The sequence below is a fragment of the Salmonella sp. SAL00653 genome, from assembly GCF_046552515.1.
GTDB classification, from domain to species: Bacteria; Pseudomonadota; Gammaproteobacteria; order Enterobacterales; family Enterobacteriaceae; genus Salmonella; species Salmonella enterica.
On sequence record NZ_JBGDTY010000025.1, the window covers coordinates 1 to 44,679 of the forward strand.

39 protein-coding genes and 2 pseudogenes are annotated in these 44,679 nt (G+C 52.0%); 21 read left to right on the forward strand and 20 right to left on the reverse strand.

What is annotated here, in order from left to right; translation table 11 throughout:
• The 7 genes from ACLJRU_RS21920 to mdh form a co-directional block, all read right to left on the reverse strand.
• Positions 1-239 (reverse strand): oxaloacetate decarboxylase subunit gamma (locus ACLJRU_RS21920; RefSeq protein WP_000180123.1); only part of this gene is annotated, 239 nt, incomplete at its 3' end.
• A gap of 156 nt (positions 240-395) precedes the next feature.
• The gene (gene ttdB / locus ACLJRU_RS21925; protein ID WP_000162405.1) at positions 396-1,013 is read right to left on the reverse strand and encodes a L(+)-tartrate dehydratase subunit beta; all 618 of its coding nucleotides are present in this window, start codon (positions 1,011-1,013) and stop codon (positions 396-398) included.
• Positions 1,013-1,912: a L(+)-tartrate dehydratase subunit alpha gene (gene ttdA / locus ACLJRU_RS21930; protein ID WP_000045349.1), complete on the reverse strand. Its 900-nt coding sequence runs from the start codon at positions 1,910-1,912 to the stop codon at positions 1,013-1,015. The genes ttdB and ttdA overlap by 1 nt, the downstream gene beginning before the upstream one ends.
• Positions 1,913-1,944: 32 nt before the next feature.
• Complete coding sequence (locus ACLJRU_RS21935) at positions 1,945-3,213, reverse strand: SLC13 family permease (RefSeq protein ID WP_000433390.1); 1,269 nt, start codon at positions 3,211-3,213, stop codon at positions 1,945-1,947.
• 199 nt (positions 3,214-3,412) lie between these two features.
• Positions 3,413-4,078, reverse strand: a complete 666-nt coding sequence (locus tag ACLJRU_RS21940) for a GntR family transcriptional regulator (protein ID WP_001171581.1) — start codon at positions 4,076-4,078, stop codon at positions 3,413-3,415.
• Positions 4,065-4,694, reverse strand: a complete 630-nt coding sequence (locus ACLJRU_RS21945; RefSeq protein WP_000723776.1) for a GntR family transcriptional regulator — start codon at positions 4,692-4,694, stop codon at positions 4,065-4,067. Before ACLJRU_RS21945 ends, ACLJRU_RS21940 begins: the two co-directional genes overlap by 14 nt.
• Before the next feature lie 119 nt (positions 4,695-4,813).
• The gene (gene mdh, locus ACLJRU_RS21950) at positions 4,814-5,752 is read right to left on the reverse strand and encodes a malate dehydrogenase (protein ID WP_000861586.1); all 939 of its coding nucleotides are present in this window, start codon (positions 5,750-5,752) and stop codon (positions 4,814-4,816) included.
• A 414-nt stretch (positions 5,753-6,166) separates the two neighbouring features.
• On the opposite strand from mdh, the gene argR reads away from it, so the two are divergent.
• The 3 genes from argR to yhcN-B all read left to right on the forward strand — a co-directional run bounded on the left by argR (position 6,167) and on the right by yhcN-B (position 7,635).
• Positions 6,167-6,637 carry a transcriptional regulator ArgR gene (argR, locus tag ACLJRU_RS21955; protein ID WP_001257852.1) on the forward strand — a complete coding sequence of 157 codons (471 nt, stop codon included), beginning with the start codon at positions 6,167-6,169 and terminating at the stop codon, positions 6,635-6,637.
• Positions 6,638-7,001: 364 nt separating this feature from the next.
• A complete protein-coding gene (gene yhcN / locus ACLJRU_RS21960; RefSeq protein ID WP_000695693.1) occupies positions 7,002-7,265 on the forward strand; it encodes a peroxide/acid stress response protein YhcN in 264 nt (87 codons plus the stop codon).
• A 103-nt stretch (positions 7,266-7,368) separates the two neighbouring features.
• The gene (gene yhcN-B, locus ACLJRU_RS21965; RefSeq protein ID WP_000853277.1) at positions 7,369-7,635 is read left to right on the forward strand and encodes a DUF1471 family stress response protein YhcN-B; all 267 of its coding nucleotides are present in this window, start codon (positions 7,369-7,371) and stop codon (positions 7,633-7,635) included.
• A gap of 59 nt (positions 7,636-7,694) precedes the next feature.
• Here the strand turns inward: yhcN-B and ACLJRU_RS21970 are convergent, their stop codons facing one another.
• The 4 genes from ACLJRU_RS21970 to aaeX form a co-directional block, all read right to left on the reverse strand.
• Positions 7,695-7,967, reverse strand: coding sequence for a hypothetical protein (locus tag ACLJRU_RS21970; RefSeq protein ID WP_001103887.1), 273 nt, complete (start codon positions 7,965-7,967; stop codon positions 7,695-7,697).
• Positions 7,968-8,138: 171 nt separating this feature from the next.
• Positions 8,139-10,106, reverse strand: a complete 1,968-nt coding sequence (gene aaeB, locus ACLJRU_RS21975) for a p-hydroxybenzoic acid efflux pump subunit AaeB (protein WP_000510913.1) — start codon at positions 10,104-10,106, stop codon at positions 8,139-8,141.
• Between the two features lie 5 nt (positions 10,107-10,111).
• Positions 10,112-11,044 carry a p-hydroxybenzoic acid efflux pump subunit AaeA gene (gene aaeA / locus ACLJRU_RS21980; protein WP_000855134.1) on the reverse strand — a complete coding sequence of 311 codons (933 nt, stop codon included), beginning with the start codon at positions 11,042-11,044 and terminating at the stop codon, positions 10,112-10,114.
• 7 nt (positions 11,045-11,051) lie between these two features.
• The gene (gene aaeX / locus ACLJRU_RS21985) at positions 11,052-11,255 is read right to left on the reverse strand and encodes a p-hydroxybenzoic acid efflux pump operon protein AaeX (protein ID WP_000051840.1); all 204 of its coding nucleotides are present in this window, start codon (positions 11,253-11,255) and stop codon (positions 11,052-11,054) included.
• 181 nt (positions 11,256-11,436) lie between these two features.
• Here aaeX and aaeR point away from each other — a divergent pair, with 181 nt between their 5' ends.
• On the forward strand, positions 11,437-12,366 hold the full coding sequence (gene aaeR, locus ACLJRU_RS21990) for an HTH-type transcriptional activator AaeR (protein ID WP_000440300.1): 930 nt from the start codon (positions 11,437-11,439) through the stop codon (positions 12,364-12,366).
• A gap of 122 nt (positions 12,367-12,488) precedes the next feature.
• Here the strand turns inward: aaeR and tldD are convergent, their stop codons facing one another.
• The 8 genes from tldD to csrD form a co-directional block, all read right to left on the reverse strand.
• Positions 12,489-13,934 (reverse strand): metalloprotease TldD, encoded by a 1,446-nt coding sequence (tldD, locus tag ACLJRU_RS21995; protein ID WP_000055936.1) that lies wholly within the window; start codon positions 13,932-13,934, stop codon positions 12,489-12,491.
• Between the two features lie 144 nt (positions 13,935-14,078).
• Positions 14,079-17,879 (reverse strand): AsmA2 domain-containing protein YhdP, encoded by a 3,801-nt coding sequence (gene yhdP / locus ACLJRU_RS22000; RefSeq protein ID WP_024148676.1) that lies wholly within the window; start codon positions 17,877-17,879, stop codon positions 14,079-14,081.
• 110 nt (positions 17,880-17,989) lie between these two features.
• Positions 17,990-19,459 carry a ribonuclease G gene (rng, locus tag ACLJRU_RS22005; RefSeq protein ID WP_000123188.1) on the reverse strand — a complete coding sequence of 490 codons (1,470 nt, stop codon included), beginning with the start codon at positions 19,457-19,459 and terminating at the stop codon, positions 17,990-17,992.
• Positions 19,449-20,042, reverse strand: a complete 594-nt coding sequence (locus tag ACLJRU_RS22010) for a Maf family protein (RefSeq protein WP_000210306.1) — start codon at positions 20,040-20,042, stop codon at positions 19,449-19,451. Before ACLJRU_RS22010 ends, rng begins: the two co-directional genes overlap by 11 nt.
• 8 nt (positions 20,043-20,050) lie before the next feature.
• Positions 20,051-20,539, reverse strand: coding sequence for a rod shape-determining protein MreD (mreD, locus tag ACLJRU_RS22015; protein WP_023235983.1), 489 nt, complete (start codon positions 20,537-20,539; stop codon positions 20,051-20,053).
• Positions 20,540-20,541: 2 nt separating this feature from the next.
• Positions 20,542-21,594 (reverse strand): rod shape-determining protein MreC, encoded by a 1,053-nt coding sequence (mreC, locus tag ACLJRU_RS22020; protein WP_000802538.1) that lies wholly within the window; start codon positions 21,592-21,594, stop codon positions 20,542-20,544.
• 64 nt (positions 21,595-21,658) lie between these two features.
• Positions 21,659-22,702, reverse strand: a complete 1,044-nt coding sequence (mreB, locus tag ACLJRU_RS22025; RefSeq protein WP_000913396.1) for a rod shape-determining protein MreB — start codon at positions 22,700-22,702, stop codon at positions 21,659-21,661.
• Positions 22,703-23,009: 307 nt separating this feature from the next.
• Complete coding sequence (gene csrD, locus ACLJRU_RS22030; protein ID WP_001241382.1) at positions 23,010-24,950, reverse strand: RNase E specificity factor CsrD; 1,941 nt, start codon at positions 24,948-24,950, stop codon at positions 23,010-23,012.
• A gap of 203 nt (positions 24,951-25,153) precedes the next feature.
• Here csrD and ACLJRU_RS22035 point away from each other — a divergent pair, with 203 nt between their 5' ends.
• From ACLJRU_RS22035 to ACLJRU_RS22100, 14 genes and pseudogenes are all read left to right on the forward strand, one after another.
• Entirely contained in the window at positions 25,154-26,128 is a 975-nt protein-coding gene (locus tag ACLJRU_RS22035) for an MDR family oxidoreductase (RefSeq protein WP_001148246.1), read from the forward strand.
• Positions 26,129-26,239: 111 nt separating this feature from the next.
• On the forward strand, positions 26,240-27,244 hold the full coding sequence (msrP, locus tag ACLJRU_RS22040) for a protein-methionine-sulfoxide reductase catalytic subunit MsrP (protein WP_000723877.1): 1,005 nt from the start codon (positions 26,240-26,242) through the stop codon (positions 27,242-27,244).
• Complete coding sequence (gene msrQ, locus ACLJRU_RS22045) at positions 27,245-27,844, forward strand: protein-methionine-sulfoxide reductase heme-binding subunit MsrQ (protein WP_001240053.1); 600 nt, start codon at positions 27,245-27,247, stop codon at positions 27,842-27,844.
• A 392-nt stretch (positions 27,845-28,236) separates the two neighbouring features.
• Complete coding sequence (accB, locus tag ACLJRU_RS22050; protein ID WP_000354626.1) at positions 28,237-28,707, forward strand: acetyl-CoA carboxylase biotin carboxyl carrier protein; 471 nt, start codon at positions 28,237-28,239, stop codon at positions 28,705-28,707.
• A gap of 10 nt (positions 28,708-28,717) precedes the next feature.
• Positions 28,718-30,067: an acetyl-CoA carboxylase biotin carboxylase subunit gene (accC, locus tag ACLJRU_RS22055; protein ID WP_001540989.1), complete on the forward strand. Its 1,350-nt coding sequence runs from the start codon at positions 28,718-28,720 to the stop codon at positions 30,065-30,067.
• 108 nt (positions 30,068-30,175) lie between these two features.
• On the forward strand, positions 30,176-30,418 hold the full coding sequence (locus tag ACLJRU_RS22060) for a YhdT family protein (RefSeq protein WP_000340018.1): 243 nt from the start codon (positions 30,176-30,178) through the stop codon (positions 30,416-30,418).
• Positions 30,408-31,859 (forward strand): sodium/pantothenate symporter, encoded by a 1,452-nt coding sequence (panF, locus tag ACLJRU_RS22065; protein WP_038394045.1) that lies wholly within the window; start codon positions 30,408-30,410, stop codon positions 31,857-31,859. The genes ACLJRU_RS22060 and panF overlap by 11 nt, the downstream gene beginning before the upstream one ends.
• 11 nt (positions 31,860-31,870) lie before the next feature.
• The gene (gene prmA / locus ACLJRU_RS22070; RefSeq protein WP_001145849.1) at positions 31,871-32,752 is read left to right on the forward strand and encodes a 50S ribosomal protein L11 methyltransferase; all 882 of its coding nucleotides are present in this window, start codon (positions 31,871-31,873) and stop codon (positions 32,750-32,752) included.
• Positions 32,753-32,889: 137 nt separating this feature from the next.
• On the forward strand, positions 32,890-33,147 hold the full coding sequence (locus ACLJRU_RS22075; protein WP_223201883.1) for a carbonic anhydrase family protein: 258 nt from the start codon (positions 32,890-32,892) through the stop codon (positions 33,145-33,147).
• 266 nt (positions 33,148-33,413) lie between these two features.
• On the forward strand, positions 33,414-34,379 hold the full coding sequence (dusB, locus tag ACLJRU_RS22080; RefSeq protein ID WP_001219664.1) for a tRNA dihydrouridine synthase DusB: 966 nt from the start codon (positions 33,414-33,416) through the stop codon (positions 34,377-34,379).
• Between the two features lie 25 nt (positions 34,380-34,404).
• On the forward strand, positions 34,405-34,701 hold the full coding sequence (gene fis, locus ACLJRU_RS22085) for a DNA-binding transcriptional regulator Fis (protein ID WP_000462905.1): 297 nt from the start codon (positions 34,405-34,407) through the stop codon (positions 34,699-34,701).
• An 85-nt stretch (positions 34,702-34,786) separates the two neighbouring features.
• Positions 34,787-35,671: an adenine-specific DNA-methyltransferase gene (yhdJ, locus tag ACLJRU_RS22090; RefSeq protein ID WP_000642612.1), complete on the forward strand. Its 885-nt coding sequence runs from the start codon at positions 34,787-34,789 to the stop codon at positions 35,669-35,671.
• An 82-nt stretch (positions 35,672-35,753) separates the two neighbouring features.
• The gene (locus ACLJRU_RS22095; protein ID WP_000620015.1) at positions 35,754-35,918 is read left to right on the forward strand and encodes a DUF2556 family protein; all 165 of its coding nucleotides are present in this window, start codon (positions 35,754-35,756) and stop codon (positions 35,916-35,918) included.
• A gap of 150 nt (positions 35,919-36,068) precedes the next feature.
• Positions 36,069-38,168, forward strand: a pseudogene (locus ACLJRU_RS22100) (putative bifunctional diguanylate cyclase/phosphodiesterase).
• Between the two features lie 2 nt (positions 38,169-38,170).
• Here ACLJRU_RS22100 and envR read toward each other — a convergent pair.
• A complete protein-coding gene (envR, locus tag ACLJRU_RS22105) occupies positions 38,171-38,833 on the reverse strand; it encodes an acrEF/envCD operon transcriptional regulator (RefSeq protein ID WP_001085718.1) in 663 nt (220 codons plus the stop codon).
• Positions 38,834-39,246: 413 nt separating this feature from the next.
• On the opposite strand from envR, the pseudogene ACLJRU_RS22110 reads away from it, so the two are divergent.
• The 3 genes and pseudogenes from ACLJRU_RS22110 to ACLJRU_RS22120 all read left to right on the forward strand — a co-directional run bounded on the left by ACLJRU_RS22110 (position 39,247) and on the right by ACLJRU_RS22120 (position 43,985).
• Positions 39,247-40,403: pseudogene (locus ACLJRU_RS22110) on the forward strand (efflux RND transporter periplasmic adaptor subunit).
• An 11-nt stretch (positions 40,404-40,414) separates the two neighbouring features.
• Complete coding sequence (locus tag ACLJRU_RS22115) at positions 40,415-43,528, forward strand: efflux RND transporter permease subunit (RefSeq protein WP_011264397.1); 3,114 nt, start codon at positions 40,415-40,417, stop codon at positions 43,526-43,528.
• A gap of 235 nt (positions 43,529-43,763) precedes the next feature.
• Positions 43,764-43,985, forward strand: a complete 222-nt coding sequence (locus ACLJRU_RS22120) for a membrane protein (protein ID WP_000825645.1) — start codon at positions 43,764-43,766, stop codon at positions 43,983-43,985.
• Positions 43,986-44,679: the final 694 nt, after the last annotated feature.

Here is a 44,679-nt window from a genome sequence, read left to right on the forward strand (position 1 = left end):
GCGTTAAGGCGGTGATGGTGAATGGCGGCGGCAATCACCGGCTTTAAGCGGGTGAAGTCGTCCACGACGGGAACGGCGCGCGGTGCGGGCGCGGCGACGGGTTCCGGGAAGAAGCGAGTAATCACGGCAGACATGCCGCGGATGGCGAAAATCAGCAGGAACAGAAACGCCAGCACGAACCCCATGCCGAGGAACATCAGGGTGAAGCCTTCACCTAATAGCAGAGCTGCATTAGTCATAAAATAGCCTTCAGGCAGGAGGCACGATAATGGGGCTATTTATGACGATGAAATAATAAGGGTGGATTTCCCTGAACCGCCCCCGGCCAGAGCCCTTGGTTATTATTATCGTCATAACGTATTACCACCATTATCGTGCAATTTACGTAATCAGGTTTATTTGATAAAACTTACGTTCTGGCATATTTCATCAGCGACGATCTCTTTACGCTGATTAAAAATAATTTTGTTCTGTTCAAACAGATTATTCCCATGGGTATCAATAGAAACAATCAGCGGGCCAAACTCTTTAACCCGACAGACCCACAGCGTTTCCGGCATCCCCAGATCGCGCCATTGGGCATCTTCAATTTCTTCCACGCACACGGCGGCTACAACCGCACAACCGGCAGGGAATACGCAGTGCAGCGCTTTGTGTTCAGCACAGCCCTCTTCGGTACCTTTACCCATACCGCCTTTACCCACAATTAATTTCACGCCGGTCTGCGCAATAAATTCTTTTTCGAATTTCTCCATACGCATGCTGGTGGTTGGTCCCACGGAGACCATTTCAAACTTATCGTCTTCGCCTTTAATTGGGCGGACAATGGGGCCAGCGTGTAAAATAGCGCCGCCGCGAACATCTACCGGAAGTTCGCGACCACCTTCAATTAAACGGCGATGGGCTACGTCACGGCAGGTAACAATATGACCGTTGAGATAAATAATATCGCCAGCCTTAATATCCGCTAAATCTTCATCTTTAATTGGCGTAGTCAGGATTTTTTTAGTCATCAGAAATTCACTCCGCTGTGAGACGTAATGGTGTAATTCAAATCTTTATCGAAAACGATGTGCCCTTTACGGTGCGACCAGCAGCCGACGTTTACCGCCACGCCGATGGTAGAAGGATGACGCGCGGTGTTTTCAATGTTCACGCCCATAACGGAGGTATTACCGGACATCCCCTGCGGCCCCAGGCCAATTTTGTTAATGCCGTCTTCCAGCATTTTTTCCAGCGAGGCTGCACGCTCATTCTCGTTATGCGAACCGATCGGACGCATCAGCGCTTTTTTCGATAGCAGTGCCGCCGTTTCAACAGAGGTCGCTACGCCCACGCCAACCAGCAGCGGCGGACAAGCGTTGAGGCCGTAGCTGGTCATCACATCCAGTACAAAGCGGGTCACACCTTCATAGCCTGCACCCGGCATCAGCACCATCGCTTTCCCCGGCAGAGAACAACCACCGCCCGCCATATAGGTATAAATGCTGCACTGATCGGAATTGGGAACGATTTCCCAGAAGACCGTCGGCGTACCTTTACCCACGTTTTTACCGGTGTTGTATTCATCAAAAGTTTCTACGCTGTTGTGGCGCAGCGGAGAATCTACAGTTGCTTTGATCACCGCCTCACGCAACAACGCTTCCAGCTCGCCAATCAGCGGAAAGTTCGTCCCGCACTCCACCAGAAACTGAATGACACCGGTGTCCTGGCAGGAAGGTCGATCCAGCTCTTTCGCCAGACGCTGGTTCTCAATCATGGTAGTAAAGATGACGTCGGCCAGTTTACTGGTCTCTTTCTTATGCAAATCCTCCAGTTTTGCAGTGACATCATCAGGCAAAACTTTGCCGGTATATCCCACAAACTTGGCCATAACGTCGGTCATATGGGATATCTGTTCACTTTTACTCATAAATGCTCCTTAGTCAGAACAGCTTCCGTTAATTACGGATGAAAAGGGAAAAGGATTGGCAGCAGGATCAAGCTGACAATGGTTGAAACGATAATCAGGGGGATACCGGCCTTAGCGTAGTCGACAAATTTATAGCCACCCGCGGAGAGCACCATCATGTTGGCAGGCATACCGATAGGGGTTGCGTAGGCGCAGGAACCGCCAATGACCGTCGCCATCAGAACCGCACGCGGGTCGGCCCCCATGCCTGCGGCAATGGACAAACTCACCGGCACCAATAGCGCTGTCGTTGCGGTATTGGACATAAAGTTGGTCATCACAACGGATAAGGCGAAAACGGCGATCAGCAACATGAACGGTGAGGAGTTTTGCCCCAGCATGCCGATTACATAGTCCGCAACCAGCTTGCCTGCCCCGGTCATTTCCAGCGCTTTTGCCAGCGCCAGGGTGCCGCCAAAGATAAAAATAGTCTGTGAATCAATGGCTTTATAGGCCTGTTTTTCCGTGAGTACGCCGCTTACTACCAGCACAAGAGCGCCAATACAACCGGTCACGGCCAGGCTGACACCGATCTTCTTCTCAAAGATCATGCCGAGGATCGTTGCGATCAACACCACCAGTGAGAGCCGTTGTTTCCACTGTGGAACATGGCTGTAGTCACGTTGCTCCCCGACGCTCCCCACCTCACCGCCGGTCGCATTATTCGGCAGAAAGCGATAGCCAATAGTCAGGAAGTAGAGAATGCCGCAGATGAGCATCGGGAGACCGATTTTTGCGTATTCAAAAAAGCCAAAGCCGCCGCCAATATTCTGTAGCGCAGACTGCGCGATAAGATTTCCCGGCGCGCCAATTAACGACAGGTTACCGCCCAACGCAGCGGCGAAAACCAGCGGCATCAGTAGACGAGAACGCGAGAAGCCCGATTTTGCCGCCACGCCGATCACCACCGGAATCAAAACCGCAGCGGTACCGGTGTTAGAAAGGACGCCAGACATCAAACCCACCACCACCATAATGGTGAAGATCAGCTGTTTTTCTGTTTTCGCGAAGCGCGTGATGACGCCGCCCACTTTGTTTGCCATACCGGTCTCGAACAAAGCACCGCCCACGATAAACATCGCGACAAAGAGGATGACGTTAGTGTCGATAAAGCCAGCAAAGGCCTGTTTGATATTCAGAACGCCGGTGATCACTAAGGCCACGCAGACAATCATGGAAGTGACGGCTAGCGGCACTTTTTCCCATACAAACATGACGATAGCGAACACCAATAAACATAAGGTAAGGGTAATGGGTTCCATATTTATAATTATCCAATCAATGATATATGATATTGTATCCAATATTGACAGGGAGAAATTATTCCCATACAAAAACTAAGTCAAATCGTTTCTCAGGAAAGATGCAGGAGTGAGATCTACATCAAGATCGTTACTGGACGTGATTAATAGAATTGAAGAATTGGTTGAAGCGCCTGCGATGCTCACGCAGGCGAAAAGATCAGGCAGAAGGGTCACCAACATAGCGGGTCAGCATATTCTCCATTGAGCGAATAATGTGTTCGCGCATGCGCTGGCGTGCCAATGTTTCATCATGAAGTTCAAGAGCTTGCAGAATACTTTTATGTTCCTGAATGGAAATCACGGCATACTCTTCTTCGGTGACCTTATGGCCCATCGACAGGCCGTTCCACATATTACAGAGCAACATTTTCATTTTTTCGTTGCCAGCAACATTCCATATTTCCATATGAAATGCCTGATTCAGGTCGGAGTATTCCGCCGAGTTATTTTCCGCGAGAGCCTTTTCAGCGGCATAATGCACCTGGGCTATCCGCGAGATATCGGTGCCAGGACGAGAAGCTTTAGCCACCGCCTCACTTTCTAACAGCGCGCGAATTTCATAGTGTTCACGGATCGTTTGTTCATTGATGCCCAACACCACCGCCCCTTTATTAGGGCGCACTTTTATCAGCCCATCCGCCGCCAGAATCTGAAACGCCTCGCGCACTGGCATACTGGACACGCCGACCATTCCGGCAATGCCTTCTAACGTAATCTCCTGCCCTTCCACTAACTCCCTCGAAAGAATCGCTTTACGCAGCACTGCCGCGACCTGTTCTTTCGCTGAAAGAAGCTTAATCTTCCCTAACTTAGGCTTCTGCACTTTCCCAATCCTTCATATGTTGACGCATTATTTCTGCTAAAGAGAGGAAATAACGCTGCATAACTTGCCCAATCTCATCACGCCGCCCCTGGCGTATGACGTCAGCCAGTTCAGCGAAAAGCTGCGCCGACTCCTGATTATCTTTTTTCAGATGCAAAATAACATAAGAGACATAACCGTCCAGGAACTGCTGATACACCTTTTCCAGATAGCGGTTATTCACATAAGAAATCAGCATCGCATGACACTCCAGTTCGCAGGATTTGTCTTCTGCGACAGCCAGCGCTTGCGCACGTATCAGAAGGGCATCGCCTACTTCGCTGGGTATCAGCGAAAACATTTCGGCAGCCATCGCGGCAATCACGCGAAAAATATGACTCACGCGATCGGCCTCAAGATGCGCGACCTGCATGTGCCTGTTGGGCAGTCGGATTAAAAAACCTTCCTGTTCGAGTGACTGTAGCGCTTCTCGAACCGGCATTCGTGAAAGACCGAGCTGCTCCGCAATACTTTCCTGCGCGAGTTCTTCTCCCGCTTTTATATTGCCGGAAAGAATTTCATAGCGAAGCATTTGCGTAATGTGATCGCGGGTTTGCGTTCTTTGGATCTTTTTCACGACGTTCTCGTTAATAACCGATAAGACGTGAGGAGTTTAGCAGATTTAGTGCTTGATTTCGTGGCTTGTTTACAGTCAAAGAAGCCGGAGCAAAAGCCCCGGCATCGGGCAGGAACAGCTTATTTATTAATAAAATCTTCACCCAACTGAATATCTTTTTTCAGCGTATCCAGCATAGCGTCCAGCGAATGTTGCTCGAAAGCGCTCAGTGTGCCGATGGATTTACGCTCTTCTACACCGTTTTTACCCAGCAGCAGCGGCTGAGAGAAGAAACGGGCATACTGACCGTCGCCTTCCACATAGGCGCATTCCACCACGCCTTTTTCGCCCTGCAGAGCGCGAACCAGAGAAAGACCGAAACGCGCGGCAGCCTGGCCCATAGAGAGGGTTGCCGATCCGCCGCCGGCTTTCGCCTCGACGACTTCAGTACCGGCGTTCTGAATACGTTTAGTCAGCTCGGCCGCTTCTTGTTCGGTAAAACTTACGCCTGGAATCTGCGACAGCAGCGGCAGAATCGTCACGCCGGAGTGTCCGCCAATCACCGGAACTTCAACTTCCGTTGGCAGCTTACCTTTCAGCTCTGCGACAAAGGTATTAGAGCGGATGATATCCAGCGTGGTAACGCCAAACAGTTTGTTTTTGTCGTATACGCCTGCTTTTTTCAGCACTTCCGCCGCAATCGCAACGGTGGTGTTCACCGGGTTGGTGATAATGCCCACGCACGCTTTCGGGCAGGTTTTAGCGATCTGCTGCACCAGGTTTTTCACGATGCCGGCGTTAACGTTAAACAGGTCGGAACGGTCCATACCCGGCTTACGCGCCACACCCGCAGAAATCAGTACTACGTCAGCGCCTTCAAGCGCCGGGGTTGCGTCTTCACCGGAGAAACCTTTGATTTTTACAGCGGTGGGGATGTGGCTCAAATCAACGGCCACACCGGGAGTCACTGGAGCGATGTCGTACAGGGAGAGTTCTGAACCTGAAGGCAGTTGGTTTTTTAAAAGTAATGCCAGCGCCTGACCGATACCACCAGCAGCGCCGAGGACTGCGACTTTCATCCTAAACTCCTTATTATATGATTAGCTAAGTGTCTATTGCTCCGCGGCGGCGACCTTAATTCACAAATTCAATGATTACAATCCTCACTCATCAAGAATGCGGAGTCGCGCAATTTTGGCTTTTATGCATTTAATTTGCGTAATCCGGATCGACTGCAACCAGAGAGCAACGTTCCTACAGGTGGTGACAATATACCCTACTATCCTCTCAAAACAACATCATTTTGATAACAATTAATTTACTTTTAATCTTATTTGCGAGGCGTGACACAGGCATGTTTCTTGATAACGAAATTTGATAAAATTCCGCTCTTTCATAACATTATTTCAGCCTTAAACAAGGCAGACTGTTTGCATAAAAATTCATCTGTATGCACAATAATGTTGTTTCTACCGCCATATTACGGGTGACTTATGCGAAGCTCGGCTAAACAAGAAGAACTAGTAAGAGCGTTTAAAGCGCTCCTCAAAGAAGAAAAATTCAGCTCACAGGGCGAAATCGTCCTCGCGTTGCAGGATCAGGGCTTTGAAAATATCAATCAGTCCAAGGTCTCGCGCATGTTGACTAAGTTCGGCGCAGTGCGTACACGTAACGCAAAAATGGAAATGGTGTACTGTCTTCCGGCTGAACTGGGCGTCCCAACAACATCCAGTCCGTTGAAAAATCTGGTGCTGGATATCGACTATAACGACGCTGTCGTGGTGATTCATACCAGCCCCGGCGCGGCACAACTCATCGCGCGCCTGCTGGATTCACTGGGGAAAGCAGAAGGTATTCTCGGTACGATTGCCGGCGACGATACTATCTTCACTACGCCTGCCAGCGGCTTTTCCGTAAGAGATCTGTACGAAGCCATTCTGGAACTTTTTGAACAAGAGCTTTAGTCCCACTTCCTCCGTCGTCGTACGGCGGAGGCACCTTTTTGTCCCCTCCCCTCGCCGCTTTCCTGTACGGCTATCATTTGGCAAATCATGCCCTTAAACATTCACCACATGAATGACAAATCAAAAAAACGCACAAAATGTCAAATTTATTAAGACATTGATTTTATTTTATTTTTTAAATGACAGCGGCGAAAAACAGCAATTTTAATTCCATAACGTTATAAAAAATAAAATTTTTAATGTCTTTAAAAAGCAGAAACAATTAGCGTGATATTAATTAATCGCGTTATTAGTGTATACTTAATTTTGTGATGAGGGTCACGAAACAAAGACCCCAGTAAAGGAATTCGACGAGGTAAAAATCATGAAAATCAAAACCACTGTTGCAACATTAAGTATTCTGTCCGTTCTCTCTTTTGGCGCTTTCGCCGCAGAACCTATCAGCGCAGAGCAAGCGCAAAACCGTGAAGCAATCGGATCGGTTTCAGTCAGCGCTATCGGCTCATCGCCTATGGATATGAACGCCATGCTGAGCAAAAAAGCGGATGAACAAGGCGCTACGGCCTACCACATTACCGAAGCGCGTAGCGGCAGCAACTGGCACGCCACTGCCGAACTGTACAAATAAAATTCACCTGCCATCGCATATAACGTGTCATTGCTTCGCGGAGATATCGCATAAGAAAAGCCCATTAATCCGCGAGGTTGACCCTATAAAGGAATAAAAGATCATGAAAACGAAATACATTATCGCATCACTCGGCCTGGCCACTCTGCTCTCTTTCGGCGCAAATGCCGCAGTACATCAGGTCAACGCGGAACAGGCGCAGAATCTGCAACCGATGGGCACCATTTCCGTCTCGCAGATTGGTAGTACGCCAATGGATATGCGCCAAGAGATCGTCGCTAAAGCTGAAAAAGCAGGCGCTAATAGCTATCGCATCATCGAATTAAAAGAAGGTGATAACTGGCACGCCACCGCCGAGTTGTATAAGTAAACCCTCGTCGTCTAACCCGACGACTTGCCCCCGCCTGCCGGGGGCTTTTTTATGCTTTTTCAATGCCGGACATTAAACCGTAGCCGCCCCTCCAGCTCTTCTTCCGCTTCATCAAAGAGTAAAATCAGCGCCCCGTAGCGCCTGCGCAGTTTATCAGGCAGGTGAACGAACTCAATCTCTAGCGGTAGGGGTAAGATATCGCTCATTACCGCATCCCATAATGTATCAAGATCGCTTACTTTCTCACTGGCAAGACCAAACGTCTGCGTAAACTCGCGATAAAAATCGCTTTGGTTTTTAATATCATTAAAATCAAAAGTATAGACATTCATAGCCAGCCACCATCCCCGACAGACAATTGTCTGTTTTACTACTAAGCATCATTATGCAGAGGTTTCACTTCCAGAAACGCTTTTAGCCCCGGAGCACTCTTGCGCTGTTTTTGTATCTCAAATAAGTATAGTCATAAAAAAACCGACGCTTTTGGCATCGGTTCTTGTGGGTTAGCTATCGGTAAGCGCGTTCTGGTATTTATGTAACATACCCGTCAGGCGTTTAACCGGTTCCGTCACCTGCGGCGGCGCCTCCCAGATACGTAATTTCTCCTGATAGATATCCAGCTCATCCAGCAACTGACCAAAGTAGCGTCGCCGTTTATCATCGCTTCCGGCGGAAATAACATGGTCTGCGGTACGACGAAGCTGACGGTGGAACACTGACAGATCTTCATTAACCGGTATCGGCGCGTCGCGCAGACGTTGATGAGCAATGATCATCGTTAGCGCCAGGCGGAACTTCGGCAAATCGCCAGGAAATTTATTCATCAGCAAAAAGAGTTGCTGATATAACGCAGGCAGACGGTTTTCTTTACGGCGTACCACGTTGGTCGTCATTGCCGAGACCGCAGCGGAAACAAACTGATTAAGCAGCACGCGACCGGTTCGATCTTTGGATTTATCACGCACCAGCAGGATGACGATAAACGCCAGCATACAGCCGACAATTTGCCCCAACGCGCTGTCGAGGAACTGGCTGAAATGGAACGTCATCGGATTATCCAACACAATAATGTTAATCGTACTGGCCAGCGCCCCCATCGACCCCAGACGCCGTTTCTGGACCTCAATGCCGATAAAGAACCCCAATACCGCCAGGCTCAAACATAACAACAGCATACTTTGCTGCGTATTGGGAATAATCACCAGGAAATAGAGCAATCCCAGCGGCAACGCCGCCAGAGTGCCATAAATAAAATCGATGCAGACCATGCGCGGATTGGGTAAACGCATCGCCAGCGAGGTCACCACGGCAATCATCACCATCGCGCCATTACCCGATGTCCAGCCGGTCCATAGCCAGAATAATGTCCCCAGAATGCAGGAAAGCGTGGTGCGCCAGAAGTTCACCATCGCATGGTGACGTTCAGCGGATTCCACTTTAACTACGGGCTCGCCTTGCAGGATCTCTTCTTCCGTCGCGCTGATTTTGGTGTTACTGATCACGCCGCGTTTAAGCAATAGATAGCGCGTCGCAGCGCCTACCCAGCTATAAAGCGTGACGGGCGTTTCGCGCTCGCCAGTCCAGACAATGACACGCCGCATCCGTTTTAACTGTCTGTGGACGTCCTGTACCGTTTCAACCGGCGTCTCGAACAGTTCCCGGAATGTATCGGTAATCAGTTCCGGCCGCGTGTTTTGAATAAGATAAGTTTCACAGGATTGCGTAATCAGCGTGAGCGAAAGCGTATTCAACGCTTTCAGGCGGCGGTTAGCGCGTACCCAGCGCGAAGATTCCATATTCAGATTACTTCGCATTCCCTCCAGCGCCGCCGTGCGTCGCACCAGATCGCCCCAGGCGTTGTCGACTTCTTCGCTGTCGCCATGCTTAATACAAAGTTGCATTAGCTGATATTGCGCTACCAGTAAACTGTCCAGTTCGCGATCAACCTCCTGCTTTATCGATCGCGGCGAGAAAAGCAGATCCGCTAAAATAGCGCAGCCAATGCCGATGACGATTTCGCTACAGCGTTCAAGCGCAAATTGCGGCGTGAGTAGCGGCTCCGTCTGAATGGTAATCACAATGATCAGCGCAGTATAACCTGACAGTCCCCACGCATAAGAGTTTTCGATCCGTACTAAAGAGGAGATCCAGGTACAAAAACCGGCCCAGACACAGCACACCAGAATCATCAATAGCGGCGCGCGGATCATAGAGATAATAATGATAAGCGCGGCGATACAGCCAATAAACGTCCCGATAATACGCAACATTCCGCGATAACGGATAGCGCCGGAATAGGGTTCCCCGCCGGCGGCAAATGCCGGGCCTGCCGCCACGATCGCGGCGGTCAGCACCGCCCAACGCGGCGTCTCCAGTTGAAAATGGAAGCCGATAAATAATGCCAGCACAATGGCGCACGCCAGCTTTACCGCAAAACGAATGTGCTGGTTGGCAATGGAGAAAATGCCCATGACGATTAACCGAATTCGCGCAGCCGGTGCGCCAGTTTACGGAAGAAGGAGTCCTGGCTTGCGTCACGATCCTGCTTACCGGTGATCACGACGGTTGCCGTCGTACCGGCAGGCCACAAATTCCCCTGCTGCTCGTCGAGCCGGATACGCACCGGGACACGCTGGGCCAGACGCACCCATTCGAGGTTAGAGTCTATCGTCGCCATCCCTTTCGCATCGCTGGTACTGCTGGCATTCGTTACCCCTGCCGCCACGCTATCGACGGTACCTTTTAATACCCGGTTGCTGCCAAGCGGCGTGATTTCGGCACGATATCCCGGACGCACGCCTTCCAGCTTGGTCTCTTCCATATAGGCCTGCACGTAAAAAGAGTTCTTTTTCACCAGGGCGACGGCTGTGGAACCGCGGGTAATAAATTCACCGGCATAAACATTGAGGTTAGTCACCCAGCCGTCGGCAGGCGCGCGAATGACGGTGCGCTCCAGATCGAGTTTAGCCAGGTCGCGCGTCGCCTGGGCTTTAGCCAGTTGATGCAGTACCGTCTGCAAGACATTGTTCGCCTGATCGATCTCTTCCCGGGACATCGCCTGTACGCCGAGGCGATTACGGCGACCGGCTTCCTGGCGTTTTTCCTGCGCCAGGACCTGATAATAGGCTACATCAGCTTCCGCTTCCGCCAGCGCTTTTTGATAGCGTGGCTGATCGATGGTAAACAGGACCTGATCCTTTTTCACCAGTTGGTTATCATGCACGTTTACATGGGTAATCAGGCCCGCGACATCCGGGGCAATAGCGACGACATCGGCGCTAAAACGCGCGTCGCGCGTCCAGGGAGATTCGGTGTAATACACCCAGGCGCGGAAAATGGCGATAAAGGCCAGAATAACCAGTACGAGGGTAATGGCCGTACGGGAGAGTTTTCTTGTTAGTGTTTTCACTTCAACCTCAAACGAACAGGCGCGATATTAAATAAAACAGACAACAATACAGCGCGGTATTGAACAGAGCCGGATGCCAGACAAAATCATAGATGCCCGTCGGCACAAGCATCCGACGCACCAGCCAAAAAATAGCCAGTGACAAAAGCAATTCGAAAAATATCGGTGGGAAGGAAAGACCAAACACCACGATAACGGGAAACAGACTCATGTTGACCTTGATTTCTGAGAGAGAGCAGGCGATAGATTGTTAAGCTACATCGCCGCAGAGAAGGGCAAGAGACGCCAGGCGAGAGCGACATAGCTCTTATTCGAATAATAGTATATTAACGTAATTGTTATGCTGTTATCTATATTATGTGATCTAAATCACTTTTAAGCCAGAGTGAATAATGGAACGATTAAAACGAATGTCGGTATTCGCCAAAGTTGTCGAGTTTGGCTCTTTTACCGCCGCAGCCAGACAGCTGCAAATGAGCGTATCGTCCATCAGCCAGACTGTGGCGAAACTGGAAGATGAGCTTCAGGTTAAATTGCTCAACCGCAGCACACGCAGCATTGGGCTCACCGAAGCTGGAAAAATCTATTATCAGGGCTGTCGTCGTATGCTGCATGAAGTGCAGGATGTTCACGAGCAGCTTTACGCTTTTAATAACACGCCTATCGGTACATTGCGTATCGGCTGTTCTTCAACCATGGCGCAAAATGTGCTGGCCGGGCTTACCGCAAAATTATTAAAAGAGTATCCCGGTCTGGCGGTCAATCTGGTGACAGGAATTCCGGCTCCGGATTTAATTGCCGACGGGCTGGACGTGGTGATCCGCGTGGGCGCGCTGCAAGACTCCAGCCTGTTTTCCCGTCGACTTGGCGCGATGCCGATGGTTGTGTGCGCCGCCAAGCCCTACCTCGCTCAGTACGGCGTCCCGGAAAAACCCGCCGATCTCAGTAGCCATTCCTGGCTGGAATATAGCGTGCGCCCGGATAATGAGTTTGAACTTATCGCGCCGGAAGGAATTTCTACCCGACTGATTCCACAGGGGCGGTTCGTCACTAACGATCCGATGACGCTGGTACGCTGGCTGACCGCCGGAACCGGAATCGCCTATGTGCCGCTGATGTGGGTGATCGATGAGATCAATCGTGGCGATCTGGAGATCCTGCTGCCTCGCTATCAGTCCGATCCCCGTCCGGTGTACGCGCTGTACACCGAAAAAGATAAGCTGCCGCTTAAAGTGCAGGTAGTGATTAACGCGTTAACTGACTATTTTGTCGATGTCGCACACCTGTTTCAGGGGATGCACGGGCGAGGGAAAGAAAAATAAAAACACCGGGTAATTGCTGAAGACGATTGTAGGCCAGATGCCACCCGACGCAGACATTGCCTGATGGCGCTGCGCTTATCAGGCCTGGGCGGCACACACCACAGGCCTGATAAGGCGGACAGTTATGCGGTGCCGCCAACCGTCAGGTTATCGACTTTCAGCGTCGGCTGGCCTACGCCTACCGGCAGACTTTGCCCCTCTTTACCGCAAACCCCCACCCCGTTATCCAGCTTAAGGTCATTGCCGACCATGGAGATCTGTTGCATCGTTTCAATGCCTGATCCAATTAACGTCGCGCCCTTCACCGGCGTCGTGACTTTGCCGTTTTCAATCAGATACGCTTCCGAGGTAGAGAACACAAACTTGCCGGAGGTGATATCCACCTGACCGCCGCCAAAGTTAGGCGCATAGATGCCGTACTCAACGGATTCGATAATTTCCTGCGGCGTTGACTGCCCCGCCAACATATAGGTATTCGTCATACGCGGCATCGGCAGATGCGCATAAGATTCGCGACGCCCGTTACCGGTCGGCGCAGCGCCCATCAGGCGCGCGTTCAGCTTGTCCTGCATGTATCCTTTCAGCACGCCATTTTCAATCAATACGTTGTACTGGCCTGGCGTACCTTCATCATCGATAGCAACGGAGCCACGACGGTTCATCATTGTGCCGTCATCCACTACGGTGCAAAGCGCGGAGGCAACCTGCTCGCCGATCTGACCGCTAAACACAGACGTCCCACGACGGTTAAAATCACCTTCCAGCCCGTGACCGACCGCTTCGTGCAGCAATACGCCCGGCCACCCGGCGCCCAGAACCACCGGTAATGTCCCCGCTGGCGCAGCGACCGCGGAGAGATTAACCAGCGCCATGCGTACCGCTTCTTTCGCCCACGCGTCGGCACGAACCTCGCCGTCGAGATCGGCAAGAAAATACTCATAACCAAAGCGACCGCCGCCGCCGCTGGCGCCGCGCTCGCGTTTACCGTCTTCTTCCACCTGCACGCTAACGGACAAACGCACCAGTGGACGGACATCCGCCGCCAGCGTCCCGTCGGTCGCCGCCACGAGGATTAATTCATATACGCCAGTCAGGCTGGCGTTAACTTCCTGCACGCGTTTATCGGCTTCTCGCGCCGCTTTATCAACGCGTCTGAGGATATCCAGCTTCTCTTCGCGGCTCATACTTTGCAGCGGATCAAGGGTGGTGTAGAGCGGCTGATGCGCTACGGCGGCGAGCGTTTTTACCTTGCCTTCGCCGTTCTCGCGTACAATGGTTCGCGCTGCCTGCGCACTCTGCTCCAGCGCCAGGAGGCTTATCTGGTCAGCATAAGCAAAACCGGTTTTTTCGCCGCTAATGGCGCGAACGCCAACGCCCTGGTCGATATTATATGAGCCATCTTTAATGATGCGGTCTTCTAAAACCCAGGATTCGTGATAGCTCGACTGAAAATAGAGGTCGCCATAATCAAGACGGCGTTCGGCCAGTTGGCCCAAAATAGCGAACAGATCCTGATGGTTCAGGCCATTCGCCGCTAGCAATTGTTCACTTACCAGGTTCAGACTCATCGTTTTTGCTACTCGTTGATTTCTGCCGGATGGCGGTTCACGCCTTATCCGGACTACGTTGTTAGATTGTGCAAACCGGATAAACGCAGCGCCGTCCGGCATGACTATTTACTGAGAGTGGGGCAATTCCTCGCCCCCGTCAAATCATTGCTGGCTTTCTTTTCTCGGTTGGCGCAGAACTTCGTTGATCTGCGGCGCATCGACCGGACCGGTAATGCGATAACGCAAAATGGAGACCTTGCTCCATAGCGGCCCCAACACTTTACTGGCGGCAAATACCGCCGCGCCGACAATCGGGTTAACGGCAAACGCGGCGGCGACGCCCACGGTGGCGGAAATTTCCGGCGCGACAACGGCCTCCATATCAAGACGACGACGCACCAGATCAACAGAACCTTTCATTGCAATATCCGCTTCCAGCCCATCCACCAGCGTATCGTCAGTATGCAGGACGCCATCTTTAATCCACGCGGTACTATGAATAGAGTCGAAATAGAAGCCCTCGCTAAAGGTATCTCTGAAGTCAAACCGCAGCTTACGCAGCAACGCATCAAAACTGAGCAGCCGCAGTAGCTGTCCGGCATGACCGCTACTGAGATCAGTAAACTCGCCTTTGCCCAGACGCGTACGTAAAATCCCGTTGAGCGTGGCTTCATCAGGTTGCCAGGGCGGGTTTCGCCAGTGCAGATCGTAATCTACGTTAAAAGACGCGTTCTGGATTGGCGTCGAGATGCCGAAGAACCCGGCAGCCGTGTCGAGGTTACTACCATGCAGACTACCTTTCAGCGAGGTTCGTTCATTACCCGGCGCATTCACCCACTCGCCGTTCGCTTTCAAACGGGCGAATCCGGTATCGATCAGGCCATTCGCCAGAGTCAGCGTATTGCCTTTGATGGCGAAATCGCCATCAATACGCCCATATTTTTGCCCCCACAGCCAGCACTCTTCGCAGCGAAGCTGTAAGTCCGGCCAGCCGCGGAAGCTAATCGTGTTCGCCGAAGCCAACGGCGATGTCGGCGTTGGTGACGAGGCGTGCGTTTTTGCGACACCAGGGTTGTAATACAGGTACTTAATGTTCGCCAGCCACGGCGCATGGTTGCGCATGAGCAGCGTGGCGTTCACCTCACGGCCCTGCGCTTCAATTTTTGTTCCATTCAGCGAGGGGGCTGAAACGACGCTCAAATTGTTCCACTGCTGGCCGCCCAGCGATAGCGCGGGAGTACGCAACGTGACGCGTTGAGGAAACTCGGCCGAACTGCTCACGTTATCCGCCGCGCCTTTCTGGAATAACGCCAGCCATTGCGCGCCATCCAGCGCCGGCAGATTGAGCTCAACGCCTTGTTGAGCAGGCAATGGCGGAATCGTCCGGCTGTCCGTCGTCCAGATAGCCCGATCCAACGTCAGCTTCTGATTTAATAACCAGCGGCTGTTAAAGTGATTTTTACTCCCTGCGCTCCCCGTTAGCGCAAAACTTTTCAGGTTGCCGTCAGCCTGAATGTTCACCGGAATGGCTTCGCCTGCGGGTTTATTTAGCGGAGAAGGTAAGTGACTACTCACATTTCTCAGATCGCCGTTCAGCTCGATGTGATAAGTGGTGTCAGCATGATACGGAAGATCGATGCCGACTTTACCATTCCACGTCACGCTGCCGCTCAGGGCATCATTCAGTTGCGGCGGTAAGACGCCCATACGCGTTGGCTGCCAGTTACCGTTCAGGTTGACGGCGACCTGATAGGCTTTTGCCCCTTCCGTCGTACTGAAATCCAGGTTCAGCGGCTGATTAAACCAGTTTGCCGTCAGCGGCCCGCTTTTTAGCGCGCCATTCACAAAGCTGAATTTACCGTTCAGATTTTTGAGCGTGCTGTTTAGCGGCTTAATAAACAGGCTGTTGTTACGCAACGAGACATCGCCCTCAGCGGTAACCTGTTCGCCATCCAGCGGAATATCAAGATGTAAGCGAGCATTCACATCGCCATCTAATTGGAGCTCCGCCAGCGTCGAGCCAAGCGAGTCTTTTAGCGGCGTCTCGTCGAAATAAGGCCCAACGGCTTTTCCCGGCCCGTTAATATCGGCATCAATGAGCAGTTTCTCTTTGGAATAATCCGGAATCGCCGCCGCGAGTTTGCTGGCCTTCACCCCGCCCAAATCGACGCTATCCGAACGCATCCACAGGCCGTCGTTCAGGAAATCCAGTTCAATGTTGAGATTTTTTAGCGCCGGCCAGTCGGGTTGAAAAGCAAACGTCGCATTGCGTAGCGGCACCAGCACTTCAAACTGACCTTCGTTATGCTTATAGGGAAAGAGGTGCGGGTTACCACCGTAAACCAACGTGGCGTTATCCGCCTCACCGCCCTGAATCGCGCCGCTAAGGTAATCGACCAGCGCTTTGCCCATCAGGTTTTCCGGAAAATAGCGCCACGCCTGAGATCCATCGTCGGTACTGATTCCGGCCAGAATGCCCAGCCACGGTTCGTCGCCCGTCGGTTGCAGATAGCGGAACCCGCCGCGCGCATGTACCGCCTTTGCTTTGACGTCAATGTCGCGGCCATCAAGCTGAAAGCCGTTCTCATTTTTCAACCAGCTAAGCGTCGCGACGCCGTTTTCAATTTCCAGCGGCGCGCGAAAAACGGTTTCATAGGGCATTTTAGCCTGCTGCATCGCAACCTTCATCTGCCCGTCTTCTACGCTTCCCGCCAGCGTACCGGAAAAATGTTCCGCGCCGGGCAACAGCTTCCACTGTTTCCAGGCAAGATTTTCCCACGATGCCTGAAAACGCGTTTTTTCGGTCGCCTGTAGCGGAATATCCAGCGCCAGTGTGGCGATCTTTCCGCTCGGCTGCGTAGCCTGCCATATTTCGCCCAGCACAGGCGACAGTTTAGCCGCCAGCGGACGTAATGCTTCCAGCCCCGCCAGTTCAAGATTACTGGCGCGAATGCGTAGTTCATCGCTACGTGTGTGATTCTCGCCGCCGACGTCCTGCTGCGGGAGCCAGGCCACGGTTAAGGCTCCGCTCGGCCAGGGTTTACCATCAAGCGTAATCCGTGTGTCCGGAATATAAAACTGCCAGCCCGGCTGCTCGCGGCTAATCTGCGCCGTCAGGTTATCGACAGACAGCGTGTGCGTCGTGTTATCGCCCAGCCAGCTTGCGCCGCCCTGTTTCAGCCAGATGTCCCCTCCGGCGATTTCGCCTTTACTGAGCGTCATCCAGCCTTCCAGACTGAAACGCGCCGTCTGGAGCGCCACATTATCCTGCATCCATTTGCCCAGCCACGGCTTGACGTCAATATCGTCGGCCTGTAACCAGACTCTGCCGTTATTTAGCAAACCGTCGTCATCGCGTAAATCCATCCGCACCTGCATCACGCCGTGCTGCCCGGTCAGGCTGGAGAGGCTGACCTCGCCTTCGGCGCGGTGCCGCTCTTTGCCGTTTAGCCAGGTAAGCTGTGGGATCGCCAGCTCCGCGCGTTGTCCGGAAAGCGTCAGAAAACTGATTTGGCTATCGCGCAGATCGAAATGATCGAACTGCCGCAGGAAAAGATCGCTTAAACGGCTGGTTTCGATGCCTTCGCCGTCGCTGCTTTGAAGAGGCGTGTTGGTGCGGAAATTGAGTTGCCAGAAGGTCAGGTCGCGAAACTGCCAGCGCATGTGCAACAGGCTTTGCCAGACGTCCAGCGCCAGCGTAACGCGTTTTATCGACAGTTCGCCGCCATCTTTCAGGGCGGCATGAATATTATGCGCTTCCAGCGTAGGGCCAAAATTTTGCCAGCTTGCGGAGAGTTGGCTGGCGGCCAACGGCACGCCGGTCACAGACTCAATCTTATTCAGGATAGCTGGACGCCAGGCGTCAAGATGAGGCAACGCCAGGCGCAGCCCGCTAACCAGCAGCGCTGCAATGACGATGAGCGCGGCTCCAGTGAGCACTAAAATCCCCGGCAATCGCCTCACGCGTCTCTCCTTGTCTGCCAAAAAATACGACTCACACCCCTTGAAGGTATATTGCCGGATGGCGGCGCTTGCGCCTTATCCGGCCTACATGCGCTGGTGCTACTACTCAATTACATCATTACGACGTCAAACTGCTCCTGGTTATAAAGCGGTTCGACCTGAACTTTAACCTGTTTGCCGACAAAGATTTCGACTTCCGCCAGCGCGTGTGATTCTTCGCCTTTCAGCGCTTCCGCCACCGCAGGAGAAGCATAAACCAGGAAGCGATCGGAGTCATAAGCGTGATGAACACGTACAATTTCACGCATGATCTCATAGCAGACGGTTTCCACCGTTTTTACCGTCCCGCGGCCATGACAGGTTGGACATTCGTTACAAAGCACATGTTCCACGCTTTCACGAGTCCGTTTACGAGTCATTTCCACCAGCCCCAGCGGCGAAAAACCGTTAATACTGGTTTTCACGCGATCCTTACTTAACGCCTGTTCCAGCGAATGCAGCACCCGGCGGCGATGATCTTCATTATTCATGTCGATAAAATCGATAATGATAATGCCGCCCAGATTACGCAGGCGTAGCTGGCGGGCAATGGCCTGAGTCGCTTCAATATTGGTATTAAAAATGGTGTCGTCGAGATTACGGTGTCCGACAAACGCGCCGGTATTGATATCTACCGTCGTCATCGCTTCGGTTTGGTCGATGATCAGATAACCGCCAGACTTGAGTTCAACCTTACGCTCCAGCGCGCGCTGGATCTCATTTTCCACGTCATAAAGATCGAAGATCGGCTGATGGCCACTGTAATGCTCCAGCTTACTGGTCATTTCCGGGATGTATTCTGCGGTAAACTCCAGCAGCGACTCATAGGTCAGACGTGAGTCGACGCGAATTCGGTCCAACTGCGCATCGGCGAAATCGCGCAGCACGCGCTGCGCCAGCGCCAGTTCGCCATACATCTGGTAGCGCGTTTGCGGACGCTTTTTGCGCTCCATGACTTTCGTCCAGACGCGCTTGAGATAGGCGGCGTCAGACGCGAGATCCTCTTCACACACGCCTTCCGCTGCGGTACGAATAATAAACCCGCCCTGTTCGTCGCAGTATTCCGCCACCACCTTTTTCAGGCGCTCGCGTTCACTTTCGCTTTCGATGCGCTGGGAAACGCCAACGTGTGACGCGCCGGGCATAAAAACAAGGTAACGGGAGGGCAACGTGATGTCCGTGGTCAAACGCGCGCCTTTCGTGCCGAGCGGATCTTTCACTACCTGCACCATCAGATCCTGTCCCTGACGCACCAGTTCGGAGATATCGCGCACGGTAAACTGTTTTTGCTCGTCGCCCGCCACGCATTCGGTATGCGGCATAATGTCGGAAGCGTGAAGAAATGCGGCTTTATCCAGCCCAATATCTACAAAAGCCGCCTGCATACCTGGAAGTACACGACTTACACGACCTTTGTAGATATTGCCTACGATTCCGCGTCGCGCTTCGCGCTCAATATGGATTTCCTGAAGAATACCGCCATCAATGTACGCCACGCGCGTTTCCGATGGCGTTACGTTTACCAACAATTCAGCCGTCATGTTTATCCCTTTTATCACGCAGTGCGTTAAAATGACTCAACAACTCATACGTTTCAACCAGCGGTAAGCCGACCACGGCGTGATAGCTGCCATTTATCTTCCTGACAAAACAGCCACCCCGCCCCTGAATACCGTATGCACCTGCTTTATCTAAAGGCTCGCCGCTGGCGACATAGCCAGTAATATCCTGCGCAGAAAGCGTGCGGAAAGTCACCTCCGTTACCACCAGACAATCCAGCGTCTGCTGCGAGTCCGCAAGCGCAACAGCAGTCATCACCTGATGCGTATTTCCGGAAAGCAAACGCAGCATTTCTGCGGCATGAGCGGCGTCGCGCGGCTTTTCCAGCACCTCGCCGTTTAACACGACTATCGTATCCGCGCCCAACACCGGCAGATCACGGGGAACCAGCGCCACGCCAGCCTGCGCCTTTTCGCGCGCCAGCCGAACAACATACTGCTGCGCGCTTTCCTGAGCACGCCGTTGCTCTTCAATACCAGGCACGACCTGCTCGAATGAAAATCCAAGTTGAGTCAATAATTCCTGGCGACGCGGGGAACCGGAAGCAAGATACAGAGTTGTCATATCGACCTTTATTGCACAGCAAACTGCTGGCGTACCCTACGCATCAGCAAAAAGAGCCAGGGCCACAGCACGCCATTGACTACACTACTCCAGAACACTTCCGGTCTGAAAGAGACGTTGATCACTAAAAACTCGGCCCAGAAAACAATAATGTCCACGGCCAGTGAAAGCAACATTACCACCAGCGCCTGCTGCCAGAGCGCCAGGTTACGGAAGAGCTGGAATTTCAGAGCGACCAGATAGGCGACAATACTCATCGACAGAGCGCGCACGCCAAGTGTGGAACCGCTGATGAGATCAAGTATGGCACCCATCACAAATCCCGTCCCCACATTTACGCGGTGCGGCAGGGCCAGAATCCAGTACAGTAAGATGAGCAAAACCCAGTTTGGCCGGAAAACAATGATGTCGTCCGGCCAGGGCATGATTTGCAGCAACAGCGCAATAAGAAAAGAGAGCCAGATAACCCAGCGCCCCCGGCTACGATAGCTCGCCACCATTACCCTCCCGGCGCACGCGCAGGCGGCGTGGTCGCGCCCGAAGGCGATGGTTGCGTTGATACCGGCGCCGTCTGGCCCGCAGATGGCTGAGTAATCCCCGTCGCCGGGTCCGGCACTGGCGCCGGCGGCCCCATCGCATCCGGAGAAGGCAACACCTGCGGCATCATCTGCATCAGGCGCTCATTGGCGACGCGGTGAACCTCTTCCGGCGTCATCGGATTGGCGCCGTTACGATCGGCTCCCCACAACAGCAGCAGATAGCGCAAACGCTGCAAACCCGCGGTTGGACGTGCCTGAATGACGGTATAGGCGCGCTGAGTGTCCAGCTTGACGGAGGAGACCACCGCCACCGGATACCCTTCCGGGAAACGCCCACCAAGTCCGGACGTTACCAGCACATCGCCGACGCGAATATCGGTATTGGCGGGCAGATGTTCAAGCTGAAGATCGTCAGTACAGCCGTTACCGGCGGCAATCACGCGGATGTCATTGCGCAGTACCTGAATCGGCAGCGCATGAGTCGCATCGCAAATCAGCAACACGCGGCTGGTCAGTTTCGCCACGGCGACAACCTGCCCTACGACACCTTTGTCGCTAATGACCGGTTGACCTTCATATACGCCATTAACGCTGCCTTTATCGATAACGACCTGATCGCTGTAAGGATCGTTAACCGTTGAAATAACCTGCGTCACCATTTTCTGCTCGTCCTGACGCAGCGGCGACCCCAGCAGCTCGCGCAACCGCGCGTTCTCCTGTTTGTACTGCCCCAGCATCAGCAGGTCGCTGTTTTTTAGCAGTAATTCCTGGCGCAGCGCCCGGTTTTCCAGCTCAAGCTGGTCGCGAGAAGCCAGCGTTTGTGACACGCTGTCGAGCAGTTCACGAGGGCCGTTTGAAATAAAATAGAAAGGACTGACGGCAGTGTCCATGTACGTTCGGATTTGACTGAACGTCCCCAGGCGGCTGTCGGCAATGATAACGCCGAGCGCCACCAGCACCGCCAGAATAAGGCGAATCTGTAGCGACGGGCCACGGCTAAAAATTGGCTTCATAGGCTATGCGTATTCTCGCGTCGGAGAGGCAGGACAATCCAGGGATAATCCTGCCCGTGTCCAACTACTCTTCGCTGAACAGGTCGCCGCCGTGCATATCGATCATTTCCAGCGCCTTGCCGCCGCCGCGCGCCACACAGGTCAGCGGATCTTCAGCAACCACGACAGGAATGCCCGTCTCTTCCATTAACAGACGGTCAAGGTTACGCAGCAGCGCGCCGCCGCCGGTGAGCACCATACCGCGCTCGGAGATGTCTGACGCCAGCTCCGGCGGACACTGTTCCAGCGCCACCATTACCGCGCTGACGATACCGGTCAACGGTTCCTGCAACGCTTCCAGAATCTCGTTTGAGTTCAGGGTAAAGCCGCGTGGAACGCCTTCCGCCAGGTTACGGCCACGCACTTCGATCTCGCGGACTTCGTCGCCCGGATAAGCGGAACCGATTTCGTGTTTAATACGCTCTGCGGTGGCTTCACCAATCAGAGAACCGTAGTTACGACGAACGTAATTAATGATGGCTTCGTCGAAGCGGTCACCACCAATACGGACAGAAGAAGAGTAAACCACGCCGTTCAGGGAGATCACGGCAACTTCAGTGGTACCACCACCGATATCCACAACCATTGAACCGGTTGCTTCAGAAACTGGCAGACCTGCGCCGATCGCGGCCGCCATCGGCTCTTCGATCAAAAAGACTTCACGGGCGCCTGCGCCCTGAGCGGATTCACGAATTGCGCGGCGTTCTACCTGCGTCGCGCCGACCGGCACGCATACCAGTACGCGCGGGCTTGGGCGCATAAAGCTGTTGCTGTGCACTTGTTTAATAAAGTGCTGGAGCATTTTTTCAGTCACAAAGAAGTCAGCGATAACGCCGTCTTTCATCGGACGGATCGCAGCGATATTGCCCGGCGTACGGCCCAGCATCTGCTTCGCATCATGACCGACTGCAGCCACGCTTTTCGGCGAACCGGCACGATCCTGACGAATGGCCACAACGGAAGGCTCATTCAATACGATGCCTTGTCCTTTTACATAAATGAGGGTATTCGCGGTACCCAGGTCAATGGACAGGTCATTGGAAAACATGCCACGAAATTTTTTCAACATACTAAGGGATAATCCTGAAAGCTGGGGCGGAAAACAAAATCCGCTTACTTTACCAACCACACGCAGCAGCGACAAGGCGCAAAAATCATCTGCTACGGTGAAAATTAGTGCAGTTCGTTTCCTTTGTTACAAATCTCGGCCTGAGTCCCTCAGGGCTGAAAAAATCAGCAGCAATCCTCGCCTTCGTTTGCAACCTGTCAAAGGTCATTCACCTGCATATTTGCTGCAACAATCTGGCGAGCAGACAAGCACACCCCCATGAGGCGCAGCGCGCGTTATTCTACGTGAAAACAAATTAAACGGCAGGTTAAACCGAGTATCTTTGCGAATATTTTTTCACGTTTGTGTCAAGTAGTTGGGAGGAGGCAAAAAAATCACCCTGCCCGCCAGCCACGCCGCGTTTTGTCAGCGTCTGCCACTCGCCGCGCGAACGGACGCCCGTCGCGTAAACCTGCGTAGGCGTGCCCGCGCAGGCCTCTACCAGACTTTGAACCAGAAGCTGGTTTTCCGTTCGCTTCTCAATGTTTCTGACCAGACTCGGATGCAGCTTGAGTAATTCCACATTGAGCGCTTTAATCCAGCTCGTGCTAACCAGCGTCAAACCCGCCTGTGTCACCGCCACCCGAACGCCAAGCGCATTGACTAAGCGAAGGATGGGTTGTAACCGGCTGATGTGTTGACAAACATCTGCCTCCGCAAGTTCAATAATTATGCGATTTCGCTGTGATTTTTCACACTGCATTAACGTATCGCGCAACCAGCGCTGAAAACGCGGACGAATCAGCGACTCGACCGTCAACTGCATTGCCAGATTTTCATCCGGCCAGTAGCCCAGCAACGTAATCAGGCGGCTAATTTGTAATCTGTCATACTCTTCCGATAAACCAAATTGCAACACCATCGGCATATACTCCGCCGAGCTCACCTCTTCTTTACCGTCATAGATGCGACACATCAATTCCCGATGATGTACGCGACCTTCTCGCGTGACCGCCGGTTTTTGATAAAGTCGCGGTCCGCCCCGGTTCAGCATCTGCTCAATCAATGTGCGCCAGCGCACATTGCCGCGCCCTTTTTCCGGCAGCGTGTCGTCGTAGATAGCCCAGCTATTTCCCCCCTGCAGGGCGGCGTTCCGCGCCGCGGCTTCAGCATGTTCCATCACCTGCTCGGTGGACTGTCCGCTGCGCCAGGCGCAAATGCCGATATGTACCATATCGTCACGATCGAGCATTTTGTTAGCCGGTAGCGCATCGACAGCTTTTAAAAGTTGTCCGGCAATACTTTCCGCTTCTTTCAGCGTTCGATGCGGTAGCAGCACGGCAAAGTCGCTGCGGTGATAACGCGCCAGCAGCGAGCCTGGGTAACGCATAATAAATGTCGATAGCAGATTGATAAGCATAAACATCTGCTCTTCCGCCTGATTGCCTCCCAGGCTGTCGCGCAGAAGATTGAAATCTGGCAAGCGGATCATCATCACCACGCCATGCACTCCCACTTTTTCCTGATCTTCCAGCAGCGTCGCCAGTTGGTTATCAAAAAACAGACGGTTACCGAGCCCGGTTTTGGTGTCCTGCGCGGCGTAGGAGCGAATGAGGGTGTCCAGGCGACTACGCTGTTCGTGAGCAAACTGAATTTCGGAAAGCAATACATCAAGCGCGCTACTGGTGCGCGCCGGCCATTCGTAAACAGAACCGCGGACATTCGCCCTACGTTCGCCGTTCAGAATACGCGTGGAGCGAATTTCCAGAAGCTCCTGCCCGGAAAGCTGCCGCTGCAGCCAGCGCACCGATAAAAACAAAATCAGAACGATAAAACCGATCGCCAGCGTCAGCGGCGCCGTGGTGATCAGTGAGTGAAAATAGTTACCCATCGGGTCCTGATAAACCAGACGTAGCGACATTCCTGGATGTTTTATCAGCGGTACGACCAGCTCGCGATACATGTCGCTGGTGCCGGCTGGCCGATAACCTCTGGCGCGAGAATGGCTGTAGACGCTGCGCTCCCCCTGCAACAGATCGACACGCACAATATCGGAAGCAATCATGAGCTCGTCGATTTGCGGCGTCAGCGAGACAATATCATGGGTCACCAGGTGCGTATCAATGGCTGTTGCCGTCGCCTGCACACGGCTGACATACTTATACTGTACGGCGTTATAAAAGCTTAGCGAGCAACCTATCAGAGTCACGAAGATCGTTAACCCCGTGAGCAGCGTGATAAAAGCTGAGAATTTCGTCGTTAATCGCATCCTTGAGTTAACTCCGACGGTTATAAACAGTATGAAAAAGCGAATCTGAAGGCGGAATTCGCCACGGCGCGCAATGAAGCAGGCATACTACCAAAATGGATCTATCTGGCAATTTATTGCGTTGCATCGGCATCACGTTTTAATTAGCGAGTATAGTCTTCGTAGCTATTTTTCCAATCTACCATGTAAAGTGAGGACAGGTTATGCAGGCGTTGATCTTAGAACAGCAGGACGGTAAAACCCTCGCATCCGTGCAACATCTCGAAGAGAGTCAACTGCCGGCAGGTGATGTGACGGTGGATGTCCACTGGTCCAGCCTGAATTATAAAGATGCTCTGGCTATCACCGGAAAAGGGAAAATTATCCGTCATTTTCCGATGATTCCTGGTATTGATTTCGCCGGCACCGTTCACGCAAGCGAAGATCCTCGCTTTCATGCAGGCCAGGAAGTACTACTGACTGGCTGGGGCGTGGGCGAAAACCACTGGGGCGGCCTGGCCGAACGCGCACGCGTTAAAGGCGACTGGCTGGTCGCGCTGCCTGCGGGACTGAGCAGCCGTAACGCCATGATCATCGGCACCGCCGGTTTTACCGCCATGCTGTGCGTCATGGCGCTTGAAGATGCAGGTATTCGCCCGCAAGACGGTGAGGTTGTCGTCACCGGCGCCAGCGGCGGTGTGGGCAGCACTGCCGTTGCATTACTGCATAAGCTGGGCTATCAGGTTGCAGCAGTATCAGGACGTGAAAGCACCCACGGCTATCTTAAGAGCCTGGGAGCTAACCGTATTCTCAGCCGCGATGAGTTTGCTGAATCTCGCCCGTTGGAAAAACAGCTGTGGGCCGGTGCAATTGATACCGTTGGCGATAAAGTGCTGGCGAAAGTGCTGGCACAGATGAACTATGGCGGTTGCGTGGCCGCCTGCGGCCTGGCGGGCGGCTTCGCGCTGCCGACCACCGTTATGCCATTCATTCTGCGTAATGTGCGTTTGCAAGGGGTGGACTCGGTGATGACCCCACCGGCACGTCGCGCAGAAGCCTGGGCGCGTTTGGTTAAGGATCTGCCGGAGTCGTTCTATGCTCAGGCCGCCACAGAGATTACGCTGGCGGATGCGCCGAAGTTCGCCGATGCCATCATCAATAATCAGGTTCAGGGCCGTACGCTGGTGAAGATAAAATAACGTCACGTATAAAAAATTTACACTTAATTGACTATTTATTTTTACACATTGACACACTCCCTGTCATATTCACTACACGCCATGTTGTGGTGGGTAGACCGGGAGTCTGTGATGAAAAAGATACGTCCATTAACAGAAGCCGATGTGACTGCGGAATCGGCTTTTTTTATGCAGCGCCGACAGGTGCTAAAAGCATTAGGCATCAGCGCGGCCGCCTTATCCTTACCCTCAACGGCGCAGGCCGATCTCTTCAGTTGGTTTAAAGGCAACGATCGTCCGAAAGCGCCTGCCGGTAAACCGCTTGAGTTTAGTCAGCCTGCCGCCTGGCGAAGCGATTTAGCGTTAACGCCGGAAGATAAGGTGACGGGCTACAACAATTTCTATGAGTTTGGCCTTGATAAAGCCGACCCGGCGGCCAATGCCGGAAGTCTGAAAACCGAACCGTGGACGTTGAAAATCAGCGGGGAAGTCGCGAAGCCATTTACGCTGGATTATGACGATTTAACACATCGTTTCCCATTAGAAGAGCGTATCTATCGAATGCGCTGCGTCGAAGCGTGGTCCATGGTCGTGCCGTGGATTGGTTTCCCTTTATATAAGCTACTCGCGCAGGCACAGCCCACCAGCCACGCTAAATATGTGGCATTCGAAACGCTATACGCGCCGGATGATATGCCAGGACAGAAAGATCGCTTTATTGGCGGCGGACTGAAATACCCTTATGTCGAAGGGCTACGTCTGGACGAAGCCATGCATCCGCTGACTCTGATGACCGTTGGCGTCTATGGTAAGGCGTTACCCCCGCAAAACGGCGCGCCTATTCGACTCATCGTTCCATGGAAGTATGGTTTTAAAGGTATTAAATCTGTTGTTAGCATTAAACTCACCCGCGAACGTCCGCCAACCACCTGGAATTTGTCGGCTCCCAACGAATATGGTTTTTACGCCAATGTGAACCCGCATGTGGATCATCCACGCTGGTCTCAGGCTACCGAACGCTTTATTGGTTCAGGCGGTATCCTCGATGTGCAAAGACAGCCGACGCTGCTGTTTAACGGCTACGCCAATGAAGTCGCTTCGCTGTATCGCGGTCTCAATTTGCGGGAGAATTTTTAAGTGCGTCTGACAGCAAAACAGATAACCTGGCTAAAAGTTTGTCTGCATCTTGCCGGTTTTTTGCCGCTTCTGTGGCTCTTTTGGGCGATAAATCACGGTGGACTCAGCGCAGACCCGGTAAAGGATATCCAACACTTTACCGGCAGAACCGCGCTCAAATTCTTGCTCGCCACCTTGCTGGTTTCACCGCTGGCGCGCTACGCTAAACAGCCATTATTGATACGCACACGCCGCCTGTTAGGATTATGGTGTTTCGTTTGGGCTACGCTGCATTTAACCAGCTATGCCTTACTGGAACTGGGGATACATAACCTAGCGTTGTTAGGAAGCGAGTTGATTTCACGCCCTTATTTGACGCTTGGGATCATTAGCTGGCTGGTGTTATTGGCGCTGACGTTGACCTCAACGCAATTTGCGCAGCGTAAATTGGGCAAACGCTGGCAAACACTGCATAACGTCGTCTATCTTGTCGCGATCCTGGCTCCCATACATTACCTGTGGTCGGTAAAGATTTTATCACCGCAACCGGTCATCTACGCGGCATTAGCGTTAGCCCTTTTAGCGTTGCGTTACCGGAAGTTTCGCCAGTGGTGGCGCTAGTTTGGTGAACTGTGCGGTCGATTGCAAAACGCAAAACAGGTAATGTCCTTTTTATGTTTCAGGTTGATTATCTTCCCTGATAAGACCAGTATTTAGCTGCCAATTGCGACGAAATAGTTATAATGTGCGACTTTACATTGCCCAACGGCGATTTTCGTTCGCAGAAAGGGTGACAATCGAGCAATGAAGGTATATTTTGTTTTTTGCCCGAAAATGGCAGAAGATAGCCACACAATGACTGGCAAATCATGAATTTCACCTTCGGGTGCTACGGCATAACAGGCAAATCAAAGATGCGCGGTATTTTACCCGCGGCAGTCATTCACATGCTTTACAGACGGCGCTAAAACGCCTGTCACAATCACACTAAACAAAGAGTACGGAACCCACTCATGGATATTCGTAAGATTAAAAAACTGATCGAGCTGGTTGAAGAATCAGGTATCTCCGAACTGGAAATTTCTGAAGGCGAAGAATCTGTTCGCATCAGCCGCACAACGGCAAACGCCGGTTTTCCGGTGATGCAGCAGGCTTATGCGGCGCCGATGATGCAGCAACCCGCTCTGTCTAACGCTGTCGCGCCAGCGGCTACTCCAGCAATGGAAGCGCCTGCCGCAGCGGAAATCAGTGGTCACATCGTACGCTCCCCAATGGTTGGTACTTTCTACCGCACCCCAAGCCCGGACGCGAAAGCGTTCATCGAAGTGGGCCAGAAAGTGAACGTGGGCGATACCCTGTGCATCGTTGAAGCCATGAAAATGATGAACCAGATCGAAGCTGACAAAGCAGGTACTGTGAAAGCGATTCTGGTCGAAAGTGGTCAACCGGTAGAATTTGACGAGCCACTGGTCGTCATCGAGTAACGAGGCGAACATGTTGGATAAAATTGTCATCGCCAACCGCGGCGAGATCGCACTACGTATTCTTCGAGCCTGTAAAGAACTCGGCATCAAGACCGTCGCTGTGCACTCAAGCGCGGATCGCGATTTAAAACACGTATTGCTGGCGGATGAGACGGTCTGTATTGGCCCGGCACCGTCCGTAAAAAGTTATCTGAACATCCCGGCTATCATTAGCGCCGCTGAAATCACCGGCGCGGTGGCAATCCACCCGGGTTACGGCTTCCTTTCTGAGAACGCCAATTTTGCCGAGCAGGTTGAACGCTCCGGCTTTATCTTTATCGGCCCGAAAGCGGATACCATCCGCCTGATGGGCGATAAAGTGTCCGCGATTACCGCGATGAAAAAAGCGGGCGTTCCGACCGTACCAGGATCTGACGGCCCGCTGGGCGACGATATGAATGCGAACCGTGCTCATGCCAAACGTATTGGCTATCCGGTGATCATCAAAGCGTCCGGCGGCGGCGGCGGCCGCGGTATGCGCGTGGTTCGTAGCGATGCTGAACTGGCGCAGTCCATCTCCATGACCAAAGCGGAAGCGAAAGCGGCTTTCAGCAACGACATGGTATACATGGAAAAATACCTGGAAAATCCACGCCACATCGAAATTCAGGTGCTGGCGGACGGCCAGGGCAACGCTATCTATCTGGCGGAACGCGACTGTTCCATGCAGCGTCGCCACCAGAAAGTGGTTGAAGAAGCCCCGGCGCCAGGCATTACGCCGGAACTGCGTCGCTATATCGGCGAACACTGCGCGAAAGCGTGCGTAGACATCGGCTATCGCGGCGCAGGGACGTTCGAATTCCTGTTCGAAAACGGCGAGTTCTATTTCATCGAAATGAACACCCGTATTCAGGTTGAACACCCGGTGACTGAAATGATTACCGGCGTCGATTTGATCAAAGAGCAGTTGCGCATCGCGGCGGGTCAGCCGCTGTCGATCACACAGGACGAAGTTGTCGTTCGAGGCCATGCGGTAGAATGCCGTATCAATGCCGAAGATCCGAACACCTTCCTGCCAAGCCCTGGCAAAATCACGCGCTTCCATGCGCCTGGCGGCTTTGGCGTTCGCTGGGAATCTCATATCTACGCGGGCTACACGGTGCCGCCGTACTATGATTCCATGATCGGCAAACTCATCTGCTACGGTGAAAACCGCGACGTGGCGATTGCCCGTATGAAAAATGCCCTGCAGGAACTGATTCTCGATGGTATCAAAACCAATATCGATCTGCAGACCCGCATCATGAATGACGAGCACTTCCAGCACGGTGGAACCAACATCCACTATCTGGAGAAAAAACTCGGTCTTCAGGAAAAGTAATCGCACGTTAATCTCAAAAGGCCGGTGAATCCGGCCTTTTTTATTTCTGGGGATAGCGATGCCCCATCATGTACAATTCCCGCTTTCTTCACCCATAAGGGATAAAAAATGGACGCTCGTTTTGTTCAGGCCCATAAAGAGGCGCGCTGGGCGCTGTGGCTGACCCTTTGCTATCTGGCGGCATGGTTAGTGGCTGCTTACTTACCTGGAGACTCGCCGGGAATTACCGGTCTGCCGCACTGGTTCGAGATGGCCTGCTTATTGACGCCGCTGGTCTTTATTTTGCTGTGCTGGGCGATGGTGAAATTCATTTATCGCGATATTTCGCTGGAGGATGACGATGCAGCTTGAGGTCATTCTACCGCTGGTAGCCTATCTGATCGTGGTCTTCGGGGTCTCGATTTACGCTATGCGCAAGCGTACCGCCGGCACTTTTTTAAACGAATATTTTCTTGGCAGCCGTTCGATGGGCGGGATCGTGCTCGCGATGACGCTTACCGCCACCTATATTAGCGCAAGTTCATTTATCGGCGGTCCCGGCGCGGCTTATAAATACGGTCTGGGCTGGGTCTTGCTGGCGATGATCCAGCTTCCCGCCGTCTGGCTTTCACTGGGTATTCTGGGTAAAAAATTCGCTATCCTGGCGCGTCGCTATAATGCCGTCACGCTTAACGATATGCTATTCGCGCGTTACCAAAGCCGCCTGCTGGTGTGGTTGGCAAGCCTGAGTTTATTGGTCGCGTTTATTGGCGCAATGACCGTACAATTTATCGGCGGCGCGCGACTGCTGGAAACCGCGGCGGGGATTCCCTACGAAACCGGCCTGCTAATATTTGGCGTCAGTATCGCACTCTATACGGCGTTTGGCGGCTTTCGCGCCAGCGTACTTAACGATACGCTACAGGGCCTGGTGATGCTGGTCGGCACGATAGTGCTGCTGGTGGGCGTGATCCATGCGGCGGGCGGTCTAAATCAGGCCGTTGACACGCTGCACGCTCTCGACCCCAAACTGGTAACGCCGCAGGGCACCGATGACATACTTTCTCCCGCCTTTATGACCTCTTTTTGGGTACTGGTCTGTTTTGGTGTGATTGGCCTGCCGCATACGGCGGTGCGCTGCATCTCCTATAAAGACAGTAAAGCGGTACACCGGGGCATTATTATCGGTACGATTGTCGTGGCGATTTTAATGTTCGGGATGCACCTTGCCGGCGCGCTGGGTCGCGCGGTGCTTCCGGATCTGACGGTGCCGGATCTGGTGATCCCAACGCTAATGGTGAAAGTTTTGCCGCCGTTTGCCGCCGGGATCTTCCTCGCTGCGCCAATGGCGGCGATCATGTCAACAATTAACGCCCAACTGCTGCAAAGTTCCGCGACGATCATTAAAGATCTCTATCTCAACCTGCGCCCCGATCAGATGCAAAATGAGATCCGGCTGAAGCGTATGTCGGCAGCGATTACATTACTGCTAGGCGCGCTGTTGCTGCTGGCCGCATGGAAACCGCCAGAGATGATCATTTGGCTCAACCTGCTGGCGTTTGGCGGCCTGGAAGCGGTGTTCTTATGGCCGCTGGTATTGGGCCTTTACTGGAAGCGGGCAAACGCGGCAGGCGCATTAAGCGCCATGATCGTGGGCGGCGTGCTATATGCCCTGCTTGCCACATTTAATATTCAGTACCTGGGCTTTCATCCGATTGTGCCCGCGTTACTGTTAAGTTTATTGGCTTTTCTGATCGGAAACCGATTCGGCTCTTCCGCTTCGCAAGCCACCGTATTGTCTACTGATAAATAAAGAGTTTTGCCATGCCATGGATCCAATTGAAACTGAATACCACCGGCGCGAATGCTGAAGAGCTGAGTGATGCGCTGATGGAAGCGGGCGCCGTTTCCATTACCTTTCAGGATACGCACGATACGCCGGTTTTTGAGCCGTTGCCGGGCGAAACCCGTCTGTGGGGCGATACCGATGTGATCGGTCTGTTCGACGCCGAAACCGACATGAAAGACGTTGTCGCGATTCTGGAGCAACATCCGCTGCTGGGTGCCGGATTTGCCCATAAAATCGAACAACTGGAAGATAAAGACTGGGAACGCGAATGGATGGATAATTTCCATCCGATGCGTTTTGGCGAGCGTCTGTGGATTTGTCCCAGCTGGCGTGACATTCCGGACGAGAATGCCGTCAACGTGATGCTCGACCCGGGACTGGCGTTCGGTACGGGTACGCACCCCACCACCTCTTTATGTCTGCAATGGCTGGACGGGCTCGATCTCAACGGCAAAACCGTGATCGACTTTGGCTGCGGTTCAGGCATTCTGGCGATTGCCGCGCTGAAACTGGGAGCGGCAAAGGCGATTGGTATTGATATCGATCCGCAAGCTATTCAGGCCAGTCGCGATAATGCTGAACGCAACGGCGTGTCTGACCGGCTGGAGCTGTACCTGCCGAAAGACCAGCCAGAAGCCATGAAAGCCGACGTGGTCGTCGCTAACATCCTGGCAGGCCCATTACGCGAACTGGCCCCGTTAATCAGCGTACTGCCCGTTGAGGGCGGTCTGCTGGGGCTTTCAGGTATTCTCGCCAGCCAGGCGGAAAGCGTCTGCGATGCTTACGCCGAGCTTTTCACTCTCGACCCGGTCGTCGAAAAAGAAGAATGGTGCCGCATTACTGGCCGTAAAAAATAATTCTTGTCAGCGTGGTCGCCCGGCCACGCTTTTCTCCACACAACTGCCTTAACACCTTTCTGTCACCGAGACATCATTAAATTCATCAAATGAATGCCTGAAATAACTTCTTTGTCACTATCCGTCTGGATAAACAGCTGCTACCAGCGGACAAAAGGTACTGGCGTTTTAACGGGTCGCAGCCATCGTCCTCGTGCTTAGTAAATGCTGTCCGGGTTGTTCTGCAGCATCCGCTAACCCTCTCTTCAACGCAGCTGGAAAAATTTATCCGTGCCATTCATGAACACAAAAGCGCATCTGTGCGCCCCCTTCCGACTGGCAACGGAGAAAAGTCACGCGCAGCGGGAAGTGATCTTGTCCTGAAACGAGACGGCGATCCCATTCATTTGGGGTAATTAGCTTATAAAAAAAGCAGATTATTCCGCTTATCTTGTTTCTGGTCGAAGAAATAGAGAGAAGTTACGGGAATTTGTAAGCGCGTACAAAACCGCCGACAACAAATAACCCTATGATTTTACTGAATTATAAATTTATTTTGCTGTTTTTAAGCACGATTCATTGATCTACAACAGTGGATTGTTCAAAGTTTGGCCTTTCATCTCGTGCAAAAAATGCGTAATATACGCCGCCTTGCAGTCACAGTATGGTCATTTCTTAACTCATGCGCATCGGACAATATCAGCTCAGAAATCGCCTGATCGCAGCGCCCATGGCTGGCATTACTGACAGACCTTTCCGGACGCTGTGCTATGAGATGGGAGCAGGATTGACAGTATCCGAGATGATGTCTTCTAACCCGCAAGTGTGGGAAAGCGATAAATCTCGTTTACGGATGGTGCACGTTGATGAGCCAGGAATTCGCACGGTGCAAATTGCCGGTAGCGACCCTGTTGAGATGGCCGATGCCGCACGTATTAACGTGGAAAGCGGCGCCCAGATTATTGATATCAATATGGGGTGCCCGGCGAAGAAAGTGAATCGTAAGCTGGCAGGTTCAGCCCTCTTGCAGTACCCGGATTTAGTGAAGTCTATACTCATCGGGGTCGTAAACGCAGTGGACGTTCCTGTGACTCTCAAGATTCGCACCGGCTGGGCGCCGGAACACCGTAACTGCGTAGAGATTGCCCAACTGGCTGAAGATTGTGGTATTCAGGCTCTGACCATCCATGGCCGCACCCGCGCCTGTTTGTTCAACGGAGAAGCTGAATACGACAGTATTCGGGCAGTTAAGCAGAAAGTTTCCATTCCGATTATCGCGAATGGCGACATTACTAACCCGCATAAAGCCAGAGCTGTTCTCGACTATACAGGGGCGGATGCCCTGATGATAGGCCGCGCAGCTCAGGGAAGACCCTGGATCTTTCGGGAAATCCAGCATTATCTGGACACTGGGGAGCTGCTTCCGCCGCTGCCGCTGGCAGAGGTAAAGCGCTTGCTTTGCACGCATGTTCGGGAACTGCATGACTTTTACGGTCAGGCAAAAGGGTACCGAATCGCGCGTAAACACGTCTCCTGGTATCTCCAGGAGCACGCTCCAGACGACCAGTTTCGGCGCACATTCAACGCTATTGAGGACGCCAGCGAACAGCTGGAGGCGTTGGAGGCATACTTCGAAAATTTTGCGTAAACAGAAATAAAGAGCTGACAGAACTATGTTCGAACAACGCGTAAATTCTGACGTACTGACCGTTTCTACCGTTAACTCTCAGGATCAGGTAACCCAAAAACCCCTGCGTGACTCGGTTAAACAGGCACTGAAGAACTATTTTGCTCAACTGAATGGTCAGGACGTTAATGACCTGTATGAGCTGGTACTGGCTGAAGTAGAACAGCCCCTGTTGGACATGGTGATGCAATACACCCGTGGTAACCAGACCCGTGCTGCTCTGATGATGGGCATCAACCGTGGTACGCTGCGTAAAAAATTAAAAAAATACGGCATGAACTAATTTCGATTAGCTAACTGCTTGTTTAAAAAGGCGCTACTCGGCATGGGGAAGCGCCTTTTTTATACGCATCACATGGAATTTGGTCATGAAAGCGGAATGTGAACCTCAGTACTTTGGCGATGAATCGAAGAAGATTATTCACGGTGACGCGCTAACAGAACTTAAAAAACTGCCTTCTGAAAGCATTGACTTAATTTTTGCCGATCCGCCTTACAATATCGGAAAAGATTTCGACGGTATGGTGGAATCCTGGGACGAAGCGTCTTTTCTGGCCTGGCTGTATGAATGCATTGATGAGTGCCACCGCGTACTGAAGAAACACGGCACCATGTACATCATGAATAGCACAGAAAATATGCCGTATATCGATCTCAAATGCCGAACGCTTTTTACCATCAAAAGCCGTATCGTCTGGTCCTATGATAGTTCCGGGGTGCAGGCGAAAAAATACTTTGGTTCTATGTATGAACCGATCCTGATGATGGTAAAAAACCCGAAAAGCTATACCTTTAACCGTGACGCGATTCTGGTCGAGACCACCACGGGCGCTAAGCGCGCGCTAATCGATTATCGAAAAAACCCGCCCCAACCATACAATCAGAAAAAAGTGCCGGGCAACGTCTGGTCATTTCCTCGCGTACGTTATCTGATGGATGAATATGAAAACCATCCTACGCAAAAGCCCAGCGCGCTGTTAAAACGGATCATACTGGCCTCTTCTAACCCGAGCGATACTGTATTGGACCCTTTCGCGGGCAGTTTCACCACAGGCGCTGTCGCAGCGGAGTCAGGTCGTAAGTTTATCGGTATTGAACTCAATAATGAATACGTAAAAATGGGGCTCAGAAGATTGAGCGTCACTTCGCATTATTCAGAAAATGAACTTGCAAAAGTCAAAAAGAGAAAAACACAAAACCTATCCAAAAAGCAGCGAAATGTCGGGATAAACGCGCTATCTTCAGAGAAGTAAAAGCATTGTAAGTCCTCTTTTCAGCGTCAAAATTTCATGTATATTCCCAGCACGCATGGGCATGAATACACAGGATTTGACGATGATACGTAAGTATTGGTGGCTGGTTGTTTTTGCCGTCTCCGTTTTTCTTTTTGATGCGCTTTTGATGCAATGGATCGAATTGATGGCGACTGAACAGGATAAGTGCCGAAACATGGATTCGGTTAACCCTCTCAAATTGATCAATTGTACCGATCTGGAGTAGCGAATCGGGCGATTTAACCTATGATTATTTATCACCCGGATTTCTTTTATCCCTTATAAAAACAGGGAATTAAAACACGTTGAGGATAAAAGAAGGGGGGATACTGTCTCGTCCTGTTCTTTTCCTGCATAACCAATGAGCTAATGATACATGCCGGTTAGTGAGTACAACCACATCCTTGTGGCGGTTTCATTTGCTGTCGCTATTTTTGCGTCCTATACCGCATTAAATATGGCCGGACGCGTAGCCGGAAGCGCCCGATCAAACGCCAGAATATGGCTAATGGGCGGCGGCTTCGCGCTGGGCGTCGGTATTTGGGCGATGCATTTTGTCGGGATGCTGGCGATGGATCACGCGATGAACATGCGCTTCGATCCGTTCCTCACCGGCCTCTCCATGCTGATCGCGATCGGCTCCTCCCTGTTTGCGCTATGGCTGGTTAGCGCTGAAAAACTGCGCCTGCGCCGTTTACTGCCGGGCGCGCTGGTGATGGGACTGGGCATCAGCGCAATGCATTATACCGGGATGGCGGCGCTGCAATTTGCTTCCATTATCGTCCGGAATAGCGCATGGGTTGCCCTCACTATCATTATCGCGCTACTGGCGGCCTGCGGCGCGCTGTGGCTCACGTTCCGCCTGCGTCATGAGGGAACAGATGTCGCCCTGAGGCGAGCAGGCGCCGCGGTATTAATGGGGATAGCTATCGCCGGCATGCATTACGCCGGCATGAAGGCCGCACACTTTCCCCAAAACTGGCCGATGGAACATCGTGGCGTCGATAGCAACTGACTGGCTGTTCTTGTCAGCGTGGTCGCGCTGACTATCCTGGGCATTACTCTTCTGGTTTCTTTATTTGACGCCCGGCTTCAGGCCCGCACCGCACTACTTGCCTCTTCGCTGGCGCAGGCGAACCAGGAACTGGCGCAGTTGGCGCTGCATGATACGCTCACCCGTTTACCAAACCGGGTACTCCTTGAGGATCGTCTGGAACAGGCCATCAGCAAAGCGAATCGGGAAAACACGTCTTTCGCGCTACTGTTTATGGATCTGGATGGCTTTAAAACCGTTAATGACGCCTATGGTCATGATATCGGCGATAAGCTACTGGTGGCGGTCACGCATCGTCTGAACCAACCGCTGAGCGGGCAGTTTACCCTGGCGCGGATTGGCGGCGACGAATTTGTGCTGCTTGCAGAAGTCAGCGCGCCTGACGAAGCGGCTTCCCTTGCCAGCGCGCTGGTACATTCGATAGATGCGCCCTTTACGATAGATCCGTATGAACTGGTCGTCACCCTTAGCGTGGGAATAGCGCTCTATCCGCTGGACGGAAAAAACGAACGGGAACTGATGTTCAACGCCGATGCCGCAATGTACCACACGAAACATACGGGACGTAACGGATACCATTTCTTTCAGCCATCAATGAATATGCTGGCGCAAACCCAACTTCAGCTAATGAATGACCTGTGGCTGGCGCTGGAAAGACAAGAGCTCAGGCTAGTGTATCAGCCTAAATTTCAGGCTCCTGCCGGCCCTATTGTAGGATTTGAGGCCCTGTTGCGCTGGTATCATCCAAAACAAGGCGTACTGAATCCTGACCAGTTTTTACCGCTGGCGGAAAAAACGGGTCTTATCGTCACTATCGGTAGCTGGGTGATAGACGAGGCGTGTCGACAGCTCCGCGAGTGGCACTTACAGGGATACGCCTTATGGTCAGTGGCGGTAAACCTGTCCGCCTTACAATTTGAGCAGCCCGGGCTTGTGGACACCATTACGCGGAGCCTGGCCCGACACAGTATCCGTCCCGATTTATTGATTCTGGAAATCACCGAAACCACGGCGATGAACAAGCCAGAGCAAAGCGTCGCTATACTCACCAGATTAACGGAAATGGGGGTTAAGGCCTCTATTGACGACTTTGGCACCGGTTATTCCAGCCTTCTCTATCTGAAACGTCTTCCGGCGTGCGAACTAAAAATTGATCGCGCTTTCGTACATGAACTCAGCGAGGCAGGCGACGGCGCGACCATTGTTGCGGCTATTGTCGCGCTGGCGAAAGCGTTAAATCTGCAAATTGTGGCAGAAGGGGTAGAGAATGAAACGCAGCAACAATTTTTGACCCAGTTAGGATGCCATACGCTTCAGGGGTTCCTGCTTGGCAAGCCGCGTACGGCAGAGGAAATTGCTCGCGATATTCGGGACCCTGCCAATATATTCACAAGGCCAATATATAATATCAACTCAAAATAATCTCAGGCTTCTTCCGCCTGTTGTTCATTTGGCATTAATTGCCTCACACTGCCATCCGGGCTTAGCATTTTTAATAAATTATCGACTAATGCAGGCGCCTGCTTATAAAGATCATAACTTGTGGGATTCATTAACCAGTTCTTTACTATTCCGCTAAAACTACCATGCAGAATAATTAATATGACATCCAGATCAAGACTGCCTGAGATCAGCTTTTTATCCATACATCGCTGTAATACTTCAAGCAGCGACTGATGATGGAAACCAATCTTCTCCCGAATGGCCTGTTCCGATATCATACCATTATGGAATTCACATTTATGATATAAAATCTGCATTAATGCCTGCTGACGAGGCACTGCCGCAATATATTGTAAGGCTGCAATAAATTTCTCTCGTAGATCCTGTAAAGGATTATCATTCCAGCATCCCGTAAGCCTATCCTGAATAAGTTCGCGTAAAGGTGGTTGCTGTAACCAAACCTCATTAAACAACTGCGTTTTATTCTCAAAGTGCCAGTAGATGGCGCCCCGCGTGACATCAGCGGCATCAGCGATATCATTCAGCGTCGTGTTGGCAACGCCGCGCAAAGCGAACTGCGCAATAGCGGTTTCAATCAAATGTTGCCGCGTTTTAAGCGCATCCGCCTTCGTTTTCTTCGCCATAATTAAGATATCCTGGACCATAAAAACGATAAATACGCTGATAAAACACTCAGCACAAAAAACAACTTTATCATGTCCTTTTTAGTCAGACGAGAGACAGCTATTTTTATTTCGCACAATATCGCCAAATCAATAATAAAAACAAATAAATTAATAAAACACATTCATATAAAATATATATTTCTATTTATGTTATTCAACATCATGATTTTACTAATCGGGACATTATGAAACGACAGGGAATAGTTCTTTTTTTTTGCTTTTATGTGCCGTGAACCCCATCCCAAAATAAGTATTGCTTACATCACAAGCTAATAATTTGTAGGATACCCCACTGCTATTCTATTTTTCGCGCGTTAACGCCTTACCGTTATCCGGTGAATAACGAGCTTTCGGTTTTTTAAGGAACAGTAATGACGAAACATGCCAGGTTTTCACTCCTGCCCTCATTCATCATATTCTCTGCTGCGCTGCTGGCCGGTTGTAATGACCAGGGAGATACCCAGGCTCATGCCGGCGAGCCGCAAGTCACCGTCCATGTGGTCGAAACAGCGCCGCTAGCCGTAACGACCGAACTTCCCGGACGTACGTCCGCATTTCGCATTGCGGAGGTTCGCCCCCAGGTGAGCGGGATCGTGCTTAAAAGAAACTTCACCGAAGGTAGCGATGTAGAGGCCGGGCAGTCGCTCTATCAGATCGATCCTGCCACTTATCAGGCTGATTATGACAGCGCTAAAGGCGAACTTGCTAAAAGCGAAGCGGCTGCGGCTATCGCGCACCTGACGGTCAAACGCTATGTTCCACTGGTCGGCACAAAATATATCAGCCAACAGGAATATGATCAGGCGATTGCCGACGCCCGCCAGGCCGATGCCGCCGTTGTGGCGGCAAAAGCCGCTGTTGAAAGCGCGCGTATTAACCTTGCGTATACCAAAGTCACCTCACCCATCAGCGGGCGTATAGGAAAATCTAATGTGACTGAAGGCGCGCTGGTGACTAATGGTCAGTCAACTGAACTGGCTACCGTGCAACAACTCGACCCGATTTATGTCGACGTGACGCAATCAAGCAACGACTTTATGCGACTCAAGCAATCCGTCGAACAAGGTAACCTGCATAAAGACAGCGCCAGTAGCACGGTTCAACTGGTAATGGAAAATGGTCAGGTCTACCCGATTAAAGGCACGCTGCAATTTTCCGACGTTACCGTAGATGAAAGCACCGGCTCTATCACGCTCAGGGCGGTTTTCCCTAACCCGCAACATAGTCTGCTTCCCGGTATGTTTGTTCGCGCCCGCATTGATGAAGGCGTCCAGCCCAATGCCATCCTTGTCCCCCAGCAGGGCGTGACCCGCACGCCGCGCGGCGACGCAATGGTGATGGTGGTTAACGATAAAGCCAGGTCGAAGCCCGCAATGTCGTGGCGGCGCAGGCTATTGGCGATAAATGGCTCATCAGCGAAGGGTTAAAACCGGGCGATAAGGTCATCGTCAGCGGCTTACAAAAAGCGCGACCGGGCGTCCAGGTGAAAGCCACTACCGATGCTCCTGCAGCGAAAACGGCGCAATAAGGTAACCGTACATGGCAAACTTTTTTATTAGACGTCCTATTTTCGCCTGGGTTCTGGCCATTATCCTGATGATGGCTGGCGCACTGGCAATAATGCAGCTTCCCGTTGCGCAGTATCCAACCATTGCGCCGCCAGCGGTTTCTATTTCTGCAACCTATCCTGGCGCGGATGCGCAGACGGTACAGGATACGGTTACTCAGGTTATCGAACAAAATATGAACGGTATCGATAACCTGATGTATATGTCCTCTACCAGCGACTCTGCTGGTAGCGTGACCATCACCCTGACCTTCCAGTCCGGAACCGATCCGGATATCGCGCAGGTTCAGGTGCAAAATAAATTGCAGCTCGCCACGCCTTTACTGCCGCAAGAAGTCCAGCAGCAGGGGATTAGCGTTGAAAAGTCCAGCAGCAGCTTTTTGATGGTCGCCGGGTTCGTCTCGGATAATCCGAACACTACCCAGGACGACATCTCTGACTATGTCGCCTCTAACATTAAGGATTCTATCAGCCGTCTGAATGGTGTGGGCGACGTTCAGCTATTTGGCGCACAGTACGCCATGCGTATCTGGCTGGATGCGAATCTGCTAAATAAATACCAGCTCACGCCAGTTGACGTCATCAACCAGTTAAAAGTACAGAACGACCAGATTGCGGCAGGCCAACTGGGCGGCACGCCAGCATTACCGGGCCAGCAGCTTAACGCCTCAATCATCGCCCAAACGCGTCTGAAAGATCCGGAAGAGTTCGGCAAAGTTACGTTGCGCGTCAATACCGACGGCTCTGTCGTTCATCTCAAAGATGTCGCGCGTATTGAGCTTGGCGGTGAAAACTATAACGTTGTAGCGCGCATTAACGGTAAACCGGCCTCCGGTCTCGGTATTAAACTGGCGACCGGCGCTAACGCGCTGGATACCGCAACCGCAATCAAAGCGAAACTGGCGGAACTGCAGCCTTTCTTCCCCCAGGGAATGAAGGTGGTTTATCCTTATGACACAACGCCCTTCGTAAAAATATCTATCCACGAAGTGGTAAAAACGCTGTTTGAAGCGATTATTCTGGTGTTCCTGGTAATGTATCTGTTCTTACAGAATATCCGGGCAACCCTGATTCCTACCATCGCTGTTCCTGTCGTGTTGCTAGGCACTTTTGCGGTACTCGCCGCCTTTGGCTACTCTATCAATACCCTGACGATGTTCGGCATGGTACTGGCGATAGGGCTGTTGGTTGACGATGCGATAGTGGTCGTAGAAAACGTTGAACGTGTAATGATGGAGGATAACCTTTCTCCCCGAGAGGCGACGGAAAAATCCATGTCGCAGATTCAGGGAGCGCTGGTTGGTATCGCGATGGTACTGTCTGCGGTATTTATCCCGATGGCCTTTTTTGGCGGCTCGACCAGGGCAATTTATCGCCAGTTCTCTATTACTATTGTTTCAGCAATGGCGCTATCCGTTCTGGTTGCGTTGATTCTGACGCCAGCGCTATGCGCTACACTGCTTAAACCCGTATCTGCTGAACATCACGAGAAAAAAAGCGGCTTCTTTGGCTGGTTCAATACCAGGTTTGACCACAGCGTTAACCACTATACTAACAGCGTAAGCGGCATCGTGCGTAATACGGGTCGCTATCTCATTATCTATCTACTTATTGTAGTCGGAATGGCGGTTCTGTTTTTACGCCTCCCGACCTCCTTCCTGCCGGAAGAAGATCAGGGGGTATTCCTGACCATGATTCAGCTCCCCTCTGGCGCTACGCAAGAACGTACGCAGAAAGTGCTGGATCAAGTCACTCATTACTACCTGAATAATGAAAAAGCGAACGTCGAAAGCGTGTTTACCGTAAACGGCTTTAGCTTTAGCGGTCAGGGACAAAACTCAGGGATGGCATTTGTTAGCCTTAAACCCTGGGAAGAGCGTAACGGTGAAGAAAATAGCGTCGAAGCCGTTATCGCCAGAGCGACACGCGCCTTTAGCCAGATTCGCGACGGGTTGGTGTTCCCCTTCAACATGCCGGCAATTGTCGAGTTAGGTACCGCGACAGGTTTCGACTTTGAACTGATTGATCAGGGAGGACTCGGTCACGATGCGTTAACAAAAGCGCGTAATCAACTCCTGGGTATGGTCGCGAAGCATCCTGATCTATTAGTGCGCGTACGCCCGAACGGGCTGGAAGACACGCCACAGTTCAAGCTGGATGTCGATCAAGAAAAAGCGCAGGCGCTCGGTATTTCGCTGTCTGATATCAACGAAACCATCTCCGCGGCGTTGGGCGGCTATTACGTTAACGACTTTATCGATCGCGGACGAGTGAAAAAAGTATACGTTCAGGCTGACGCTCAGTTCCGTATGCTGCCGGGAGATATCAACAATCTTTATGTACGCAGCGCCAATGGCGAGATGGTGCCCTTCTCTACCTTTAGCTCAGCACGGTGGATTTATGGTTCGCCACGCCTGGAACGCTATAACGGGATGCCGTCAATGGAACTGCTCGGCGAAGCAGCACCCGGACGAAGCACCGGTGAAGCCATGTCGTTAATGGAAAACCTGGCTTCACAGCTACCAAACGGTATTGGCTATGACTGGACAGGTATGTCGTATCAGGAACGGTTGTCAGGTAACCAGGAGCCGGCGCTGTACGCAATCTCACTCATTGTCGTTTTCCTCTGCCTTGCCGCTCTGTATGAAAGCTGGTCAATTCCGTTCTCGGTAATGCTGGTCGTACCGCTCGGCGTGGTTGGCGCTCTGCTTGCAGCGTCATTGCGCGGCCTGAATAATGACGTTTACTTCCAGGTTGGCTTGTTAACCACGATTGGCCTTTCTGCTAAAAACGCCATCCTGATTGTTGAGTTCGCCAAAGATCTCATGGAAAAAGAAGGACGTGGATTGATTGAAGCGACGCTGGAAGCATCCCGTATGCGTTTACGTCCTATTCTAATGACCTCGCTGGCCTTTATTCTCGGGGTAATGCCGTTAGTTATCAGTCGTGGCGCAGGTAGTGGGGCACAGAACGCAGTAGGCACAGGGGTTATGGGGGGAATGTTAACCGCAACCTTATTAGCTATCTTCTTCGTGCCAGTATTCTTCGTTGTTGTAAAACGCCGATTTAATCGCCATCATGATTAACCAGTAAACAGAGGCGTCTTCGGACGCCTTTTAAACGGTACGTCTTTATCTCCGCTATTCCCTCTCTCCGCTTACCTCTGCATTCTCCATAGTTTTTACAATTCACATGAATTGAGATGATTCCTCATGTCAGCCATTTTTTCTGTGGTGGTAAAATAGCTCTCGTTTTCGCAGCGGTTAGAGCCAGCATTTACGTTGCTGTACTTTGCGAAACGCTGATTAATGAGGTAACACCATGAAAAGACTAATTCCAGTTGCATTGCTTACCACCTTATTGGCAGGTTGTGCACATGATTCTCCCTGCGTACCGGTTTATGACGATCAAGGGCGGCTGGTTCATACCAATACATGTATGAAAGGTACTACGCAGGATAACTGGGAGACAGCAGGCGCTATTGCTGGCGGCGCTGCGGCGGTAGCAGGGTTGACGATGGGTATCATTGCGCTTTCTAAATGATACATGCAGGCGCGGCAATGCCGCGCTTTCAGTAATAATATAAAGGTCGTAAGGATACTCAGCGACGTAATCTGTTCAGCCTGTCCCCCGAAAGTTAACACGATAAAACGCTCTCTTTTCTTACTCGCCCATCCCGATGGTATTTATTCTATTCCTTGTCCGATGCAGACAAAATTGTAGCTTGATAGCATCGTAAGCCGCATTAAAAACAGGCTTTATACAGTAAGACTTAGAGCGTGGTCATTAGGCGTAATTATTACAGACAGTCTGGATAAAAACCGGAGCATACACGTAATATATGAGGATTTTGAGCACAGTCCCTGGGCCAAACTGGCAAATAAAATAGCCTAATGGGCCAGATTTTTAGTCCTCAGCGAATATCTCTATTGCTTATTAGAGGCGTAAGTAAAAGCCGTTTGTACATCTACTTCAGCACGGTTCACATTCGATGGTTCAGGCGGATATATGGCGGGAAATCACGTTTACTAAAACGGTTTTTATCCACTCTACGAAGATGTTTAAAACGCGTCGGCGCCATTAACCGATAACTTTTTCCATAGAGAGATAAATGCAAAAAGGCCCAATCTTTCGATTGGGCCCTTTGCTTTATTTGATGTCTGGCAGTTCCCTACTCTCGCATGGGGAGACCCCACACTACCATCGGCGCTACGGCGTTTCACTTCTGAGTTCGGCA

What these genes read in the sequence shown, in the direction of transcription:
- ACLJRU_RS22060 (WP_000340018.1), top strand. Translation starts at nt 30,176, where the DNA reads ATGGACGCTCGTTTTGTTCAGGCCCATAAAGAGGCGCGCTGGGCGCTG.
- dusB (WP_001219664.1), top strand. Translation starts at nt 33,414, where the DNA reads ATGCGCATCGGACAATATCAGCTCAGAAATCGCCTGATCGCAGCGCCC.
- accB (WP_000354626.1), top strand. Translation starts at nt 28,237, where the DNA reads ATGGATATTCGTAAGATTAAAAAACTGATCGAGCTGGTTGAAGAATCA.
- fis (WP_000462905.1), top strand. Translation starts at nt 34,405, where the DNA reads ATGTTCGAACAACGCGTAAATTCTGACGTACTGACCGTTTCTACCGTT.
- envR (WP_001085718.1), bottom strand. Translation starts at nt 38,833, where the DNA reads ATGGCGAAGAAAACGAAGGCGGATGCGCTTAAAACGCGGCAACATTTG.
- ACLJRU_RS22120 (WP_000825645.1), top strand. Translation starts at nt 43,764, where the DNA reads ATGAAAAGACTAATTCCAGTTGCATTGCTTACCACCTTATTGGCAGGT.
- ACLJRU_RS21935 (WP_000433390.1), bottom strand. Translation starts at nt 3,213, where the DNA reads ATGGAACCCATTACCCTTACCTTATGTTTATTGGTGTTCGCTATCGTC.
- mreC (WP_000802538.1), bottom strand. Translation starts at nt 21,594, where the DNA reads ATGAAGCCAATTTTTAGCCGTGGCCCGTCGCTACAGATTCGCCTTATT.
- aaeB (WP_000510913.1), bottom strand. Translation starts at nt 10,106, where the DNA reads ATGGGCATTTTCTCCATTGCCAACCAGCACATTCGTTTTGCGGTAAAG.
- yhcN-B (WP_000853277.1), top strand. Translation starts at nt 7,369, where the DNA reads ATGAAAACGAAATACATTATCGCATCACTCGGCCTGGCCACTCTGCTC.
- yhdJ (WP_000642612.1), top strand. Translation starts at nt 34,787, where the DNA reads ATGAAAGCGGAATGTGAACCTCAGTACTTTGGCGATGAATCGAAGAAG.
- aaeR (WP_000440300.1), top strand. Translation starts at nt 11,437, where the DNA reads ATGGAACGATTAAAACGAATGTCGGTATTCGCCAAAGTTGTCGAGTTT.
- prmA (WP_001145849.1), top strand. Translation starts at nt 31,871, where the DNA reads ATGCCATGGATCCAATTGAAACTGAATACCACCGGCGCGAATGCTGAA.
- msrP (WP_000723877.1), top strand. Translation starts at nt 26,240, where the DNA reads ATGAAAAAGATACGTCCATTAACAGAAGCCGATGTGACTGCGGAATCG.
- ACLJRU_RS22115 (WP_011264397.1), top strand. Translation starts at nt 40,415, where the DNA reads ATGGCAAACTTTTTTATTAGACGTCCTATTTTCGCCTGGGTTCTGGCC.
- argR (WP_001257852.1), top strand. Translation starts at nt 6,167, where the DNA reads ATGCGAAGCTCGGCTAAACAAGAAGAACTAGTAAGAGCGTTTAAAGCG.
- ACLJRU_RS22035 (WP_001148246.1), top strand. Translation starts at nt 25,154, where the DNA reads ATGCAGGCGTTGATCTTAGAACAGCAGGACGGTAAAACCCTCGCATCC.
- ACLJRU_RS22010 (WP_000210306.1), bottom strand. Translation starts at nt 20,042, where the DNA reads ATGACAACTCTGTATCTTGCTTCCGGTTCCCCGCGTCGCCAGGAATTA.
- mreB (WP_000913396.1), bottom strand. Translation starts at nt 22,702, where the DNA reads ATGTTGAAAAAATTTCGTGGCATGTTTTCCAATGACCTGTCCATTGAC.
- panF (WP_038394045.1), top strand. Translation starts at nt 30,408, where the DNA reads ATGCAGCTTGAGGTCATTCTACCGCTGGTAGCCTATCTGATCGTGGTC.
- ACLJRU_RS21970 (WP_001103887.1), bottom strand. Translation starts at nt 7,967, where the DNA reads ATGAATGTCTATACTTTTGATTTTAATGATATTAAAAACCAAAGCGAT.
- accC (WP_001540989.1), top strand. Translation starts at nt 28,718, where the DNA reads ATGTTGGATAAAATTGTCATCGCCAACCGCGGCGAGATCGCACTACGT.
- ttdB (WP_000162405.1), bottom strand. Translation starts at nt 1,013, where the DNA reads ATGACTAAAAAAATCCTGACTACGCCAATTAAAGATGAAGATTTAGCG.
- aaeX (WP_000051840.1), bottom strand. Translation starts at nt 11,255, where the DNA reads ATGAGTCTGTTTCCCGTTATCGTGGTGTTTGGTCTTTCCTTCCCACCG.
- ACLJRU_RS22095 (WP_000620015.1), top strand. Translation starts at nt 35,754, where the DNA reads ATGATACGTAAGTATTGGTGGCTGGTTGTTTTTGCCGTCTCCGTTTTT.
- csrD (WP_001241382.1), bottom strand. Translation starts at nt 24,950, where the DNA reads ATGCGATTAACGACGAAATTCTCAGCTTTTATCACGCTGCTCACGGGG.
- rng (WP_000123188.1), bottom strand. Translation starts at nt 19,459, where the DNA reads ATGACGGCTGAATTGTTGGTAAACGTAACGCCATCGGAAACGCGCGTG.
- ttdA (WP_000045349.1), bottom strand. Translation starts at nt 1,912, where the DNA reads ATGAGTAAAAGTGAACAGATATCCCATATGACCGACGTTATGGCCAAG.
- yhcN (WP_000695693.1), top strand. Translation starts at nt 7,002, where the DNA reads ATGAAAATCAAAACCACTGTTGCAACATTAAGTATTCTGTCCGTTCTC.
- mdh (WP_000861586.1), bottom strand. Translation starts at nt 5,752, where the DNA reads ATGAAAGTCGCAGTCCTCGGCGCTGCTGGTGGTATCGGTCAGGCGCTG.
- tldD (WP_000055936.1), bottom strand. Translation starts at nt 13,934, where the DNA reads ATGAGTCTGAACCTGGTAAGTGAACAATTGCTAGCGGCGAATGGCCTG.